Source organism: Streptomyces sp. NPDC048606, from assembly GCF_040650855.1.
Classification (GTDB): domain Bacteria; phylum Actinomycetota; class Actinomycetes; order Streptomycetales; family Streptomycetaceae; genus Streptomyces.
The window spans coordinates 55,971-112,103 of sequence record NZ_JBEZIB010000011.1 but is presented as its reverse complement, the minus strand read 5'-3'; the positions used below and the strand labels follow the sequence as shown (position 1 = coordinate 112,103).

At 74.5% G+C, this 56,133-nt stretch carries 52 protein-coding genes (1 of these 52 cut by a window edge); 25 read left to right on the top strand and 27 right to left on the bottom strand.

What is annotated here, in order from left to right; translation table 11 throughout:
- The 3 genes from AB0D01_RS14545 to AB0D01_RS14535 form a co-directional block, all read right to left on the bottom strand.
- Positions 1-6, bottom strand: partial view of a serine hydrolase domain-containing protein gene (locus AB0D01_RS14545; RefSeq protein ID WP_363055495.1) — the 5' portion only. 1,257 nt of this gene lie to the left of the window's left edge; the window shows 6 of its 1,263 coding nt (coding positions 1-6); the start codon lies at positions 4-6; its stop codon lies beyond the left edge, outside the window.
- A gap of 134 nt (positions 7-140) precedes the next feature.
- Positions 141-1,358: a Cmx/CmrA family chloramphenicol efflux MFS transporter gene (locus tag AB0D01_RS14540; protein ID WP_363055606.1), complete on the bottom strand. Its 1,218-nt coding sequence runs from the start codon at positions 1,356-1,358 to the stop codon at positions 141-143.
- Between the two features lie 73 nt (positions 1,359-1,431).
- On the bottom strand, positions 1,432-2,106 hold the full coding sequence (locus AB0D01_RS14535) for a hypothetical protein (RefSeq protein ID WP_363055494.1): 675 nt from the start codon (positions 2,104-2,106) through the stop codon (positions 1,432-1,434).
- A 131-nt stretch (positions 2,107-2,237) separates the two neighbouring features.
- Between AB0D01_RS14535 and AB0D01_RS14530 the strand changes: the two genes are divergently transcribed.
- Entirely contained in the window at positions 2,238-2,936 is a 699-nt protein-coding gene (locus tag AB0D01_RS14530) for a copper homeostasis protein CutC (RefSeq protein WP_363055493.1), read from the top strand.
- Positions 2,937-2,982: 46 nt separating this feature from the next.
- On the opposite strand, the gene AB0D01_RS14525 is transcribed toward AB0D01_RS14530, so the two are convergent.
- Positions 2,983-5,085 carry a UvrD-helicase domain-containing protein gene (locus AB0D01_RS14525; RefSeq protein WP_363055492.1) on the bottom strand — a complete coding sequence of 701 codons (2,103 nt, stop codon included), beginning with the start codon at positions 5,083-5,085 and terminating at the stop codon, positions 2,983-2,985.
- Positions 5,086-5,396: 311 nt separating this feature from the next.
- Here AB0D01_RS14525 and AB0D01_RS14520 point away from each other — a divergent pair, with 311 nt between their 5' ends.
- Both AB0D01_RS14520 and AB0D01_RS14515 read left to right on the top strand, forming a co-directional pair.
- Positions 5,397-5,582: a hypothetical protein gene (locus AB0D01_RS14520; RefSeq protein ID WP_363055491.1), complete on the top strand. Its 186-nt coding sequence runs from the start codon at positions 5,397-5,399 to the stop codon at positions 5,580-5,582.
- Between the two features lie 67 nt (positions 5,583-5,649).
- Positions 5,650-6,528, top strand: coding sequence for a glycosyltransferase family 87 protein (locus AB0D01_RS14515; protein WP_363055490.1), 879 nt, complete (start codon positions 5,650-5,652; stop codon positions 6,526-6,528).
- On the opposite strand, the gene AB0D01_RS14510 is transcribed toward AB0D01_RS14515, so the two are convergent.
- Complete coding sequence (locus tag AB0D01_RS14510; protein WP_363055489.1) at positions 6,486-8,129, bottom strand: DNA repair helicase XPB; 1,644 nt, start codon at positions 8,127-8,129, stop codon at positions 6,486-6,488. The genes AB0D01_RS14515 and AB0D01_RS14510 overlap by 43 nt on opposite strands.
- 201 nt (positions 8,130-8,330) lie before the next feature.
- Between AB0D01_RS14510 and AB0D01_RS14505 the strand changes: the two genes are divergently transcribed.
- Positions 8,331-8,807: an N-acetyltransferase gene (locus AB0D01_RS14505; RefSeq protein WP_363055488.1), complete on the top strand. Its 477-nt coding sequence runs from the start codon at positions 8,331-8,333 to the stop codon at positions 8,805-8,807.
- Here the strand turns inward: AB0D01_RS14505 and AB0D01_RS14500 are convergent.
- On the bottom strand, positions 8,792-9,442 hold the full coding sequence (locus AB0D01_RS14500; RefSeq protein ID WP_363055487.1) for a DUF4291 domain-containing protein: 651 nt from the start codon (positions 9,440-9,442) through the stop codon (positions 8,792-8,794). The genes AB0D01_RS14505 and AB0D01_RS14500 overlap by 16 nt on opposite strands.
- A gap of 75 nt (positions 9,443-9,517) precedes the next feature.
- A complete protein-coding gene (locus AB0D01_RS14495; RefSeq protein ID WP_363055486.1) occupies positions 9,518-11,962 on the bottom strand; it encodes a helicase C-terminal domain-containing protein in 2,445 nt (814 codons plus the stop codon).
- A gap of 133 nt (positions 11,963-12,095) precedes the next feature.
- Between AB0D01_RS14495 and AB0D01_RS14490 the strand changes: the two genes are divergently transcribed.
- Positions 12,096-13,106, top strand: a complete 1,011-nt coding sequence (locus tag AB0D01_RS14490) for a hypothetical protein (protein WP_363055485.1) — start codon at positions 12,096-12,098, stop codon at positions 13,104-13,106.
- A 202-nt stretch (positions 13,107-13,308) separates the two neighbouring features.
- The gene (locus tag AB0D01_RS14485) at positions 13,309-13,962 is read left to right on the top strand and encodes an HAD family hydrolase (protein WP_363055484.1); all 654 of its coding nucleotides are present in this window, start codon (positions 13,309-13,311) and stop codon (positions 13,960-13,962) included.
- Between the two features lie 57 nt (positions 13,963-14,019).
- Here AB0D01_RS14485 and AB0D01_RS14480 read toward each other — a convergent pair whose 3' ends face one another.
- Positions 14,020-14,271 carry a hypothetical protein gene (locus AB0D01_RS14480; protein ID WP_363055483.1) on the bottom strand — a complete coding sequence of 84 codons (252 nt, stop codon included), beginning with the start codon at positions 14,269-14,271 and terminating at the stop codon, positions 14,020-14,022.
- A 179-nt stretch (positions 14,272-14,450) separates the two neighbouring features.
- Between AB0D01_RS14480 and AB0D01_RS14475 the strand changes: the two genes are divergently transcribed.
- Positions 14,451-14,834: a cold-shock protein gene (locus tag AB0D01_RS14475; protein WP_363055482.1), complete on the top strand. Its 384-nt coding sequence runs from the start codon at positions 14,451-14,453 to the stop codon at positions 14,832-14,834.
- A 72-nt stretch (positions 14,835-14,906) separates the two neighbouring features.
- On the opposite strand, the gene AB0D01_RS14470 is transcribed toward AB0D01_RS14475, so the two are convergent.
- The 4 genes from AB0D01_RS14470 to AB0D01_RS14455 all read right to left on the bottom strand — a co-directional run bounded on the left by AB0D01_RS14470 (position 14,907) and on the right by AB0D01_RS14455 (position 18,559).
- On the bottom strand, positions 14,907-15,770 hold the full coding sequence (locus AB0D01_RS14470; protein ID WP_363055481.1) for a 1,4-dihydroxy-6-naphthoate synthase: 864 nt from the start codon (positions 15,768-15,770) through the stop codon (positions 14,907-14,909).
- A complete protein-coding gene (locus AB0D01_RS14465) occupies positions 15,751-16,482 on the bottom strand; it encodes a futalosine hydrolase (RefSeq protein WP_363055480.1) in 732 nt (243 codons plus the stop codon). Before AB0D01_RS14465 ends, AB0D01_RS14470 begins: the two co-directional genes overlap by 20 nt.
- A 29-nt stretch (positions 16,483-16,511) precedes the next feature.
- Positions 16,512-17,003 (bottom strand): DUF2771 domain-containing protein, encoded by a 492-nt coding sequence (locus AB0D01_RS14460; RefSeq protein WP_363055479.1) that lies wholly within the window; start codon positions 17,001-17,003, stop codon positions 16,512-16,514.
- A 194-nt stretch (positions 17,004-17,197) separates the two neighbouring features.
- Complete coding sequence (locus AB0D01_RS14455; protein ID WP_363055478.1) at positions 17,198-18,559, bottom strand: MFS transporter; 1,362 nt, start codon at positions 18,557-18,559, stop codon at positions 17,198-17,200.
- Positions 18,560-18,935: 376 nt separating this feature from the next.
- On the opposite strand from AB0D01_RS14455, the gene AB0D01_RS14450 reads away from it, so the two are divergent.
- On the top strand, positions 18,936-19,859 hold the full coding sequence (locus tag AB0D01_RS14450) for a DUF3027 domain-containing protein (RefSeq protein WP_363055477.1): 924 nt from the start codon (positions 18,936-18,938) through the stop codon (positions 19,857-19,859).
- A gap of 405 nt (positions 19,860-20,264) precedes the next feature.
- On the opposite strand, the gene AB0D01_RS14445 is transcribed toward AB0D01_RS14450, so the two are convergent.
- Together AB0D01_RS14445 and AB0D01_RS14440 are read right to left on the bottom strand one after the other, a co-directional pair.
- Positions 20,265-21,296, bottom strand: a complete 1,032-nt coding sequence (locus AB0D01_RS14445; protein WP_363055476.1) for a helix-turn-helix domain-containing protein — start codon at positions 21,294-21,296, stop codon at positions 20,265-20,267.
- Between the two features lie 134 nt (positions 21,297-21,430).
- On the bottom strand, positions 21,431-22,462 hold the full coding sequence (locus AB0D01_RS14440; RefSeq protein ID WP_363055475.1) for a WD40 repeat domain-containing protein: 1,032 nt from the start codon (positions 22,460-22,462) through the stop codon (positions 21,431-21,433).
- 76 nt (positions 22,463-22,538) lie between these two features.
- Between AB0D01_RS14440 and AB0D01_RS14435 the strand changes: the two genes are divergently transcribed.
- Positions 22,539-23,219, top strand: a complete 681-nt coding sequence (locus AB0D01_RS14435; protein ID WP_363055474.1) for a GDSL-type esterase/lipase family protein — start codon at positions 22,539-22,541, stop codon at positions 23,217-23,219.
- Between the two features lie 522 nt (positions 23,220-23,741).
- Here the strand turns inward: AB0D01_RS14435 and AB0D01_RS14430 are convergent.
- Positions 23,742-24,731, bottom strand: a complete 990-nt coding sequence (locus AB0D01_RS14430; RefSeq protein ID WP_363055473.1) for an aldo/keto reductase — start codon at positions 24,729-24,731, stop codon at positions 23,742-23,744.
- Positions 24,732-24,918: 187 nt separating this feature from the next.
- Here AB0D01_RS14430 and AB0D01_RS14425 point away from each other — a divergent pair, with 187 nt between their 5' ends.
- The 5 genes from AB0D01_RS14425 to AB0D01_RS14405 all read left to right on the top strand — a co-directional run bounded on the left by AB0D01_RS14425 (position 24,919) and on the right by AB0D01_RS14405 (position 26,929).
- A complete protein-coding gene (locus tag AB0D01_RS14425) occupies positions 24,919-25,110 on the top strand; it encodes a hypothetical protein (RefSeq protein ID WP_363055472.1) in 192 nt (63 codons plus the stop codon).
- Entirely contained in the window at positions 25,094-25,618 is a 525-nt protein-coding gene (locus AB0D01_RS14420) for a DUF6879 family protein (protein WP_363055471.1), read from the top strand. The genes AB0D01_RS14425 and AB0D01_RS14420 overlap by 17 nt, the downstream gene beginning before the upstream one ends.
- Complete coding sequence (locus AB0D01_RS14415) at positions 25,615-26,445, top strand: helix-turn-helix transcriptional regulator (protein ID WP_363055470.1); 831 nt, start codon at positions 25,615-25,617, stop codon at positions 26,443-26,445. The genes AB0D01_RS14420 and AB0D01_RS14415 overlap by 4 nt, the downstream gene beginning before the upstream one ends.
- Before the next feature lie 62 nt (positions 26,446-26,507).
- Positions 26,508-26,708, top strand: a complete 201-nt coding sequence (locus tag AB0D01_RS14410) for a hypothetical protein (protein ID WP_363055469.1) — start codon at positions 26,508-26,510, stop codon at positions 26,706-26,708.
- Positions 26,708-26,929, top strand: coding sequence for a hypothetical protein (locus AB0D01_RS14405; RefSeq protein WP_363055468.1), 222 nt, complete (start codon positions 26,708-26,710; stop codon positions 26,927-26,929). The genes AB0D01_RS14410 and AB0D01_RS14405 overlap by 1 nt, the downstream gene beginning before the upstream one ends.
- Positions 26,930-27,164: 235 nt before the next feature.
- Here AB0D01_RS14405 and AB0D01_RS14400 read toward each other — a convergent pair whose 3' ends face one another.
- From AB0D01_RS14400 to AB0D01_RS14380, 5 genes are all read right to left on the bottom strand, one after another.
- Entirely contained in the window at positions 27,165-27,689 is a 525-nt protein-coding gene (locus tag AB0D01_RS14400; RefSeq protein WP_363055467.1) for a YbaK/EbsC family protein, read from the bottom strand.
- 34 nt (positions 27,690-27,723) lie between these two features.
- The gene (ddaH, locus tag AB0D01_RS14395; protein WP_363055466.1) at positions 27,724-28,578 is read right to left on the bottom strand and encodes a dimethylargininase; all 855 of its coding nucleotides are present in this window, start codon (positions 28,576-28,578) and stop codon (positions 27,724-27,726) included.
- Positions 28,579-28,838: 260 nt separating this feature from the next.
- Positions 28,839-29,402, bottom strand: a complete 564-nt coding sequence (thpR, locus tag AB0D01_RS14390) for an RNA 2',3'-cyclic phosphodiesterase (protein ID WP_363055465.1) — start codon at positions 29,400-29,402, stop codon at positions 28,839-28,841.
- 90 nt (positions 29,403-29,492) lie between these two features.
- On the bottom strand, positions 29,493-30,839 hold the full coding sequence (locus AB0D01_RS14385) for an MFS transporter (protein WP_363055464.1): 1,347 nt from the start codon (positions 30,837-30,839) through the stop codon (positions 29,493-29,495).
- Between the two features lie 26 nt (positions 30,840-30,865).
- On the bottom strand, positions 30,866-31,303 hold the full coding sequence (locus AB0D01_RS14380) for a MarR family transcriptional regulator (RefSeq protein WP_249767153.1): 438 nt from the start codon (positions 31,301-31,303) through the stop codon (positions 30,866-30,868).
- A 129-nt stretch (positions 31,304-31,432) separates the two neighbouring features.
- Between AB0D01_RS14380 and AB0D01_RS14375 the strand changes: the two genes are divergently transcribed.
- Positions 31,433-31,615, top strand: a complete 183-nt coding sequence (locus AB0D01_RS14375; RefSeq protein ID WP_249767154.1) for a BrnA antitoxin family protein — start codon at positions 31,433-31,435, stop codon at positions 31,613-31,615.
- Between the two features lie 45 nt (positions 31,616-31,660).
- On the opposite strand, the gene AB0D01_RS14370 is transcribed toward AB0D01_RS14375, so the two are convergent.
- Complete coding sequence (locus tag AB0D01_RS14370) at positions 31,661-33,088, bottom strand: NCS2 family permease (protein ID WP_363055463.1); 1,428 nt, start codon at positions 33,086-33,088, stop codon at positions 31,661-31,663.
- Between the two features lie 139 nt (positions 33,089-33,227).
- On the opposite strand from AB0D01_RS14370, the gene AB0D01_RS14365 reads away from it, so the two are divergent.
- A complete protein-coding gene (locus AB0D01_RS14365) occupies positions 33,228-33,539 on the top strand; it encodes a DUF2530 domain-containing protein (RefSeq protein ID WP_363055462.1) in 312 nt (103 codons plus the stop codon).
- A gap of 134 nt (positions 33,540-33,673) precedes the next feature.
- The gene (locus AB0D01_RS14360) at positions 33,674-36,130 is read left to right on the top strand and encodes a cation-translocating P-type ATPase (protein WP_363055461.1); all 2,457 of its coding nucleotides are present in this window, start codon (positions 33,674-33,676) and stop codon (positions 36,128-36,130) included.
- A 72-nt stretch (positions 36,131-36,202) separates the two neighbouring features.
- Here the strand turns inward: AB0D01_RS14360 and AB0D01_RS14355 are convergent, their stop codons facing one another.
- From AB0D01_RS14355 to serC, 4 genes are all read right to left on the bottom strand, one after another.
- Positions 36,203-39,316: a molecular chaperone Hsp90 gene (locus AB0D01_RS14355; RefSeq protein ID WP_363055460.1), complete on the bottom strand. Its 3,114-nt coding sequence runs from the start codon at positions 39,314-39,316 to the stop codon at positions 36,203-36,205.
- A 78-nt stretch (positions 39,317-39,394) separates the two neighbouring features.
- Entirely contained in the window at positions 39,395-40,042 is a 648-nt protein-coding gene (locus AB0D01_RS14350) for a class F sortase (protein ID WP_363055459.1), read from the bottom strand.
- Positions 40,035-40,604, bottom strand: coding sequence for a hypothetical protein (locus AB0D01_RS14345; protein ID WP_363055458.1), 570 nt, complete (start codon positions 40,602-40,604; stop codon positions 40,035-40,037). The genes AB0D01_RS14350 and AB0D01_RS14345 overlap by 8 nt, the downstream gene beginning before the upstream one ends.
- Positions 40,605-41,002: 398 nt before the next feature.
- Positions 41,003-42,124: a phosphoserine transaminase gene (gene serC, locus AB0D01_RS14340; protein WP_363055457.1), complete on the bottom strand. Its 1,122-nt coding sequence runs from the start codon at positions 42,122-42,124 to the stop codon at positions 41,003-41,005.
- 196 nt (positions 42,125-42,320) lie between these two features.
- Between serC and AB0D01_RS14335 the strand changes: the two genes are divergently transcribed.
- Positions 42,321-43,331 carry an EamA family transporter gene (locus AB0D01_RS14335; RefSeq protein ID WP_363055456.1) on the top strand — a complete coding sequence of 337 codons (1,011 nt, stop codon included), beginning with the start codon at positions 42,321-42,323 and terminating at the stop codon, positions 43,329-43,331.
- A 31-nt stretch (positions 43,332-43,362) separates the two neighbouring features.
- Here the strand turns inward: AB0D01_RS14335 and AB0D01_RS14330 are convergent, their stop codons facing one another.
- Complete coding sequence (locus AB0D01_RS14330) at positions 43,363-45,210, bottom strand: alpha/beta fold hydrolase (RefSeq protein ID WP_363055455.1); 1,848 nt, start codon at positions 45,208-45,210, stop codon at positions 43,363-43,365.
- 454 nt (positions 45,211-45,664) lie between these two features.
- Between AB0D01_RS14330 and AB0D01_RS14325 the strand changes: the two genes are divergently transcribed.
- The 7 genes from AB0D01_RS14325 to AB0D01_RS14295 all read left to right on the top strand — a co-directional run bounded on the left by AB0D01_RS14325 (position 45,665) and on the right by AB0D01_RS14295 (position 54,738).
- Positions 45,665-46,468 (top strand): TIGR03084 family metal-binding protein, encoded by an 804-nt coding sequence (locus AB0D01_RS14325; RefSeq protein ID WP_363055454.1) that lies wholly within the window; start codon positions 45,665-45,667, stop codon positions 46,466-46,468.
- Entirely contained in the window at positions 46,465-48,432 is a 1,968-nt protein-coding gene (locus AB0D01_RS14320; protein WP_363055453.1) for an acyclic terpene utilization AtuA family protein, read from the top strand. Before AB0D01_RS14325 ends, AB0D01_RS14320 begins: the two co-directional genes overlap by 4 nt.
- Positions 48,429-50,027, top strand: a complete 1,599-nt coding sequence (locus AB0D01_RS14315; protein ID WP_363055452.1) for a carboxyl transferase domain-containing protein — start codon at positions 48,429-48,431, stop codon at positions 50,025-50,027. Before AB0D01_RS14320 ends, AB0D01_RS14315 begins: the two co-directional genes overlap by 4 nt.
- Before the next feature lie 8 nt (positions 50,028-50,035).
- Positions 50,036-52,003: a biotin carboxylase N-terminal domain-containing protein gene (locus tag AB0D01_RS14310; protein ID WP_363055451.1), complete on the top strand. Its 1,968-nt coding sequence runs from the start codon at positions 50,036-50,038 to the stop codon at positions 52,001-52,003.
- A complete protein-coding gene (locus AB0D01_RS14305; protein ID WP_363055450.1) occupies positions 52,000-53,169 on the top strand; it encodes an acyl-CoA dehydrogenase family protein in 1,170 nt (389 codons plus the stop codon). Before AB0D01_RS14310 ends, AB0D01_RS14305 begins: the two co-directional genes overlap by 4 nt.
- A gap of 253 nt (positions 53,170-53,422) precedes the next feature.
- A complete protein-coding gene (locus AB0D01_RS14300) occupies positions 53,423-54,163 on the top strand; it encodes an enoyl-CoA hydratase family protein (RefSeq protein ID WP_363055449.1) in 741 nt (246 codons plus the stop codon).
- The gene (locus AB0D01_RS14295; RefSeq protein ID WP_363055448.1) at positions 54,151-54,738 is read left to right on the top strand and encodes a TetR/AcrR family transcriptional regulator; all 588 of its coding nucleotides are present in this window, start codon (positions 54,151-54,153) and stop codon (positions 54,736-54,738) included. The genes AB0D01_RS14300 and AB0D01_RS14295 overlap by 13 nt, the downstream gene beginning before the upstream one ends.
- A gap of 65 nt (positions 54,739-54,803) precedes the next feature.
- On the opposite strand, the gene AB0D01_RS14290 is transcribed toward AB0D01_RS14295, so the two are convergent.
- Positions 54,804-55,910 (bottom strand): citrate synthase 2, encoded by a 1,107-nt coding sequence (locus AB0D01_RS14290; protein ID WP_363055447.1) that lies wholly within the window; start codon positions 55,908-55,910, stop codon positions 54,804-54,806.
- Positions 55,911-56,133 lie beyond the last annotated feature (223 nt).

The following is a 56,133-nucleotide window of genomic DNA, read 5'->3' as shown; positions in this document are numbered from 1 at the left end:
GCCCATGGGGGATCACCTCTGACGCATGGTCCCCGAGCGCTGTCCGGATCCCCGAGCGGACCTTCCCATCGTAGGAAGGCCCGCCGGGGGCGGCGACCGGGGCCGTGGCCCGGGTCGGGGCACGGGCCGGGGGGCCGGGGTCAGGTGCGGGCGGTCGCCTCGGCGGGGGTCGCGGCGGCGCCGGAGGCGACCACGCGGGTCGCGCGGGGCGGCGTACGCCGGTCCAGGCGCAGGGCGATCACGGCGAGGGCGATCGCGGTGACGGTCATGGCGGCGCCGGCCCAGGCGGTCGCGGAGAAGCCGAGGCCGGCGTCGATGACGGTGCCGCCGAGCCAGGGGCCGCCGGTGTTGCCGAGGTTGAACGCGGCGGTCGTGGTCGCGCCGGCCAGGGTGGGGGCGGCGCCGGCCACGTTGAACATGCGGGCGTTGAGGGCGGGGGCGGTGAAGAAGGCCGAGACGCCCAGCAGGAACGACAGCGCGATCGCCGCGACCGCGAGCGGGGCCAGCAGGGCGAGCACGGTCAGGAAGACGGTGGAGGCGGTGATGCCCCAGATCATCACGCCGAACAGGTGGGCGTCGGCGACCCGGCCGCCGATGGTCGTGCCGACGAGGGCGCCGATCCCGAAGAGTCCGAGGATCCACGGGACCCACTTCGAGTCCAGCCCGGCCACGTCCGTGAGCAGCGGCGACAGGTAGCTGAAGGCGCAGAAGACGCCGCCGGCGGCCAGGGCGGTGATGCCGATCGCGAGCCATACCTGGCGGTCGCCGTAGATGCGCAGCTCGCGGCGGAGGGTCGGTCGTTCGGCGGGGAGCGGGATGCGGGGGATCAGCGCGAGGATGCCGACGAGGGCGACGGCGGAGGCCGCGCCGACCGACCAGAACGCGGAGCGCCAGCCCAGGTGCTCGCCGAGGAAGGCGCCGGCCGGGACGCCGAGGACGTTGGCGATGGACAGGCCGCCGATCATGACGGCCATGGCGCGGGCGCGCTGGTCCTGGTCGACCATGGCGATGGCGACGGCCGCGCCGACGGCCCAGAAGCCGGCGCAGGCGAGGGCCGCGACCACGCGGGAGGCGAAGAGGAGCTCGTACGAGGGGGCCAGCGCGCCCGCGACCTGCCCGAGGCCGAAGAGGCTGATCAGGGCGATCAGGGTGGTGCGGCGGGGCAGGCGCAGGGTCGCCACGGCCAGCAGCGGCGCGCCGATCACCATGCCGATCGCGAAGGCGGATATGAGCAGGCCCGCCCGCGGGATGCTGACGCCCATGTCCTCGGCGATCGGTGGCAGCAGCCCGGAGAGCATGAACTCGCTGGTGCCGAGTGCGAAGACGGACAGGCCGAGGACGTAGACGGCGACGGGCATGCGGGAGCGGGGGGCATCTGCGGGCATGACTGTCACCAACCGGTGCGAACGCGATCGAATTCCCCCGGGTGTGTCAGTCCTGTGAATCCGGGGAGGCCTGCGCGGCGAGTTCGGCGGCGAGGTTGGCGCGGGCCGGGGCCTCCCAGTGGGCGGCGCCGTGGGGGGTGCGGAAGAGGCGCGGCAGGGCCAGGAGCTGCCGCAGGACGGCGGCGCGGCCGGTGCGGAAGGCCTCGTCGGGGACGAAGCCGTACTCGGCCCGCACGGCGGCGGCGTAGGCGGCGTAGGCGTCCGGGGCGCCGGCGAGGACGGCGAGGTCGGCGTCGCACAGCGCCTCGCCGTTGGTGTCGCCGGGGGCGGGGTCGTGGGTGACGGTGAGCCGGACCAGGCGGGCCACCTCGGCGGTGCGGGCGGGGTCGATGCCCAGCTCGGGCAGGGCGCGCTCGGCGAGGGCGGCGCTGCGTTCCTCGTTCTCGGAGCGGTCGGGGCGGTAGACGGCGTCGTGGAACCAGGCCGCGAGCTCGACGGCGGCCGGGTCGGCGGCGTGCGGGGCGAGGGCGTCGAGGTGGGTCAGGACGGCGGCCAGGTGGGCGGTGGTGTGGTAACGGCGCTGGGGCTCCGCCCAGGCGGCGAGGAGGCGGTCCGCGTAGGGGGCGGGGTCGGCGGCGGGGTCGGCGCCGGCGGCCGTGGCGGTGGCGTGCCAGCGGGCGCGCAGGGCGGTGGTGTCGCTCGGGGTCGGCTCCGTATTCATGCGCACATTGTGGGGGTGGCGTGATTGTGCTGGTGGAGCGCGGGCGGAGGCCCGTACTCTGGATATTGGACTAGACCTATTTTTCCACTGGACCCGTGCCCGTGGACAACCGGAACGAAGGACGGCAACTGATGAGCAACCGTGCGCTCCTGGAGGTGATCGCCCTCGACGTGGAGGACGCGGTCGCGGCCCAGGCCGGTGGGGCCGACCGCCTTGAGCTGGTCACCGACATGGCCGCCGACGGACTCACGCCGTCGCGCGAGACCTTCGCGGCGATCCGGGCGGCCGTCGACATCCCGCTGCGCGTGATGCTCCGCAGGACGGACGGGTTCGCGGCGGGTGACGTCACCGATCTGGTGACGGTGGCGCGGGAACTGCGCGCGGAGGGCGCCGAGGAGTTCGTCCTCGGCTTCCTGAACCCGGACGGCACCCCGGACCTCGCGGCCGTCGAAGCGGTGGTCGCCGCGCTCGACGGGTGCCGCTGGACCTTCCACCGGGCGATCGACCGGGCCTCCGACCGCGACGGGCTGCGCAAGGCCCTCGCCGACCTGCCCGGCCTCGACACGTACCTGACCGCCGGGTCCGCGGCCGGGGTCGACGACGGCCTGCCGGTCCTGCTCGCGGAGGCCGCCCGCGGCGCCGAGCCCGGCTACGGGCCGCGCATCCTGGTCGGCGGCGGCCTGACCCTGGCCCACCTGCCGCGGCTGCGGGCGGCGGGCATCGACGCCTTCCACATCGGCGGCGCGGCCCGCCCCCACGGCTGGAGCGCCCCGGTCGCGGCCTCCGCCGTGGCCCAGTGGCGCGAGGCTCTCCTGACCCCGGTCGCGTAGCGGCGCCCCTCCCGCCCGCGCCGGGCGCCGTCGCGGGGGTGGGGCGTCAGGTCAGGGCGGGCGGGAGGGGGGACGAGTGGAGGGCCGTGAGGCCCGACACCGCCCGGGTGAGGCAGACGTACAGGCGCCGCAGACCCGTGCGCTCGTCGGGCTCGCCCGCGACCACCGCGGCCGGCTCGTCCAGGACCACGTAGTCGTACTCCAGGCCCTTCGCCAGCGACGCCGGCACCAGCGTCAGACGCGACTCCACCGTGGTCTCCTCACCGGGCGCCAGGTACGGCAGACCCGCCTCCACCAGGGCCCGGCCCAGCTCCGGGATCCGCGCGTCCGCCGCGATCAGGCCGATCGACCCCTCGTGCGCCAGCGAGGCCCGGCAGGCCTCGACCACCGCCGCGGTGAGGTCGTCGGTCCGGGTGACCACCAGGGACCCCGGGGTCTCGCGGACCGAGGAGACCGGGGCCAGCCCCGGGGAGATCGCCGGCAGCAGCCGGGACGCGTACGCGATGACCTCGCGCGGCACGCGGAAGCCCGCCGTGAGCTCCTCCACGACCGCCTCCGGCTTGCCCAGGTGCCGCAGGGCCTCGTCCCAGCCCCGGGTGGCCCAAGGGGTCGTGCCCTGCGCGAGGTCGCCCAGGACCGTCGCGGAGCCCGTCGTGCAGCGCCGACCCACCGCCCGGTACTGCATCGGGGACAGGTCCTGCGCCTCGTCGAGCACGACGTGGCCCAGGGAGTGGGTGCGTTCCACCAGGTCACGGGCCTCGTCGATGAGGACCAGGTCGGCCGCCGACCACTTCGCGGACCGCACGCTCCGGAACGGCTTCGGCCACAGCAGCAGGGCCTGCTCGTCCGGCGTCAGGACGCCCTCCGCGTGCGCCGCGAGGAACTCCGCGTCCGACAGCAGGCGCAGCACCAGCTTCGCCGGCTCCACCTGCGGCCAGATCGCCTTGACGGCCGCCTTCACGGCCGCGTTGCGGGCCACCGCGTCCTGCACCCGGTCGTCGGGCGCCTCGCCCGCCTGCTCCATCCGTACGAGGACGGTGTGCGCGATGCGCTGCGGGAGGGCGTCGCGGGCCGCGCCGTAGCGGATGTCGCGGCGCCGGAGCTCCTCGACGATCTCCGCGATCTCGTACGCGGGCACCCGCCAGCGGCGCGAGCCGCGCACCACCATCAGCGGCTCGGTCGGCTCGGTGACGTGCGAGCGCACGGCACGGCGCAGCACCTCCGCCATCCGGGCGTCGCCCTTGACCACGGCGGTCGCGGCGGCGTCGACGGCGCGCACCTCCAGGCCGTCGCGGGCGACGAGGTCGTCGACGGTGGCCTGCTTGACCTCCAGCTCGCCCAGGGCCGGCAGGACCTGCTCGATGTAGTGGAGGAAGGAACGGTTCGGCCCGATGACCAGGGTTCCGGTGCGGGCCAGGCGCTCGCGGTGCGCGTACAGGAGGTAGGCGACGCGGTGCAGGCCGACGGCCGTCTTCCCGGTGCCGGGGCCGCCCTGGACGCAGACCGAGCCGGACAGGCCGGAGCGGACAATTTGGTCCTGCTCGGGCTGGATCGTCGCGACGATGTCGCGCATGGGGCCGACGCGGGGCCGCTCGATCTCGCGCTGGAGGAGCGCGCTGACGGCGGCCGACTCGGCGGGGTCCGACAGGTGCTCGTCCTCGTACGCGGTCAGCTCGCCGCCGGTGTAGCCGAAGCGGCGGCGCAGCCCGATGTCCTGCGGGTCGGCCTTGGAGGCGCGGTAGAACGGCTGGGAGACCGGCGCGCGCCAGTCGATGACCATCGGGTCGCCGTCGGCGTCGTGGACGTGGCGGCGACCGATGTAGAACTGCTCGCCCTCCGCGCCCTCGGCCAGGTCGGCGCCCGGCGCGTGCAGGTAGTCGAGGCGGCCGAAGAAGAGCGGGGTGTGGGAGAGGTCGGCCAGCGCCTTGATGCGGTCGTCGATCTGCGCCTGGAGGACGACGGCGTTGACCCAGTTCGCGGTGACGTCGCGGATGTCGAGGGCCTCGACGTCCTCGCGCATGGCGCGCAGGGCGGAGCGCGAGGCGCTCAGGTGGGCCCGTTCACGACCGAGCGGATCGGCGGGGTCGGCGAGGTCGGTGGGTTCGGCGGGGGCGTCCGGGGACTGGGTGTCGGGGGCGTGCGCGGGCACGGAACTGCCTCCAGCTTGACGTGTGCGAAACGGGAGCCCGCCGGTTTCCGTCCGGTGGGCGGCTCTCCCCGGTGGTGCGGCGGGAGGCGGCAAGAGCGGAGATTGTAGCCGGCGGCCGGGGGCGGCGCGAACGGTTTCCGTCGTCGCCGGTCCGTCGGTACCGGGACCCCCGTACGGGTGTCATACCGGGGAGTGTCAGACCTGAGGCAGGGCCCTAGGGGTCGGCATGGGCCGTGAGGAGGACCCCGGGGGCCCGCCGGTTCCGTCCCGAGGGCGATGTGCCGGAAGGCGGGAGAACGCACCATGGATTCATGAGCACCGCAACCTTCACCCCGATGCGGGGCGGCCGCCCGAGCGGCGCCACCGCCACCTCCGATTCCCGTTCCCGACACCGTTTCGGCGACGTCCTGCGCGCCGCGAAGGTCTTCGCGGCGACCGCCGTGAGCGTCGTCGTGCTGGGCGAGTACGCCGAGGACGCCGGCGTCATACGCAGGTGACGGGCCGCGCCGCGACCGTGGCCTGATACCGCCGGCACCCGCGCACCCGTCCACTAGGGTCACGCGCGTGACCCGCAGCACCGATCCGCTCCGCTCGCCGTCGTCCCTGCTCGGAGTGCCGGTCACGGGGGCGCTGCTGCTGTCGGGCGTGCTGTGCCTCGCCCTGCGGGTCCCCTCGGCGCACGCGCCGGTCCAGGCCCTGTCCGCCCACGGGTGGTGGCCCCCGGCCATCTATCCGCCGTTCGCCGCGATCCTGTTCACCCCGGCCGCCTGGCTGCCCGCCGGAATACTGAAGGTCGTGCTCCTCCTCGGCAACGCCGGCCTGCTCGCCCTGCTGATCGTGCTGTCCTGCCGGTTCGGGGGCCTGCGGGCCCGCCCGGTGCCCGTCCTCGCCGCGACCACCGCCGGGCTGTGGCTGGAGCCGCTGTTCCAGGACCCGCTGCCCGCCCAGATCAACCTGGCGTTCGCCTGCCTCGCCGTCTGGGACCTGGGCCGGGCGCGCGGAGCGCTGGGCGAGGGCTTCGCCCTCGGCACCGCCGCCGGCATCACCCTGACGCCGACGGTGTTCATCGCGTACCTGCTCCTGACCGGCCGGATCAGGGCCGGTCTGACCGCCCTGGCCGGCTTCACCGGCACCGCCCTGCTGGGCCTGCTCGTGCTGCCGCAGGCCTCCGCCGACTTCTGGTCCCGCCACCTGCCCGAGACCGGCGCAGCCCTCCTGCTGGACCCGTGTCACCTGTGGGTCTGGGCCGTACCGCCGCTCGTGACGGCCTTGGCGGCCCTGTCGCAGCGGCGCCGGAGCGGGCGCCCGGGCGGGCGTGCGCGTACGGTGCCGGTCCCGTCCCCGAGGTCGGCCCTCGGGGAGCGGGAGGCCGGGCCGGTCGAGGCCCGGGCGGCGGACCGTCAGTCGCCCGCCAGCAGCTCGTCGGCGTCCATGATCCGGTAGGCGTAGCCCTGTTCGGCCAGGAAGCGCTGACGGTGCGCGGCGAAGTCCTGGTCGATGGTGTCGCGCGCGACGACCGAGTAGAAGCGGGCCTCGTGCCCGTCGGCCTTCGGACGCAGGACGCGACCGAGGCGCTGCGCCTCCTCCTGTCGGGAGCCGAAGGTGCCCGACACCTGGATGGCGACGGTGGCCTCGGGCAGGTCGATGGAGAAGTTCGCGACCTTCGAGACGACCAGCACGTTGATCTCGCCCTCGCGGAAGGCGTCGAAGAGCTTCTCGCGCTGCGCGTTGGAGGTCTCGCCCTTGATGACGGGCGCGTCCAGGTGCTCGCCCAACTCGTCGAGCTGGTCGATGTACTGGCCGATGACGAGGGTCTGCTCGCCCCGGTGCTTGCGCACCAGCGCCTCCGTGACCTTCCGCTTCGTCGCGGTCGTGGCACAGAAGCGGTACTTCTCCTCCGTCTCGGCGGTCGCGTACGCGAGCCGCTCCGACTCGGTCAGGTTGACCCGGACCTCGACGCAGTCGGCGGGCGCGATGTAGCCCTGCGCCTCGATCTCCTTCCACGGCGCGTCGAAGCGCTTCGGCCCGATCAGGGAGAACACGTCGGACTCGCGGCCGTCCTCCCGCACGAGGGTGGCCGTCAGACCGAGCCGGCGGCGTGCCTGGAGGTCGGCGGTGAACTTGAACACGGGCGCCGGCAGCAGGTGGACCTCGTCGTAGAGGATCAGACCCCAGTCGCGGGAGTCGAACAGCTCCAGGTGCGGGTAGACGCCCTTCCGCCGGGTCGTCAGCACCTGGTAGGTGGCGATGGTGACGGGCCGGATCTCCTTGCGGGTGCCGGAGTACTCGCCGATCTCCTCCTCCGTCAGCGAGGTCCGCTTGACCAGCTCGTGCTTCCACTGACGGGCGGAGACCGTGTTGGTGACCAGGATCAGCGTGGTCGCCTTGGCCTTCGCCATGGCCCCCGCGCCGACCAGCGTCTTGCCCGCGCCGCACGGCAGGACGACCACGCCGGAGCCGCCGTGCCAGAAGCCCTCGACCGCCTGCGCCTGGTAGGGGCGCAGCGCCCAGCCGTTCTCCTCCAGCTCGATCGGGTGCGCCTCGCCGTCGACGTACCCGGCGAGGTCCTCGGCGGGCCAGCCCAGCTTGAGCAGGGTCTGCTTGATCTGCCCGCGCTCGGAGGGGTGGACGGCCACGGTGTCGGCGTCGAGGCGGGCGCCGACGAGGGGGGTGATCCGCTTGGAGCGCAGGATCTCCTCCAGCACCGGCCGGTCGGTGCTGGTCAGCACGAGTCCGTGGACGGGGTGCTTGGAGAGGGTGAGGCGGCCGTAGCGGGCCATGGTCTCGGCGACGTCGACGAGCAGCGCGTGCGGGACGGGGTACCGGGAGAACTCGACGAGCGCGTCGACGACCTGCTCGGCGTCGTGCCCGGCGGCGCGGGCGTTCCACAGGCCGAGCGGGGTGATCCGGTAGGTGTGGATGTGCTCGGGGGCGCGCTCCAGCTCGGCGAAGGGCGCGATGGCGCGGCGGGCGGCCCCGGCGAGCTCGTGGTCGACTTCGAGGAGGAGGGTTTTGTCGCTCTGGACGATGAGGGGCCCGTTCACGCAGCAGTTCCCTTTCCGGCGTGATGTGACCGCCCGGACGCGGGCGGCCAAACCTCCAGTCTGCCCTATCGGGGGGTGACGGGGGCGGGTCCGCCCGGGGCGGCCGTCGGGGCGGGGCCGGGGCGGCCGTCGCTGCGGGGCCGGGGCGGGCCGGGGAAAAGGTGTTGGAGGGGGGCGGTGCGCCCCGCGTACGGTCCGGGCATGAGCGAACCCGAGCAGTCCTTCGTCCCCGCCGACTTCGAGGCGCCCGCGCCGCCGGAGACCGCAGCCTTCCGGCTGGAGCCGCTGGGCGCGCGGCACAACGAGGCGGACCTGGCCGCCTGGAGCGGGAGCATCGCGCACATCCGGGCCACGCCCGGCTTCGTCGACGGGGGGTGGCCGCCGCCGGAGGGGATGAGCGCCGAGGCCAACCTCGCCGACCTGGAGCGGCACGCCGAGGACTTCGCCGCCCGGCGCGGGTTCACGTACAGCGTGCTGGAGGGGCGCGGCGCGGGGACCGAGGTCATCGGCTGCCTGTACGTCTACCCGAGCAAGGAGACCCCCGGGCGGGTGCGGGTCAGCTCCTGGGTGCGCGCCGACCGGGCCCACCTCGACGCCGAGCTGTACGGGGCCGTCGTCGACTGGCTCGCCGGGGCGTGGCCCTTCGACCCGGCGCTGGTGGACTACGCGTCCAGGTGAGGCAGCGGCCCCGACGGGTACGGGGTCTCCACCGGGAGCAGCGCCCGGGCCGCGTCGGTGTCGCCGGCGCGGACCAGGGCGTTGATCTCCCGGGCCAGCGGGGTGACGTCGCGGATGGAGACCGTCCAGTTGTCGGCGTAGGCCCGCGCACTGGGACCCGACAGGCCGAGCTGGAGCGAGCGGTACGGGAGCGGCCTCAGGTGCAGGTCGCGCTCCGGGTCCCACTGGACGCGGACCGTGGTCTCGCGCACGGACTCCTTCCAGGCGGCGCGGTCGGCGTGCACGCGGCGGGCGTAGTGGGACAGACAGGCCCCGGCGAGGGCCGAGTCGAAGCCGGCGCGGGTGATCTCGACGGCCAGGACGGTCTCCTGGCCGGCCTTGGCCGCCCAGCCGCAGCGGTACATCATCCACAGGAACGACGGCTTGATCCACGTCATCCGCTCGCGCTTCCAGGCGGGCGGGAAGCGTCCGTCGCGGGCCGCCGGGAGACCGAGGGCGGGGGAGTACGCCTGGTACACGGTCACGGTGTCGGCCGTGTGCGCGGCCCGGATCCGGCGGACGGGCTCGGCGGCCGGGTCGGGGCGGTCGTGCGTGGGCGTGGGCGCGGCGGCGGTCGCGGTGTACTGATCGGACATGTCGTCAGGGTGACGCATCCAAGTCCTCGCCGGCGAACCCTTTTTCCGCCGGGCCCGGGGCCGCCCCGGCGGGCCTCAGACCTGGTCCTCCGCCAGTTCCGCCACGCCCGTGATGCGGTGCAGGGCGAACGTGCGCACCTCGTCCGCCGTGTGGTCGTAGCCCGTGACGAAGCCGCCCTCCACCCGCACCGGGGCGATGACGCGCTGGCTCGCCGCCCCTTCGGCGTTGACGTACCCGATCCACACCGCCGACCCCGTCAGCGCCGCCGCCTGCACCGTCGCCAGGGTCTCCGCCGCGCTGGTGCGCGGGAGTTCGCCCGGAGCCGGAGCCGGGGCCGGGGTTCCGTCGGCGGAGGGCGCCGGCTCCTTGCGGACCGCCGTCGCCGCCAGGTCGCCCGCGCGGATCGCCCGTACCGCCGCCCCCAGCAGGGTGGCGTCCGGCACCGGCGGCCCGTCCGGCACCGGCACCGGCGCCGAGCGCGCCGGCGTGCGGTGCGCGTCCGCCCGCGCCACCAGCACGTCCCCGGTACGGGACTCCGCCGCCGGCGCGTAGCCCATCGCCCGCAACCCGTCGAGCAGCGCGCCCGGTTCGGCCTGCGCCGCCAGTACGGTCGGCGCGAGCCGGCGCAGCCCCAGGCCGGCGGACCGCTTGTCGGCGAGGATCTCGCCCAGCATCGCGTCGTCGTCGCAGCGCACGTACGAGGAGGCCGCGCCGACCCGCAGGTGCCCGTGCCGCCGCGCCACGTCGTCGATCAGGTACGCGAGGGGCTGCGGCACCGGGGTGCGGCTGTGCTCGGCGAGGAAGGCGTGCAGGTCGGAGGCGGTGCGGCCGGCGTCGAGGGCGCGGCGCACCGAACCGGGCGTGAACCGGTACACCGTCGCCCCGCCCTTGGACTCCACGTCGGCGAGCACCGCCAGCACCTCGCCGAGCGGCCGGCGCAGCGGGCCGGGGGCCACCGCCGTCAGGTCGGCCTGGAGCAGGACGTGGTCCACCGGTTCGGGCAGCAGCGGCGCCAGCATCGGCGCCGGGTCGCGGTGCTCCAGCAGGGCCCGGCCGAAGGCGCTGAGCGCGCCCCGGCCGGTGACGCCGAGGACCTCGGCCTCGGTCAGCGTCCAGTGCGCGAGGCGGGCGCGCAGGTCGCTCGTACCGCGCGACGGACGTTCCCACGCGAGGCGTTCGAGGAGCGCCTCGGGCTGCGGCGAGGCGCCCTCGGGCAGGTCGGCGAGGAGGTCCAGGACCCGGCGCCGCACCTCGGGGGCGGCGGAGCGGTCCAGGTCGGCTCCGAGCACCGACAGGGTGCGGCCCTTGGCGTCCTGCTCGCCGGCCAGTCCGGCGGTCCGGGTGGCGGGCAGCCAGGCCGCGACCAGCGCCGACCACCTGCGGGCGGGCGGGAGTTCGGTCCAGTCGTCGAAGGCGGGGGTCGGCGCGTACCGTTCGTCGGCCTCCCCGTCGCTCGCCAGGAGCCCGGCCGCGTACGCCAGCTCGATCCAGAACGCCGCCTGCGGCTCGGTGGTGTCCAGCGTGGCGGCGGTCCGCTTCAGGTCGCGCACGGCGAGCCCGCCCGCCCGCAGCACGGCGGGCCCGGCGTGCTCCCAGGCCTTGACCAGTTCCTCCACGACGCCCACCGCGGCCAGGGCCTGCCCGGCGGCGTTCGCGTCCACAAGCCGTGGACGGTGCTCGCGGTCCGCGCCGACCGGCGGCGCGAGGGGCGCCGTCCGACGGTGCGCGAACCCGCCGCGCAGGTGCAGGGCCACCTCGCGGGGCAGGACGACCGTCCGCGCCGAGGCGGGCAGCAACAGGCCCCGGTCGCGCAGCCAGCGCACCGGCGCCGCCGGATTCGGGGTCACCTCCCCGTAGGGCGGACCCCACACCAGCCGGCCCAGCACCTGGTGGGCCTCCGCGGGGGCCTCGTCGAGCAGCGCCGACATCCGCTCCGGGTCCGTGAACAGCCCCGTCAGCGCGGCCACCGCCGACACCGGGTCGTGCGTCGCCGGCAGCCCGGCCGCCGCCACGATCTCCTGGACCCGGGTCGGGGACATCCCGGCCGTGGCCTCCGCGACGGTCGGGCCCAGCCCGGTCGGGGACGGCCGCTGCGCCGAGGGGGCGAGCAGTTCCCGGGCGGTGCGCACCAGGCGCAGCCGCTCGTCGTCGCCCCACACCAGGGCCTGGTCGCGCAGGGTGCCCAGTGCGCGGGGCAGGGCGGCGCGGGCCTCCTCGTCCTCGCCGCCCGTCAGGAGCGACTCCAACACCGGGTACGGGCAGGGGTCCGGGGCCACGGCGAGGGCCTCCGCCGTCTGGAGCGCGAACCGGTCCAGGCGGTCCAGGGCGCGCACCACCGAGGCCCGGGTGCCGGCGCGCGTGGCGAGCTGGGTCACGTCCCCGGGCACCGGGTTCAGCAGGTCCGGGCGGGCGTGCAGGAGGGCGGTCAGCGCGACGTCGTCGCGGGCGCGGAGCGCCTCGGCGAGGGAACGCGGGGCGTTCGCCGCAGCGGGTGCGGCGGAGGTGCTTGCCTCGGGCACGGTGGTCGCCTCCTGGTCACGTCGGCCGGTCGTCGGCCGGTCCCCATCCGGTCCACGGTATCCGCTGCGTCGGCGGCCGCTCCACGGGCGCACGCGCTACCTTCGGGACAGGCGGTACGTGAGGAGCCGGGGCGTGGGGATCGAGAGCGACCAACTGGTCTACGAATATCTGAGCCGTGTCGGGGACTTGGCGCACCGGCGGCAGTTGTCGTCGGGCGACCGGATGCGGTTGGTCGCCGGCCTGCGGGACGAGATCGACCGTCGGCGTGCCACGTACGAACCGGACACTCCGGCGGCGGTACGGCTCATCCTGGACCGGATCGGCACGCCGGAGGAGGTCGTGGACACCGCGGGGCGGACGAGGGCGCCGGCGCCCGCCGTCGTACCGGTGCCGGCGGTGCCGAAGCAGCGGCGCGCGGACCGGGCCGCCAAGGCGACTCAGGCTTCGGCTCCGGCCCCCGTCAACGTCCCGCCGCACCTCGCCGGCGTCGACGAACTCGGCGACTCCGACCGGGGCGAGCCCGACTGGTGGCGGGTCGCCGCCGGCGGCCGGGGTGCCGGGCCGCAGGTGGAGGGTTTTGCGGGCGGCATCGAGTTCCCCGACCTCTTCGACGAGGACCGGGCCGAGGACGCGGACGGGCCGAAGCGGGACGGGGAGCGCGAGCCGGGGAGGGAAGCGGAGTCGGGGGCGGCCGCGAAGTCGGCCTCGGCCGCGCGGCGCCTCGTACGGGCGCTGCGGGAGCGGCGCGAGCGGAAGGCGGCCGGGGCCGAGCCGGAGGCGGGGGCGGTGGCGGGGGCCGCGCCGCGGGCCCGCCCGAACGCGTTCCTGCTGCTGGTGGCGGTGGCCCTCCTGGCCGGGGCCGCCACCGGGTCGTGGATGGTGCTCCTCGTCGGCTGGCTCGCGGCGTTGGCCTCCGGCGTGCTCGGGCCGCGCGAGCGCAAGTGGGCGGTCTTCGGCGTGCCCGGCGCGGTGTTCACCGGGGCGCTGGTGTGGCTGTGGGGCCGGGCCGACGGGCGGTGGGGCGAGGCCCTCGCCGACGACCGGCTGGGGGCGGAGTACCAGGGCATGTGGCCCGCCCTGACCCGCACCGCCGCCGTGGCCCTCGCCGCGTACCTGGCCTGGCGCTCCCGCCCCCGCGGCTAGGCCGTCTCTTCCGGACCGTGCCGGGCCCGCGCCGCCCGGCGCCGGGGGGTCTCCCCAGGCCCGCGGGGCCGAGGGGAAGCCGCGGGCCGTCGCCACCCGGCCGCAGGTGCGGCCGGCGGTGCGGCCGGGGGTTCCACCGGCGGGCGGGGCGGGGTCACGGGCGCGTTGCCGGGGCGTCGTACCGGCTCGGCACAATGGCCGCATGAGTTCCGACAACCCCACCGCGTCCGCCCCCGCCGCGCAGCTGACGGTCGGCTTCGACCTCGACATGACCCTCATCGACTCGCGCCCCGGCATCAAGGCCGCCTACCAGGCCCTTTCCGCCGAAACCGGAACGTTCATCGACGCCGACGCGGCCGTGACCCGCCTCGGGCCGCCGCTGGACGAGGAGCTCGCGTACTGGTTCCCGGCGGAGGAGATCCCGGCCATGGCCGACCGATACCGGGAGATCTACCCCACGTACGCCATCGAGCCGACGCCCGCGATGCCCGGCGCCCGCGAGGCGATCGAGGCCGTCCGGGCCCTCGGCGGCCGGGCCATCGTGGTCACCGCCAAGCACGAGCCGAACGCCCGCCTGCACCTGGCGCACCTCGGCATCGAACCCGACGCCGTCATCGGTTGGCTGTGGGCGGAGGCCAAGGCGGAGGCCCTGCGCGCGTACGAGGCGCAGGTCTACGTCGGCGACCACGTGGGCGACGTACGCGGTGCGCGGACCGCCGGCGCGCTGTCGGTGGTCGTGCCGACCGGGCCGTGCCCGGAGCCCGAACTGCGCGCGGCGGGCGCGGACGTGGTGCTGGCCGACCTCACCGCGCTGCCGGCCTGGCTCGCCGACTACGTCGCCGCCCGCGCCGCCTAGCGGCAAGGCCGGGCGGGAAGGCCTGGCGGGAAGGTCGGGCGGTCGCGCCGCCGCGGCTCAGGCCTGCGAGGCCCGCGCCGCCCGGCGCTGGGCCGCCGCCGAGCGCAGCACGCCCGCCGCCGAGATGGCGAAGCCGACGCCCATGAGCATGCACACGGCCCACGCGTACGACGGGAAGGGATCGGTGCCCAGGAACAACGGTGCCATCGTCGCGAGCGTCGCCAGCGCGCCCACGATGAACACGATGCCGCCGGCCTTCACGAGTCCGTCGCCGGGCCGCGCTTCGTCGGAATGAGGAGTAACAGTCACCTCACCAGGGTAGTTCCCTGGCCGAAGCGGTCACTCCGGGAAGGACCGGGGAACGACTTGTCACCCGTTTCTGGACCATTAGCCTGTGAGGAGGCGGGTCGCTGACCCGCCACACCGCTATCCGGAGCCGCATGCGAACGGCCCACCGGACCCGACGATTACAAGGACAGAGGACGGACGTGCCTACCGGCAAGGTCAAGTGGTTCAACAGCGAGAAGGGCTTCGGCTTTCTCTCCCGGGACGACGGCGGAGACGTCTTCGTCCACTCGTCGGTGCTCCCCGCCGGGGTCGACGCCCTCAAGCCCGGCCAGCGCGTCGAGTTCGGCGTCGTCGCGGGCCAGCGCGGTGACCAGGCACTTTCGGTGACGGTACTGGATCCGGCACCCTCGGTCGCGGCCGCGCAGCGCCGCAAGCCCGACGAGCTCGCCTCGATCGTGCAGGACCTCACGACCCTGCTGGAGAACATCACGCCGATGCTGGAGCGGGGCCGCTACCCCGACAAGGCGCACGGCGCGAAGATCGCCGGTCTGCTGCGCGCGGTGGCCGACCAGCTCGACGTCTGAGCCCCGCCCACCAGGCACCGGTGCCCCGCCGCTCGGAGGAGCGGCGGGGCACCGTCACGTGGTGCGCGGGCGCTACGGGAAGCGCAGCGCGTCCGGCTTGATGGCCGGAACCAGGCCCTCGGCCGCGGCCCTGGTCAGCAGCCCGTGGACGGCCGCGTAGCCGTCGTCGCCCAGCTCGGCGGTGAACTCGTTGACGTACAGGCCGATGTGCTGGTCGGCCACGGCCGGGTCCAGCTCCTGCGCGTGCGCGCGCACGTACGGCCGGGAGGCCTCCGGGTCGGCCCACGCCATCCGCACCGACGCGCGCGCCGACTCGGCCAGCGCCCGCAGCGTCCCTTCGCCCAGCGAGCGCTTCGCGATGATCGCGCCCAGCGGGATCGGCAGGCCGGTGGTGGACTCCCAGTGCTCGCCCATGTCGGCCAGGCAGTGCAGCCCGTAGTCCTGATAGGTGAACCGGGCCTCGTGGATGACCAGGCCGGCGTCCACCCGGCCGGCGCGCACCGCCGGCATGATCTCGTGGAACGGCAGCACGACCACCTCGCCGACCCCGTCGGGCAGGACGTCCGCGGCCCACAGTCGGAACAGCAGGTAGGCGGTGGAGCGTTCGCTCGGCACCGCGACCGTCTTCCCCGTCAGGTCCACGCCCGGTTCGCGGGTCAGCACGAGCGGCCCGCAGCCGCGCCCCAGCGCCCCGCCGCAGGGCAGCAGCGCGTACTCCTCCAGGACCCACGGCAGGACGGCGTAGGACACCTTCAGCACGTCCAGCTCGCCGCGCTCGGCCATGCCGTTGGTGAGGTCGATGTCGGCGAAGGTCACGTTCAGGGCGGGCGCCCCGGGGACCCGCCCGTGCGCCCACGCGTCGAAGACGAAGGTGTCGTTCGGGCAGGGCGAGTAGGCGATGTCCAACGGCCGGGCGTCAGCGCTGCTGGTGGTCATGGCGTTCTCCCCAGTTGACGAGTACGGGCCCCAGGGCCCCGAATCCGGCGGCCAGGGCCGCCAGCGCCTCCCCGATCCGCCAGGCGTCCCGGTCGCGCGGCCCGACGGCGTTGGACACGGCGCGGACCTCCAGGACGGGCAGCCCGTGCGCGGCGGCGGCCTCCGCGACCCCGAAGCCCTCCATCGCCTCGGCCCCGGCGAGCGGGTGGCGGGCGGCGAGTTCGGCGGCGCGCGCGGCGGTGCCGGTGACGGTGGAGACGGTCAGCACCGGTGCGAGGAGCGCCCCGGTGGCCTCCGCGGCGCGGGCGGCGAGGTCGGCGGGCGGCAGGTGCACGGCGCGGCCGAAGCCGAGTTCCTGGACGGAGAGGAAACCGTCGGGGGTCTGGGCCCCCAGGTCGGCGGCGACGAGCGCGTCGGCGACCACGAGCGAGCCGAGCGGGGCGGCGGGCGCGAACCCGCCGCCGATGCCGGCGGAGATGACGAGCGAGTAGTCGGCCAGCGCGAGGGCGGTGGCCGCGGCGGCCGCGGCGGCGGCCGGGCCGACACCGCCGACGAGCACGTCGACGGCGAGGCCGGGCAGGTCCCTGCGGCTGATGAGGTAGCCGCCGGGCAGGGTGCGCGGCTCGGGCGTGACCGGGTCCGGATGAGGGGTGAGACCGGTGGTCACGGAGTCGGCCTCCGCGGCCACCGCGGTCACGACGAGCGCGCGCACGGTTCGCCTGCCTTCGCCTGCGGGGTTCGCTACTTGAGCTTGAGCTTGAAGGACCAGACGGCGAGCGGCTTGCCGTCCGCGCCGACCTGGACGAAGCCGAGCATCTTCGAGGCGGGGGCCTCGCCCTGGCCGCCGGTCGCGAAGACGTCGGCGCCCTGGAAGCTGCGGTAGGTGTTGGAGGAGGGCTCGGTGATCGGCTGGCCGTCGAGCACGGCCTGCCACTTCTTGCCGTCCTCGACGACGTCCGGCTCGACACCGAGGCGCAGCGTGTCGCCGCGGCCGTACTCGACGGTCTTGGCGTCCTTGAGGCCGGTCAGGCACTCCTGGAGGCGGTCCATCGCGAGGTCCTTGCCGGCCTCGGGACGGCACTCGGCCTCCGAGGACACCGAGGAGCTGCCGACGGTCACCGTCGCGAGCGGCGTCGGCTTGTCGCAGGCGGACAGGAGGAGGAGCCCGGCGGACACGGCTCCGAGGGCCGCGACGCTGCGGCGGGCCCTACCCGGGAAAAGCGGTGCGGTCATGAGCCGAAGGCTATCGGGCCACCGGGTCGAGCCGCCGCACGGGGGTCCTCGGTGCGTCCCGGCCGCGCCGCCCGCGCGCGGACGCCCCGCCGCACGGCCCCGACCGCACGGTCGACGGACCCCGAACGGCCCACGGGCGGGCCGGGCGGCCGGGCGGGTGCGGGGCCGGGACCCGTACGGGCGCGCGGGGGCCGCTATGCCACGCGGGGGCGGGTGGAGCCGCGGGGGTGGCGGGGGGAGGTCAGGAACCCGCGCAGGGCCATCGTCGTACCGAGGGCGACCAGGACGGCGGCCACGGCCATGCCCAGGACCCCGTTCAGGGGCAGCGCGATGCCGATCGCCCCGCCCAGCACCCACGCCACCTGGAGCAGCGTCTCCGAACGGGCGAACGCCGACGTCCGCACCGCCTCGGGCACGTCCCGCTGGATCATCGCGTCCAGCGACAGCTTCGCCAGCGCCTGGCAGAACCCCGCCGTCGCCGCCAGCACCGCCATGAACAGCCCGCTGAACAGCAGCGTCGCCAGGATCGCCACGGCGAGCGTCAGCGACAGCACCGCGGCGACGATCGCCTCCGGCGCCCTGGCCCGCAGCCAGGCGCCCACCGCGGTCCCGCAGGCGTTGCCGACCCCCGCCGCGACGCCGACGATGCCCAGCGACACCGCCGCGCTCTGCCCGCCCAGCGGGTGCTCGCGCAGCAGGAACGCCAGGAAGAAGATCAGGAACCCGGACAGGGCGCGCATCGACGCGTTCGCCAGCAGCCCGCACAACACCGAGCGGCTCACCGTCCGCAGTCCGGGCCGCTTCGAGTGGGCCTCGTGCGTGGACAGCCGAGCCCGTCGTTCCCCCTTGGCTTCGTCCACCTTGTGCGGCAGCTGGAACGCCGCGAAGGTCCCCCACACGAAGATCGCGCAGGCCCCGTACAGCGGCCACGGAGGCCCGATCGCGTGCAGCCCGGCCCCCACCGGCGCGGCGGCGCCCGTGGCGAGCAGGCCGGCCAGGGTGACCCGCGAGTTCGCCTTCACGAGGGAGAACGTCGGCGGCAGGAGTCTGGGCACCACCGCGCTGCGCACCACCCCGTAGGCCTTCGAGGCCACCAGGACGCCCAGCGCCGCCGGGTACAGCTCCAGCCCGCCGGTGGCGACCGCGCCCGACATCATCAGTGCCAGCAGGGCCCGCGTCAGCATCGCGCCGGCCATCGCCGCCCGTCGTCCGTGCGGCAGACGGTCGAGCAGCGGACCGATCACGGGGGCCAGCAGGGTGAAGGGGGCCATGGTGATGGCCAGGTAGAGCGCCACCCGTCCGCGTGCTTCGTCCGTGGGGACGGAGAAGAACACCGTCGAGGCCAACGCCACCGTGATCATCACATCGCCGGCGCCGTTGATGGCGTGCAGTTCGATCAGTCGGCCCAGCCCCGATTCACCGGCGCCGTGGGCGTGCGTGGCCCTGCGGATCCCGCGCGCCGTCCCGGTGAAGGGGAGGTGCAGGGCACGTCCGACAGCCCGGCCGGCCCGCCTGGCCGGTCCCGAGCCGTCGGCGGACGACCGTACGGGTGCCACGTGGCCATAGTGCCCCACGGGGCCCGCCCGGACCCCTCCCGGACCCCTCCCGGCATGTCCCGGGGGCCCGATGGACCCGTCAGGGCACCGGAAGGGGTCGTCCGTTGTCCGCGAATCGGACCTCGCATGTGGGCCGAAGGCTTCGGAGGAGGTAGCGTGCGTAGCGCGCCACCGGCGGTTGCACTTGGCCGCGCGCCTCTTCGGGATCCCGCAGAATGGATCTCAGTGGGGTGTGCCCGAGGCCGATCGGGCGCGGACGTCGACGCGGCCCTCTGGTCCGCTCCGCCCGCGCTACGTACGGACGAGACCGACGGGTCGTTGTGGACGACAGTACGGACGGCGCACTCGTGAGACGGCGTAGGAGAGAACGAGACCTGTGAGTGCTGCGACGACGCGAAGCCGTACCCCGCGTACCCCCGCCCCCGACCGGCTGTGCGTGGAGGCGGTAGAGCTCGCCCGCGCGGCGGCCGAGGAGGCCGCCTACCCCGGCGTGGTGGGCGAGCACGTCTCCGTCGTGTCCGAGGGCGACCGGGTCGTCACGCACTTCTTCGAGTGCAAGGAACCGGGCTACCGCGGCTGGCGCTGGGCCGTCACCGTGACCCGCGCCTCCCGCGCCAAGAACGTCACCCTCGACGAAACGGTGCTGCTGCCCGGCGACGACGCCCTGCTGGCGCCCGAGTGGGTGCCGTGGAGCGAGCGGCTGCGCCCCGGCGACATGGGACCGGGCGACCTGCTGCCCACCGACGCCGACGACCTGCGCCTGGAGGCGGGCTGGTCGGGCGAGGACGCCCCGCCGCCGAACTCGGTGGTCTCCACCGAGATGGCCGACCTGGTCGAGGCCGAGGACGCGGAGGTCACCGACCGGGCCGTCGTGCCCGCCCGCGGCTCCATCACGTCCGTCGCCGAGGAACTCGGCATGCGCCGGGCGCGCGTGCTGTCCCGCTACGGGCTGCACAGCGCGGCCGACCGGTGGGACGAGTCCTTCGGCGCGAAGACCCCGATGGCGCAGGCGGCGCCCGCCTCCTGCGTGTCCTGCGGGTTCCTCGTCGCGATCGGGGGCTCGCTGGGGCAGGCCTTCGGCGTCTGCGCGAACGAGTTCGGTCCGGCCGACGGCCGTCTGGTGTCCCTGTCCTACGGGTGCGGCGGCCACTCCGAGGCGGCCGTCATGCCCAAGCCGCCGCGGCCCGCGCCGCCGGTGCTCGACTCGATGGCCGCGGACGCGTTCCCGCTCCGCCCGGCCGCCGACGCCGGCTCCGTCGCGGTGGAGGACCTCGCCCCGGCGGACCTCGGCCACTCCTGAGCCGGAGCCCGACGCCCGGCCCGCGACGCCCGGCCCGACGCCCGACCCGCGACGCCCCCGGCCACGGCCCGCGGGGCGGGAGGCGCGGTGGGAACGGGCGGGCGGGCGGCCGGGTGCGGCCGAACCGGTGGGCCCGGTCGGGCGAGGTGGACGGATCCGCGCGGCGGGCCCCCGTCGTCACCCCCGTGAACGGCGAGGACCGGTGGCCGACGCGGATCCCCTCGCCGACCGGCCCCGATCGGCGTCGTCGCACGGACCGCACGGACCGGACGGGGTGCGCGGAGCACCCCGGTCGACCCGCAGGGCGTCATGACCGGCCACCGCGACGAACGCGGGTGGCCGGAAACAGATCTTAGACCGGCGGGGAGCACCCGCATGTGCACTGCGCGCAGCGATCGTTGACGTTCAGCGCAGGAGGTTTGGACGGGCAACCAGACCGGGGGCGTCCGGGCCCGCCGCGGCCCGTCCCGTCGCGGCCACCGCCGTCTGGCGCAGCTCCGACGGGCTCGTCCCGTACGCCTGGCGGAAGGCCCGGCTGAAGACCGCCGCGCTGGTGAACCCCCACCGCGCGGCGATGGCGTGCACCGCCCGGCCGCGCAGTTCGGGCCGCAGCAGGTCGCTCCGGCAGCCCTCCAGACGGCGACTGCGGATCGTGGCCGCCACCCCTTCGGGCCGTCCCTGGAAGAGCTGGTGGAGCCGGCGCACCGACACGTGGTGGCGGGCCGCGACCACCCCGGGCGTCAGCTCGGGATCGCCCAGGTTGTGGCCGATGAAGGCGTCGATCTGCCGCAGCAGGACCTCCTCGCGGGCCTCGGCGGGCAGGTCGTCGTAGGCGTCGAGGCGTTCGGCCAGGCAGGCCGTCGCCAGCCCGAGCGCGGCCTGCCCCAGCCGGGCCAACTCCCGCTCCCCGCAGCCCTCGGCGTGCGCGTCGACGTCGTCGAGGAACCGGGCCAGGACCGCGCCCGTGCCCCGCGAGGCGGGGATCCGCTGCGCGAGCAGCCGGTCCACCCGATCGGGCCGCAACGGCAGCGAGGTGCGGGGCAGTTGCATGACGACGGCGCGGACCGTGCCGCCGTCCTCGGGCGCGCCGGCCTCGTACGGGTGGGAGGTGTCCCACAGCACGAGGTCGCCGGTGACCGACCCGGAATCGGCGCGCCGCTGCGAGATCCACATCGGGCTGCCCGTCACCAGGGCCAGTTGGTACTGCTCGGGATCGGAACGTCGGATGAGGGTGGGCGTACGGCTCGACCGCAGCGCGCCGTAGGTGAAGGTGGAGATCTGTACGGCGCCCAGGTCCAGCAGGGCGGCGTCGGCGCGGAAGTCGCCGGGGTCGGCGCAGCGGATCGCCGTCGGCGCGAGGGAGCGGTCGATGACGTCGGTGAACCAGCCGAGCCGGTCCCGCGCGGGCACGCCGGCCGAGGACATCCGCACCTGCATCTCCCGTTGCCCCCTTCGCCCGTGACCCCGCCCGTGACGGTTCCGTCGCCAGGGACGCGGGCCGGCCGCCCGCGGTTCCGGGGCGGACGGGGGCGGGGCGGGGGCCGCAGGCGGGTCGGCGGGCCGTCCGGTGTTCAGTCCTTCGGGCGGCGCCGCAGCAGCCGCTTCGCCCCGAGCACCACGAGCGTGCCCGCCACCAGCACCAGGGCCCCCTTGCCGTAGCCGCCGCCGTCCTGCCCGGCCGCGCCGGCGCCGCCCGCCGGGCCCGGAGCGGGGGCGCCGGAGCGCCCCGGGGAGGGGGCGGCGGACGGGTCGGCGCCGGCCGGGGCGACGGGCACCGCCACGACCCGGCTGCCGGCGCCCTCGGCCCCGAACAGCAGCGTCCGCCCGTCCGCGCTGTACGTCACCGACTCGGCCTGCCCCTGGAACGGCGCGCCCACCCGCTCGCCCTCGCCCCGGATCCCGCCGTCCGCCCAGGCCCACGTCCGGGCCGTCAGGTAGCCGCGCAGCGTGAGCCGGGTTCCGTCCGGGGAGAAGGCCCCGTCCGTCACCCAGGGCACGTCCCCGATCCGCCGGAAGACGTTGCGCCCGTCGGCGGAGAGCCGCTCGGGGCCCTCGTACAGGCCGCCTCCGCGTTCGTTCTTGCTCGCGATGTACACCCGGCCCGTCACCGGATGCACCATCAGGGCCTCGGCGTCGCGGGGGCCGTCCGCGTACGTCACCGTGAACTGCTCGGCCCGCACGGTGGCGTCGCCGAGCGTCTTCGGCTCGGGGAAGCGGTAGATCCACACGTGGTCCCAGGTGCCGCCCCGGTTGTCGCCGATGTCGCCCACGTACAGCTGCCCGTCCGGCCCCAGGGAGATCGCCTCCACGTCGCGCGGGGTGCCGATCCCGGTCAGGGTGAGCCGGGCCACCGTCCGGCCGGTCGCCCCGTCCACCGCGTACACGTACGGGCCGTCGTCGCTGTCGTTGTGCGTCCAGTACACGCCCGGGTGCAGCCGGCTCGCCGCCAGCCCGCTCGACTCCTTGATCCGCGGGTCGGTGATGGTGAACCCGGCCGCGCCGGGCGTCTCTGCCGCCACCGCCGCGGGGGCGGCCGTCACAGGGAGCAGGAGGGCGGCGGGGACGAGGGCGGCGGTGACGGTCCGCACGGGCAGCAGGCGCATCCCCCCAGCGTGCCGGCCCGCGCGGAGTGTCCGGCATCACAGCGGCGCCCGTCGGGTGATCCGCGATGATGACCGGATGCGTTTCATGTTCGTCGGCGACTCCATGACCATCGGACGCGCCGGCGACTACACCTGGCGCTACCGGATGTGGCGGCACCTCGACTCCACCCTGGGCCCCGCCGACCGCGTCGTCGGCCCGCGCACCGGCCTCTACGACGCCGCGACCGACGGCGCCGACAGTCACGACTACGCCGCCCCCGACTTCCCGGCGCCCGCCCGACGGCACCTGGCCGGCTGGGGCGAGGGCTGGCAGCACATGGCGCCCCTGATCGGCCCCGCCGTCGCCGAGCACCGGCCCGACGTCCTGCTCGTCTCCCTCGGCCTGATCGACCTCGGCTTCTACACCAGGGCCGACCAGACCGCCGTCAACGTCCGCCGCTTCGTCGAGGCCGCGCGCGGGGCCCGGCCGGCGGTGCGGATGGTGTTCCTGCCGGTCATCGCGAACGTCCGGGCCGAGGAGGACGCCCCCTTCGCGGCGGAGGTGACCCGCTTCAACGAGCTCCTCGCCAAGACCGTGGCCGACCTGACCACCGACGCCTCGCCGATCCTGCTCGCCGCCCGCCCGCAGGGCTACGACATCCACGTCGACACCTACGACGGCACCCACCCCAACGCCGCCGGGGAGCACCGCCTGGCGGGCGAGTTCGCCGCCGTACTGCACCAGGCGTGGGGCATCGGCGGCCCCTACCGCCCGTAGGGCGTGTTGCGAAAACGGCTCAAGGTGGCCTGCTTCAGGCCGACGGACCCTGATCGACAAGATGGGCGCATGGACAGCGAACCTCTGCAGATCCCGCTCGACCGGCTCCGGCACGCCTTCGAGCTGGCACTGCGACACATCGAAGCCTCAGCCGGCAGCACCGTGGCACTCGAACGCGACTACTTCTGGTCCGTCCCGGGCGACGAACTCTACGACGTCCCCGACGAACCGAGAACGATCACGATCGGCCAACTCTCGGAATCGTGGCAGCACCTCGAAGACCTGCTCGCCGACCCGGACCGGGCCTTGGGCTACCACCTGGTCTGGCTCGCCGATGTCCTCCGGGCGATCGGGCACGACACCGCCCGATTGCCACCGCGCGAGGGCACCGGACGACGCGGGCTCGACCGGCGAGATCCGAAAGGGACGACCTGGCGCGGGGCGGACCGCTCGGGTGGTGGCCGCCGCCCGCGGCGCGGGGACGACGACCACCACCGTACGCACGTACGTACGGCTACCGGCTCACCAGGCGAAGGCCTCCGGGGAGGGGCCCGGTCCGGGGAAGACCTCGTCCAGCCCGGCCAGCACCTCCTCGCCCAGCTCCAGCTCCAGCGCCCGCAGCGCGCTCTGAAGCTGCTCGACGGTGCGCGGGCCGACGATGGGGCCCGTCACGCCCGGCCGGGTCAGCAGCCAGGCCAGCGCCGTCTCGCCGGGCTCCAGGCCGTGCTTGTCCAGCAGGTCCTCGTACGCCTGCACCTGCGCCCGTACCGTGCTGTTGGCCAGGGCGTCCGCGGAGCGCCCGGAGGCGCGGCGGCCTCCCTCGACCTCCTTCTTGATGACCCCGCCGAGCAGGCCTCCGTGCAGCGGGGACCAGGGGATGACCCCGAGGCCGTAGTCCTGCGCGGCCGGGAGGACCTCCATCTCGGCGCGCCGCTCGGCGAGGTTGTAGAGGCACTGCTCGCTGACCAGGCCGACCATGCCGCGGCGGGCGGCCGTCTCGTTGGCCTGGGCGATCTTGTAGCCGGGGAAGTTGGAGGAACCGGCGTAGAGGATCTTGCCCTGCTGGATGAGCACGTCGACGGCCTGCCAGATCTCCTCGAAGGGGGTCCGGCGGTCGATGTGGTGGAACTGGTACAGGTCGATGTGGTCGGTCTGGAGCCGCTTGAGGCTGGCCTCGACGGCCCGGCGGATGTTCAGCGCCGAAAGCCGGTCCTCGTTGGGCCAGGTGTCCGCCTCGCGGGACATCGAGCCGTAGACCTTGGTGGCCAGGACCGTCTTCTCCCGCCGGCCGCCGCCCTGGGCGAACCAGGTGCCGATGATCTCCTCGGTACGGCCCTTGTTCTCACCCCAGCCGTACACGTTGGCCGTGTCCACGAAATTCAGACCCGCGTCGAGGGCGGCGTCCAGGATGCCGTGACTGGTCGGTTCGTCTGTCTGCGGACCGAAGTTCATCGTGCCGAGAACGAGTCGGCTGACCTTGAGTCCGGTGCGTCCGAGCTGCGTGTACTTCATGGGACCCAAGCCAACTGCTTCGAGTCCACTCCAGGCAAGACCGGCCCGCCCTCCGGACGGTCCTGCCTGCCGGCCGGCGGAAGCCCTCGGCGTTTCCCGTTGTGGAAACTCCACGGCCTTGCGACGCCCTCGTGTTCCTCGGGAGCATGGGGCGGTACGCAGAGCGGTCGTACCGAGGGGGCAACGCGTGGAGGTCAGGATGCTCGTCACGACCTGCGAGAACGGGGACTGCCCCACGCTGTACGCGACGGACCGGGACACCCTTCTCGTGCAGGGCGAGGTGCCGGCCGACCACGGCCTGGTGATCCCGGCGCGGGAGACCCTGGTGGAGATCCCCCTGGAACTCATCCGGAGGGCCATCCGTGATCAGCTCATCTAGCAACCTGGCGGAGCGGTTCAAGACGTTCGAGCGCGAAGCGTTTCGGCTGGAGATCCTGGACGACTACAACGTGCCGTCGAGCGCGGAGAACCTGCGCGCGTTCCTCGCGGGTGAGGCGCAGCCGGAGGACTACAACGCCGGATGGGTCGAGACGGTCCGGTCGGCCACGCGGGCCGGCAAGCGGATGTACCGGGTGCACATCGTCTCCCGGCCGTTGACGGACTACCTCCGCTACGAACTCGGCTGGGGGTACGTGAAGAACATGACGGGCGGTGAGGAGTTCTTCATCCTGGACGTCACCGAGAAGCCGAACCCTCTGGAAGGGGTGCCGGACTTCTGGCTGTTCGACGAGACCTCCCCGGTCGTCATGAACTACGACGCCACCGGTGCGTTCCTCGGACCGGACTTCCTTGATGCCGCGCGTGCGGCGGAGTTCGTGCGCCACCGGGACACGGCGCTGGCGCACGCCGAACCGTTTGCCGAATGGTGGGCGAAGCACGGCGGGTGAACAGAACGGAACTGGGATCGGCGCTGCGGGCGCTCCGGCGGGCATCCGGCAAGGAGGCCAAGGCCGTCGCGCGTAGCGCCGTCATGTCCACCGCCAAGCTGTCGAAGATCGAGAACGGCCACGTGGCGCCCGGTGTGGTGGACGTGGAGCGCATCCTGACGGCCTTGGAGGTGTCCGAGCGGGTCAAGGCCGAGTACATGGCCGCAGCGCGGGCCCAGGCCACGGAGGCGACGGCCTGGCGGCTGGTCCGGCGGATGGGCTTCCACCGGAAGCAGGAGGAGATCCGGGCGCTGGAAGCCTCGATGGGGCTCCTGCGGCTGTTCCAGCCGTCGCTGGTCCCCGGGCTGTTGCAGACACCCGAATACGCGCGGGCCGTGTTGCGGGGCAAGGGACTGAGCGAGGACCGGCTCGCCCGGACCGTCGGAGCTCGGATCGAGCGTCAACAGGTGTTGTACGACGCCGACAAGCAGCTCCGCTTCGTCATCACGGAACCCGTGCTGCGCTGGCGCATCCTTCCCCCCGCGATGATGGCCGGACAGCTGGACCGCATCGCCTCCGTCTCCCGCCTGCCGAACGTGGACGTCCGCATCGTCCCCCTGGACCGTCCGCAGACCGATGTGCCCGGGCACTCCTTCGTCATTCGGGACGACCGCATGGTGACCGTCGAGACCACACACGCCGAGGTGGTCGTGACCGATCCCAGGGACGTCGCCCTGTACGTCGACAAGTACGAGCGCTTCGCCTCGGTGGCGACCGTCGGAGACGCGACGCGAGCACGGCTCGCGGAGATCCGCGACGGGTTCTTGCGCGAACGGGAAACGGGCTAGATCCCGCTGACCGGCGGCTGGACCATCGTGCTCACCGATGGAGCGAGCGGGAGGCGCACGACATGAGCAGAGCGCGGACGACGATGTCGGGGCCGGTGTACCTGTCCTTGCCGAACGTGCCGCCGGGGCCGGTGGACGGGTGTGGGGTGTGCCGGGCCCTGGTCGCGCAGCGGCGGGAGGACCGGGGGCGGGGCGACCTGTCGGCCGTGACCGACGCGGACGTGGAGCTCCGCAACCACCCCCACCGGGATCGGAGGCCGTGATGACGCGTTCGGTGCTGCGGTACGTGCAACACCGCATCGGTCGGCATCCGGGGACGGACGTGACCTTCGAGGCCGAGTGCCTGCGCTGCGACTGGCAGGCCCCGGCCTGCGACGACGGGGCGGCGGTGGACGTGGCGTGCATGAGCCACACGGGCCGGACGGGGCACCGGGGGTTCCGCCGCCGGTGCACGTCCTTCGCGTGGGTCGAGCGCACGGGGTAGGCCCGCGGTCCGACCGTCGGTCCGGGTACGCCGGGGCGGGCCGGGGCGGGTGGGGCTACTGGCCTACGGCGGCCGCCACGGCGACGACGAGGAACATCAGCACGAGCACACCGGCCATGACACGGTTTCTGGTCTTCGGGTCCACCCGTCGAGACTAACGCGGCGGCCCCCGGCACTCGTGCCGGGGGCCGCGAGACTTCCGTCATGCCGGGGCGGGGGCGGCCCCGGCGCCGGCTCAGCCGCCCACCGGCACCAGGGCCGCTTCCCGGCCCACGCGGGCGGCGCGCGGGCGGGCCACGGCCACGTAGCTCGCGGTGCCCAGGGCCACCGACTCGTCGAGCCGGCCCGCGTTGAACCAGATCTCGTCGTGCTCCAGCAGCGCCGGGTCGACCACCACCTCCACGGTGGGGTCGAAGCTGATCGGCATGATCGAACCGCTGACGCAGCCCGTCAGGCGTTCGGCGACCTCGCGCACGGCGAAGGAGGCCTTCGTGCCGCCGTACTCGTCCCGTACGGCGTCCAGGTCGACCCGGTGGTGGCCGGGCACCACGGCGATCACGTAGCGGCGCTGCTTGCGTCCCAGCGCCACTCTGATGACCATGCACTTGGCCGCCTGTTCGAGGGGGTGGCCGCGCAGGAGGCTGGCGAGTTCGGTCCGCCCCTCCGGGGCGTGGCGCAGCAGCCGGTAGTCGGCTCCCGAGCCCGCGAGGAGGTCGATCAGACGGGCGTAGCTGTCCGCGATCGCGGTCGCAGAGGTCACAACGGTCCTTTCCGGAAACTTCGTTGGCGGTGACTCAGCGCTCGCGCAGCTCCAGGGTGCAGCACTTCACGCTGCCGCCCGCCTTCAGGAGCTCGGAGAGGTCGACTCCGATCGGCTCGAAGCCGCGTGCGCTGAGCTGGGCCTTCAGGCCGGTGGCCGCCTCCGGCAGCAGCACGTGGCGGCCGTCGGAGAAGGCGTTCAACCCGAAGGCCGCGGCGTCCTCGGCGGTGGCGAGGATCGCGTGGGGGAACAGGGTGGCGAGCACCGACCGGCTGCCCTCGGAGAAGGCGGCCGGGTAGTACATGACCTCGTCGTCGCCGAGCACGGCGAGCGCCGTGTCCAGGTGGTAGTAGGCCGGGTCGACGAGGGTCAGGCTCGTCACGGGCAGCCCGAAGAACTCCTGGGCCTCGGCGTGCGAGCGCGGGTCGGTGCGGAAGCCGGTGCCGGCCAGGAGCCGGCGGCCGACGGTGAGGAAGTCGCCCTCGCCCTCGTTGACGTACTCGGGCCACAGCAGTTCGGTGTGGCCCCGGCGGGCGAACCAGTCGAGGTACGCGGGGCCCTCGGCGGTGCGCTGGACGTGCCGGAAGCGGGCCCCGTACACCTTGCCGTCGACGACGGTGGCGCCGTTGGCGGCGAACACCATGTCGGGCAGGCCGTCGACCGGTTCGATCTCCTCCACGACGTGGCCGAGTTCGAGGTACAGGTCGCGCAGCCGCTCCCACTGGCGGACGGCGAGGGCGGTGTCGGTGCTCTTCTCCGGGTGCATCCACGGGTTGATCGAGTACGTGACGTCGTAGTGCCGCGGCCGGCACATCAGCAGTCGGCGTCGGGTGGCGACGCGCGAGGGGGCCGGGAGGGTGGTGGTCGCGGCGGGCTCGGTGAGCGGCACGGGAACTCCTTCAAGGGTGGCTGGAGGGACTCCGGGTCGCGCGCGAGGTGGCGCGGGCGACCGGCGGTGCGTGCGGTTGCGTCAGCGGGCGGAGGGGAGCGGGTGCTCGCCGGGAGCATGCCGGTATCGCCTTTACTGCTTCTGTTTCACCGGAATCCGGATTCCGCGCCACGAAGTACGGGCGACGCCCGCGTGAACCGCTTCGGAACGTCGGCCCGAGCGGCGCGGGAGGAGGAGCGGGAGCGGCGCCGGCGGCCCGGTCAGCGGCCGGTCAGGGGCCAGTCGGCGACGGTCTCGTAGCGGGGCCGTTCGCCCGGGATCCCGCTGGTGGGGAGGTTGCTGCGGACCAGGCTGAGGCGCTCCGCGCGCCAGCGGGCGCCCTCGAAGGCGGCGAGCCCGTCGAGGTAGGGGGTGAGGTCGGCGTGGGCTCCGGTGCGGGTGCGGGCCAGGGTGACGTGGGGGGTGTAGCGGTGGTGGCCCTCCATGGGGACCCCGGCGCGGCGGGCGGCGGCGTCGGCGCGTTCGGCGAGCATCCGCAGGGCGTCGAGGTCACCGGCGGCGCCGACCCACAGGGAGCGGGCGCCGAAGTGGCCGGCGCCGCGCAGGCGCAGCGGGAAGGGGGCGGTGCGGGAGGCGGCGCGCCCGAGCCGGGCGTGCAGATCGGGCAGGACCTCGTCGCGGACCTCGCCCATGAAGGCGAGCGTGAAGTGTCGGCCGGCCTCGGCGGTCCAGCGCAGCCCCTCGTCGGCCGGCAGCGCGGCGAGGGCCGTGCGCAGTTCCCCGAGGGCCTCGGCCGGGGGCAGCACCGCGGCGAACAGCCTCATCCTCCGACGATAGCCCGACCGGCCCCGCCCCTCGGGGGGACGGGGCCGGTTTCAGCCGCCGGGCCGCCGGGCCGCCCGGCCGCCGGGCCGTCAGGCGGCGGTCGCGAGCTCGCGGGGCCGCGCGGAGGGGACGAACGTGACGCCGTGGCGGCCGACGCGCAGCCGCAGGTTGCCGACGCGCGACAGCACCAGGCCGACGCCGAGCGCCGCCACCAGGGAGATCAGTCCGCCGGAGGCCATGCCGACGCGGGCCCCGTAGGTGTCGGTGATCCAGCCCACGAGCGGGGCGCCGAGCGGGGTCCCCCCGGTGAAGACCATCATGAACAGCGCCATGACCCGGCCGCGCATCTCGGGGTCGGTGGCCATCTGGACGCTGGAGTTCGCCACGACGTTGACGGTCAGGCCGAACACGCCGACGGGCACGAGCAGCGCGGCGAACAGCCAGAAGCCGGGCGCGAACGCCGTCGCCAGCAGCAGGACGGAGAACAGTCCGGCGGCGGCGACCAGCAGCCGCAGCCGGGTGTGGCCGCGTCGGGCCGCGAGCAGCGCGCCGATCAGGGAGCCGGCCGCGATCAGGGTGTTGAACAGCCCGTACGTGCCCGCGTCGCCGTGGAAGACGTCGCTGACGAAGGCGGACAGCCAGATCGGGAAGTTGAACCCGAAGGTGCCGATGAAGCCGACCAGGACGATCGGCCAGACCAGCTCGGGCCGCCCCGCGACGTAGCGCAGGCCCTCCCGGAGCTGGCCCTTGGCCCGCGGCTGCGGGGTGACGGGGTGCAGCTCGCGGCTGCGCATCAGCAGCAGCGCCGCGATGGGCGCGGCGAAGGACAGTCCGTTCAGCAGGAAGGCCCAGCCGGATCCGACGGCGGTGATCAGCACGCCGGCGATCGCCGGGCCGACCAGCCGCGCGGACTGGAAGTTGGCGGAGTTCAGGCTGACCGCGTTGGCGACCTGCGCGGGACCGACCATCTCGGAGACGAACGTCTGCCGCGCCGGGTTGTCGACGACGGTGACCAGGCCCAGCAGGAAGGCCGCGAGGTAGACGTGCCACACCTGGACGTGCCCGGCCAGGGTGAGGACGGCGAGCGCGACGCCGGTGAGGCCCATGGCGGCCTGCGTGCCGATCAGCAGCGGTCGCTTGGGCAGCCGGTCGGCGAGTACGCCTCCGTAGAGGCCGAAGAGCAGCATCGGCAGGAACTGCAGCGCGATGGTGATGCCCACGGCGGACGCGGAGCCGGTCAGTGAGAGGACCAGCCAGTCCTGCGCGATGCGCTGCATCCAGGTGCCCGTGTTCGAGACGACCTGGCCGGTCGCGAAGAGCCGGTAGTTCCGGATCCTCAGCGAGCCGAACATGGAGTTCCGGCTCGCCGCCGCGACGGGGGTGGTGGGGGTGGATGTATGGCCGGGTGCGGAGTCTGCTCCGGTTCCCGTACTCAAAAGCGTTCGCCTCCTGGCGTCGTTCCTTACAAGTGCGCGAGCTTCTCCAGGACGGGTGCGGCCTCGCGGAGCTTGGCCCATTCGTCCTCGGTGAGCTCTGCCGCGAGCCCGGCCAGGAAGGCGTTGCGCTTGCGGCGGCTCTCTTCGAGCATCGCCTCGGCCACCTCGGTCTGGCTGACCACCTTCTGGCGGCGGTCGTCGGGGTGCGGCTCCAGCCTGACCAGGCCCTTGGCCTCCAACAGCGCGACGATGCGCGTCATCGAGGGCGGCTGCACGTGCTCGCGTCGGGCCAGCTCACCGGGGGTGGCCTGGCCGCAGCGGGCGAGGGTGCCGAGGACCGACATCTCGGTCGGGCTCAGCGATTCGTCGACGCGCTGGTGCTTCAGGCGTCGGCCCAGCCGCATGACGGCGGAGCGGAGATCGTTCACGGCGGCAGCGTCGTCGCCATGGGAAAGGTCAGGCATGTCTTTAGAGTAACTCATTACTTTTCCTAAGTACCACCGGGTTACGGTCCCGACCCGCATCACTCGTACGGGTGAGCCGCCGGCGGAAAGTGACACGCGTCGGCACCGTGTGGCCCGACCCTGTCGGGCATGGGGACACATGTGCTGAGCATGCGCATAGACGGGGAGCTGTTGGACCGGCTCCGGCACCATGCCGCCAAACGCGGAATGAGCGTCCAGGACTATGTCGTCCGGACGCTCATTCGCGACGATTTCGACGAGCGGTTCAAGGCCGCCGTCGACGAGACGGAGAAGTTCTACGGGCTGACGTAGCGCTTTCGCGCGCGCGTACCCGTGGCCGCTCTCCGGGCGGGACCGCTACGTGAGGCCCAGGGCCGGCATCGCGTAGTAGAAGACGAAGACCGCCGAGACGACGTACATGGCGGCCGGGACCTCGCGGCCCCGGCCCGCCGCCAGGCGCAGCACGCTGAAGCTGATGAAGCCGATGCCGATGCCGTTGGTGATCGAGTAGGTGAACGGCATCATCACCATGGCCAGGAAGGCCGGGACGGCGATGGTGAAGTCGCTCCAGTCGATGTCCTTGACGGAGCCGGCCAGGATCAGGAAGCCCACCGCCACGAGGGCGGGGGTGGCGGCCTGCGACGGGACCATCGTGGCCAGCGGCGTGAGGAACAGCGCCACGGCGAAGAGGCCGCCGGTGACGACGTTGGCCAGGCCGGTGCGGGCGCCCTCGCCGACGCCCGCCGTGGACTCCACGAAGCAGGTGGTGGCCGAGGATGAGGTGGCGCCGCCGGAGGCGACGGCCAGGCCGTCGATGAGCAGGACCTTGTTGATGCCGGGGAAGTTGCCGTCCCGGTCGATCAGCTTGGCCTCGTCGCCGACGCCGAGGATCGTGCCCATCGCGTCGAAGAAGCAGGACAGCAGGACGGTGAAGACGAACAGGATCCCCGTCAGCAGTCCGACCTTGCCGAAGCCGCCGAAGAGGCTGACCTGGCCGACGAGCCCGAAGTCGGGGGCGGCCACCGGGTTGCCCGGCCACTGCGGGACGGTCAGGCCCCAGGCCTGGTCGGGCAGGTCGCTGACGGCCTGGACGAGGACGGCGACCAGGGTCATCACGACGATGGAGATCAGGATCGCGCCGGGGACCTTGCGGATGAGCAGGGCCAGCGTGAGCAGGACGCCGATCACGAAGACCAGCACCGGCCAGCCGTCGAGGTGCCCGTTGCCGCCGAGCTGGAGCGGGACGGTGGTGTGCGCGGCGTCCGGGATGCGCGAGACGAAGCCGGAGTCGACCAGGCCGATCAGCATGATGAACAGGCCGATGCCGATCGCGATGCCCTTGCGCAGGCCTCCCGGGACCGCGTTCATGACCCGCTCGCGCAGGCCGGTGGCGACCAGCAGCATCACCACGAAGCCGGCGAGGACGACCATGCCCATGGCGTCGGGCCAGCTCATGCGCGGGGCGAGCTGGAGCGCGACGACGGTGTTGACGCCGAGGCCGGCGGCCAGCGCGATCGGCACGTTGCCGATGACACCCATGAGGAGGGTGGTGAACGCGGCCGTCAGGACGGTGGCGGTGACGAGCTGGCCGCCGTCGAGCTGGTGGCCGTACATGTCCTTCGCGCTGCCGAGGATGATCGGGTTCAGCACGATGATGTAGGCCATCGCGAAGAAGGTCGCGAAGCCTCCGCGGACCTCGCGGGCCACGGTCGAGCCGCGCTGCGAGATCTTGAAGAAGCGGTCCAGGCTGCTGGTGGGGGCCGCGGCGGGTGCCGAGGTGCTCATGCGGTCCTCAAACTGGTTGATTTAGTGGTTCGTACGAAGAAAACCGGCCGTAGGCAAACCGTTTCAGTATGAACACATGAACGAAGGCCAGTCCATCTCCGCGCGTAGACCCCATTTCGCGCCACCTAGACTGGACGCCATGGCGAAGTGGATTGCTCAGCACGAGGCGCCCGAGCCCCTTGAGGGTCCGGTGGTCGCCACCATCACCGGCGGCACGATCCTCTGGTTCGCCCTGTTCCTCGTCCAGCTCCCGTTCTACGGATGGTTCGCGGACCGGGACCTGCTGTGGTGGCTGTGGACCTGCGCGGCCGGCGGCGGGCTCGGCCTGATCGGCATCTGGTACGTCCGGGGCCGCGACGCCGCGCTCAAGCGCCACGCCGCCGAGCAGTCGGCCGCACCGGCCGAGCGGGCCGCCGGCGAGGCGGACACCACCCCTGACGCCACCCCCTGACGGCGCCCCCTCGCGCACCCCCGACGACGCCGGCCCCCCGCGCCCCTACCGGGGGACGATTCCGCTCATCCTGAAGTCGGATCTTCCGACCGCTCGACGGGTGAAGCGTTCGAACCGCCCTTACCGTCGGAAGCATGACTCAGCGGGCGAAGATCGACCACGACGGGCCCGAGCGGGCCGGCGGAGCCGCCATCGACGCGGGAGCCGAGCTCGATCCCGTCCACCCGATGAAGCCGCCCGCCCCCCGCTTCAAACCGGGCGGCCTCAGCACCGCCGAGGTCGCCGAACGCGTCGCGCGCGGCGAGGTCAACGACGTCCCGGTCCGCTCCTCGCGCTCCACCGCCGACATCGTCCGCGGCAACGTCTTCACCCGCTTCAACGCGATCATCGGCGTCCTGTGGGTGATCATGCTGATCGTCGCCCCCATCCAGGACAGCCTCTTCGGCTTCGTGATCATCGCGAACACCGGCATCGGCATCATCCAGGAACTGCGCGCCAAGAAGACCCTCGACGGCCTCGCCGTCATCGGCGAGGCCAAACCGAGCGTCCGCCGCGACGGGGCCACCGCCGAGATCTCCACCTCCGAGATCGTCCTCGGCGACGTCGTCGAACTCGGACCCGGCGACAAGGTCGTCGTCGACGGCACCGTCGGCGAGGCCGACGGCCTGGAGATCGACGAGTCCCTGCTCACCGGCGAGGCCGACCCCGTCCTGAAGAAGCCCGGCGACCCCGTCATGTCCGGGTCCTTCGTCGTCGCCGGCGGCGGCGCCTTCACCGCCACCAAGGTCGGCCGCGAGGCCTACGCCGCCCAGCTCGCCGAAGAGGCCTCCCGCTTCACGCTCGTCCACTCCGAGCTGCGCTCCGGCATCTCCACCATCCTCAAGTACGTCACCTGGATGATGATCCCGACCTCCATCGGCCTGATCATCAGCCAGCTCGTCGTCAAGGACAACAACCTCAAGGACGCCATCGCCCGCACCGTCGGCGGCATCGTGCCGATGATCCCCGAAGGCCTCGTCCTCCTCACCTCCGTCGCCTTCGCCATCGGCGTCATCCGCCTCGGCCGCAAACAGTGCCTGGTCCAGGAACTGCCCGCCATCGAGGGCCTCGCCCGCGTCGACGTCGTCTGCCTCGACAAGACCGGCACCCTCACCGAGGGCGGCATGGACGTCACCGAGCTGCGCCCCCTCGGCGGCGCCGACCCCGCCTACGTCCAGAAGGTCCTCGGCGCCCTCGGCGAATCCGACCCCCGCCCCAACGCCAGCCTCCAGGCGATCATCGACGCCTACCCCGACAGCGCCGAATGGCGCTGCACCGAATCCCTGCCCTTCTCCTCCGCCCGCAAGTACAGCGGCGCCAGCTTCAGCGAGGGCGACGGCGAGAACAACACCTGGCTGCTCGGCGCCCCCGACGTGCTCCTGCCCGCCGGCGACCCCGCCCTGGAGGAGATCGACTCCCTCAACGAGCAGGGGCTGCGCGTCCTGCTCCTCGCCCGCTCCACCCGCGAGCTCGACGACCCGGAAGTGGCCGGCGGCGTCCGCCCCACCGCCCTCGTCGTCCTCGAACAGCGCCTGCGCCCCGACGCCGCCGACACCCTGCGCTACTTCGAGGACCAGGACGTCAAGGCCAAGGTCATCTCCGGCGACAACGCGGTCTCCGTCGGCGCGGTCGCCGGCAAGCTCGGCCTGCCCGGCGCACAGCACACCGTCGACGCCCGACGGCTGCCCACCGACAAGGCCGAGATGGCGGCCGTCCTCGACGCGAACGCCGTCTTCGGCCGCGTCACCCCGCAGCAGAAGCGGGACATGGTCGCCGCCCTCCAGGCCAACGGCCACACCGTCGCCATGACGGGCGACGGCGTCAACGACGTCCTCGCCCTCAAGGACGCCGACATCGGCGTCTCCATGGGATCGGGCTCCGAGGCCACCCGCGCCGTCGCGCAGATCGTCCTCCTCAACAACAGCTTCGCCACCCTGCCCTCGGTGGTGGCCGAGGGCCGCCGCGTCATCGGCAACATCACCCGCGTCGCGACCCTCTTCCTCACCAAGACCGTCTACTCGGTGCTCCTCGCCATCCTGGTGGTCTGCTCCCAGGTCGAGTACCCGTTCCTGCCCCGGCACCTGACGCTGCTGTCCACCCTCACCATCGGCATCCCGGCCTTCTTCCTCGCCCTCGCCCCCAACAAGGAACGCGCCCGGCCCCACTTCGTGAAACGGGTCATGCGCTACGCCATCCCCGGCGGGGTCGTCGCCGCCGTCGCCACCTTCGTGTCCTACCTCGTCGCCCGCGCCCACTACAGCGGCCCCGACGCCCTCAAGGCCGAGACCAGCGCGGCGACGCTCACCCTGTTCCTCACCTCGATGTGGGTCCTCGCGATCATCGCCCGCCCCTACACGTGGTGGCGCGTCGGCCTGGTCGGCGCGATGGGCGCCGCCTTCCTGATCGTCCTCGTCGTCCCCTGGCTCCAGGACTTCTTCCAGCTGAAGCTGGTGGGCGTGACGATGCCCTGGATCGCCGTGGGCATCGCCGCGGCCGCCGCCGCCCTGATCGAGGTCACCTTCCGCTGGGTGGACCGCAGGTTCCCGGCCTGACCCGACGGGGCCGGCCCCGGGCATCCCGCCCGGGGCCGGCCCCGTTCCGCTTCCGTCGCGTCCCGACCCGTCCTAGTCGAACCAGCGGTCGCGGGCCAGTTCCGCCGTGCGGGAGGGGTCCTCCAGCAGCGCGGCCACCTCGAAGCGGCGCGGCCACTGACCCGCCGACCAGGCCAGACCCGCCGCCACGCCCTCCAGGGTCGCCGCGTGCAGGGTGCCGTCCGGGGTGAGGCGCCAGTCCAGTTCGGTGCCGCCCGCGACCAGTTCCTCGTGCTCCAGGTACGTCGCCGGGGTCGCGGGGCCCAGCAGGATCCGTACGGACTCCGGCACCTCGTGCTCCTCGCCCGGCGTGCTCACCTCCGCCGGGACCGTCCCCGACAGGCGGCGGACCTGGAAGAGGTCCGCCAGGTCGCCCGCGCGGGACGGGGCGACCGGCAGCAGGGCCAGCCCCCCGGTCAGCGGCAGCAGGTCCGGGGCGTCGGCCACGATCGCGTCGGCCGCGTCCACGACGACCACCTCGCCGTCCACCACCGCCCGCAGCTCGTCCGGCAGGGTGACCTGCTCCGGGTCCAGGTCCGCCAGGGCCCCGTAGAGCCCGTGCAGCCGGCGGGCGCTCACCTCGCGGTCCGGGTCGGCGAGCCGCCCCAGCAGCTCGGCCGCCCCGCCGGGCTCCTCCAACAGGGCCGCCACGGTGGTGCGTACGCCGAGCGCGTGCAGCACCTGCGCGTCCTCGAACCCCGTCGCGTCCGCGGGCGTGTACAGCCCCTCCAGCAGCGGATCCCCGCCGGCCGCCCGCAGACCCGCCGGACGACGGCCGTCGATCACCGGGTGGTCGCGCAACCACCAGGCGGTGTACGGGCGCACCGACCGCGTCGTGCCGTCGGGCAGCAGGACGCGCACGGGCTGGGTCAGGGCGTCGCGGAAGGGCGGCCGGGCCAGCATCGCCAGGGCCTGCGGCCAGCAGTCGTCGTCGACCAGGTCCAGATCGCGGACGGCGACCAGCTCGGTGGCCACCGGCGGCACCGGGGTGTCCGGCAGCTGGTCGAGGAGGTCCTCGCACCACACGTCCACCGCGTCCAGCAGACCGGCGTCGTCCGGTTCGGCGAAGTCCCCCTCGCGGGGCTCCAGCTCGTCCGGGTCGAGGACCACGTCGGTGGCGCGGACCAGCTGGAAGGCGGTCAGCACGCCACAGGCCGCGAGGGTGTCCGCGTCCCAGCGCCCGGCCAGCTCCGCGTCCAGGTACGGGATCTCGTCCTCGCGCAGTACGGAGGCCAACGCGCTGCCCGCGAGCAGCAGTTCGCCGGCCGGGGTGGGCTCGCCGTCCTCGTCGGGCAGGGCCAGCGCCCCCAGCCAGGGCTCGTCGCCCGGGGCCAGGTTCGCGTCCCGCACCAGGGTCAGGACGACCTCGGCCAGCTCCTCGGCGTCCAGGGAGTCCGCGTCCTCGTCCCACACCTCGCCCGCTTCCAGGGAAGCGGCGACGGCCGCCCGGATCTGCGGGGTCGTCAGCACGGCCCGGGCGGTGGCGGGCAGCGCCCCCAGCTTCTCCAGCAGCGGGTGCGCGGCCTCCGGGTGGGCCACCTTCAGCCCGAGGCGGGCCAGGCTCGTCGGGGTGTCGGCGTAGGGCAGCAGGACGTGGCGGGGGCCGATGGTGGTGCGGCCGTCGGCCAGCGGCACCGGGAGCCCGGACAGCCGGTCGGGATCGACGCCCGCCAGCGTGTCGTACAGCCGGTGCCACCACTCGGGGGTGCGCTCGATCCCGGCGATCCGCTCGATGGCCTCGCCGAGCGGCAGCCGGCCGACACCGAGGGTGCGCAGCTCGGGGCGGCGCTCCAGGCCGGCGGGCAGCAGCGTCGGCAGGACCTCCGCGAGGACCCGTACGGTGTCGGCGCCGGCGCCCTCCACCACCTCGGCCTCGAAGGGCCGCAGCCGGGTGTGGTCCTCGGAGGGGGCGGCCGGCGCGAGGAACCCGATGCGGGGCAGCCGCCCGAGGACGGCGCCGCGCAGGGCCCCGTCCAGTTCCCCCTTGCCGAGCGGGCCGGGCACCAGGTCGACGAGGGCGGTGCTCACCGGGTCCCAGGCGCCGAGGAGTTCGGCGTAGGCCTCGGCGGCGCGCTCGACGAGGAAGTCGGTCAGCGGCCCCGGCGCGGGGTGGCGGCGCGAGGTGTCCAGCGGCAGGGAGGCGATGAGCAGGGCGGGGATGCCCAGCGGCTCGTCGGTGGGGGTCGGCGCGTGCACGACGGGCGCGGTACGGGGACGCTCGGGTGCCCCGTCGGCGTCCACGGGCGCAGCCCAGGTCACGGTCCAGGTGGGGCGCAGCCGCTCCTCGACGGGCCGGTCGGCGAGGAGTTCGGGGGCGATGGCGCCCTCGTGGCGCACGGTGCGCCAACGGTGGGTGCCGGAGGCGGAGTCCTCGATGACGGTGTACGGGCCCTCGGTGCGCCGGTAGAGGGTCCGGGAGCCGCTCGCCGGGGTCTCCACGACGACCTCGCGCAGTCCGGGCAGGGTGAGCAGCAGGGCGTCGTCGACGCCGTCCAGCAGGCGTTCGGCGAGGTCCTCGGCGGCGGTGTCGCGCAGCGGGAGGACCACGACGGTGTCGTAGCCGTCGGGGGCGGTGCCCTCGGCGGGCAACGGCAGGCGCAGCAGCGGGACGTGGCCGTCGCGGCGGCGCAGTTCGTCGCCGAGGCCGGGGCTGCCCACGGCGGCGTCGCGGGCCAGCTCCCGGGCCTCGGCGAGGGACCAGCGCACGCCGCCGTGCCGGCCGAGGACGGCCGGTTCGTCGGAGACGGCGAGGACGGCCGCGAAGCCGACGCCGAAGCGGCCGACGGCGCCCTGGTCGTTCTCCCGCTTCGCGGAGGCGCGCAGGGTGGACAGGGACTCCACGCCCGTGGCGTCCAGCGGGGCGCCGGTGTTGGCCGCGGCGAGCACCGCGTGACCGTCCTCGGCGGCGTGCAGCGTCAGCCGCAGCCGGCCGGGGACCCCGGCGCGGGCGGCGGCGTCGGCGGCGTTCTGCGCCAACTCGACGACCAGGCGGTCGCGGTAGCCGCCGAGCGCCAGGTCCTCCTCGGCGTTGGCGTCCTCGCGGAACCGGGACGGGCCCGAGCCCCAGGAGTCGAGGACCCCGCGCCGCAGCCGGGCCGTGCCGAAGGGGTCCACGCCGCTCTGGGCCGCCGTCACTCGCACGCTCACGCCGCTGCCTCCAAGATGTGCCGGGTCGGGGGCCTCCTGCCGCGGACCCCGAACGCCCTGAAGGTATCGCGTGCGTGGCTACGCCTTGCCCGTGAGGTGCGCGAACACGACGACGTTCGCGTCCCAGTGGCGGTCCGCGGTGAGGTTCCCGCCGCAGGTGATCAGGCGGAGTTCGGCCGCCCCGTGGGTGTCCCCGTAGACGCGGTCCGTCGGGAAGGCGTCCTTCTTGAAGGTGTCGACCTCGTCGACGGCGAAGACGGCGGTGGTGCCGTCGGTGCGGTGGACCTCGATCTTCTCGCCCTTCGTCAGCTTCCTGAGGTCGAAGAAGACGGCCTTGGGAGCCTGCGGGGTGTCCATGTGGCCGACGATCGCGGCGGCGCCGGGCTCGCCGGGGGTGGGGCCCTCCTCGTACCAGGCGGCGTCCTGGGGTTTGGCGAAATCGGGCTCCCGCATGACGCCCCGGGAATCCAGTCCGACGGTGTCGAGGGGGGCGTCGACGGAGATGTCGGGGATCTCGACGCGGTCGGGTACGGACGGCGCCAAGGCGGAGACGGCGTGGGCGCTCTGGCCGGTCGCGCTCCCGGAGGCCTTGGCGGGGGAGCCGTCGGCGGAGGCGGCGCCGCATCCGGAGACGAGTCCGGAGACCAGGCCGCAGACCAGGAGGAGGGCGAGGGCCGGGGCCGCCGCCGGGGCGGCGCCCCGGCGGTGGCGGCGGAACTCAGACATCGAGGCTCGGGAAGGCCTGGTCGGCGGGCGCCTGACCGGTGTTGACGGAGCCCTTGGGCGTCTTGTGCTCGCTCGGCTTCAGGGGGGTCACGGGCTTCACGGGCTTCACCGGCTTCACGGGGGTGATCGGCTTGACGTCCGGGTTGTCCTTGGCCTCCGTGGAGAACTTCACCGTGTCGAACTTCTTGCCGCCCGCGTAGGCGTCGACGCCGTAGTAGCCGGTCTTGACGTCGGCGGCGACGGTCGCCGTTCCGGTGAAGGTGCCCTTGCCGTCGCCCTTGAGCTCGACCTTGCCGCCGGCGAAGGCGAGCGAGGAGACGGAGGCGTCCTTCTCGGCCGTCTTGACCGTGACGAGGACCTTGTCGCCCGGGTGGCCGGAGTCCTTGGAGAGCCGCAGGGTGGACGGCGCCGGGGTGGGCTTGGGGGTGGGGGTGCCGCTCGGGCTCGCCGTGGGAGACGGGGAGGCGGGCGGGGTGCCGTCGGCGGCGAAGGCGGTGGCGGTGCCGCCGAGGGCCATCGACGAGGCCAGGACGATCGCCGAGAGGGTGAGTGCCTTGCGCATGGGATCTCCTCCTGAACGGGCCGGGACCACTTCCCGACACACCAGACATGAGCGACATCCCGGGCGCTTGGTTGCAGGGGGGTCCGCGCCCGCGACGGCCCCCGGTCGAAGGTCCCGACCGGGGAACCCGCAGGCCACGCGCCAGGTCCGGATGCTCCGTTTGCGGGCGCTTTGCCGCGATTTTTGGGACGAAGGTCCCGAGGCCGCGTCCACAACGCCCTGGCCGACACCGCCGGTTCCGGCGCGGCCCTCGACATCCACGCCACCACCGCCTACGGCGACATCACCACCCACACCCTGTGACCCCGCACGCGCCGGAGCCCCCGGCGCGCACAGGGCGCCGGGGGCTCCGCGGGCACCTCCCGCGGGGTGCGGGAGGTGCCGTCAGGCGAGGGGTGTCAGAGCTGCTCGATCACGTAGTCGACGCACGCGGTGAGCGCCTGCACGTCCGCCGGGTCGATCGCCGGGAACATGGCGATGCGCAGCTGGTTGCGGCCCAGCTTGCGGTACGGCTCCGTGTCCACGATGCCGTTGGCGCGCAGCACCTTGGCGACGGCGGCGGCGTCGATCTCGTCCGAGAAGTCGATCGTGCCGATGACCGCCGAGCGCTTGTCGGCGTCCTGGACGAAGGGGTTCGCGTACTTCGAGGCCTCGGCCCAGCCGTACAGGTTCCGGGCGCTGGCCGCCGTACGGCCGGTGGTGAACTCCAGGCCGCCCTGGGAGTTCATCCACTTCAGCTGCTGGTCCAGCAGGAAGAGCGTGGACAGCGCCGGGGTGTTGTACGTCTGGTTCTTCAGCGAGTTGTCGATCGCCGTCGGCAGCGAGAAGAACTCGGGCACGTGCCGGCTGCCGGAGGCGTGCACGCGGGCCGCGCGCTCCAGGGCCGCCGGGGAGAACGCCGCCAGCCACAGGCCGCCGTCGGAGGCGAAGGACTTCTGCGGGGCGAAGTAGTAGACGTCGGTCTCGGTGATGTCCACCGGCAGGCCGCCGGCGCCGGAGGTGGCGTCCACCAGGACGAGCGACCCGGCGTCCGCGCCCGCGACGCGCTTGATCGGCGCCGCGACGCCCGTGGAGGTCTCGTTGTGGGTGTACGCGTACACGTCCACGCCCGCCTCGGCCACCGGCTCGGGGTGCGTGCCCGGCTCGGAGGAGATCACCGAGGGCTCGTCCAGCCACGGCGCGAGCTTCGCGGCCTTGGCGAACTTGGAGGAGAACTCGCCGAAGGTGAGGTGCTGCGACTTCCGCTCGATGAGACCGGCGGTCGCGATGTCCCAGAAGGCGGTGGAGCCGCCGTTGCCCAGGATCACCTCGTAGCCCTCGGGGAGGGAGAAGAGGTCCCGGAGTCCCTGACGCACCGAGCCGACCAGGTTCTTGACCGGGGCCTGGCGGTGGGAGGTTCCGAGCAGGGAGGTACCGGTGGCGGCGAGGGCGTCCAGCGCCTCGGTCCGCACCTTGGAGGGGCCCGCGCCGAAGCGTCCGTCGGCGGGCTTGATGTCAGCGGGAATCTGGATCTCGGCCACGAGCGGAGCGTATCGGGTCCCGCGACCGGCTTCTCACGGGCGTCCACCCGGTGAGACGCGACGGGCGCGCGAGCGCGGCGAGAGCGCAGTACGAGCCGGTGTACGGCGGTGCCGGGTTGTCTGTGTTGCGGCCCTCAAGGTCGATGTAAGGCAAAACACGCGGGCATGGCCCTTACATGCGGCTTAGTCTGGATTCATGCACGGCCCCTCCTCGTCCCCGACGACCTCCCCCGCGACATCGCCGCCCTCGACCACGGCCCCCGTGGCCGAGGCCTCCGCGCCCGGCGCCCCCTCCACCCCGCCGACCGGTCCGGTCGGGTCCCTGCGGACCCGGTTCGGTCCCGTGGCGCTCGTGGTCTCCGCCGGGGTGTCGGTGCAGTTCGGCGCCGCCCTCGCGGTCATGGTCATGCCCCGGGTGGGGGCGGCGGGCGTGGTCAGCCTGCGCCTCGCGGCCGCCGCGCTGGTCCTGCTCCTGCTGTGCCGGCCCCGACTGCGCGGGCACACGCGCGCCGACTGGGGCACGGTGATCGCGTTCGGTGTGGCCATGGCCGGCATGAACGGGCTGTTCTACCAGGCCATCGACCGGATCCCGCTCGGCCCCGCCGTGACGCTGGAGGTCCTCGGCCCGCTGGCCCTGTCCGTGATCGTCTCGCGCCGGCTCGTGAACCTGCTCTGGGCGGGCCTGGCCCTCGGCGGAGTGGTGCTGCTGGCCGGGCACGGCGGCGGCGCCGGCTTCGGCGGCCTCGACCCGCTGGGCGCGGCCTACGCGCTGGGCGCGGGCGCCATGTGGGCGGCGTACATCGTCTTCAGCGCCCGTACGGGCCGCCGCTTCCCGCAGGCGGACGGCCTCGCGCTGGCGATGGCGGTCGCGGCCGTGATCTCCCTGCCGCTGGGCCTGGCCGAGGCCGGGTCCGCCCTGGTGGTGCCGAGCACGCTGGCGCTGGGACTCGGGGTGGCGGTGCTGTCGTCCGTCCTGCCCTACACGCTGGAACTGCTCGCCCTGCGGCGGATGCCGGCCCCGACCTTCGCGATCCTGATGAGCCTGGAGCCGGCCATCGCGGCCACGGCGGGCTTCCTGGTCCTGAACCAGGCGATGACCACGCTCGACGCGCTCGCCATCGCCCTGGTCATCGCGGCCAGCATGGGCGCGGTGCGCTCCCAGACCGGCCGACGCGCGCCGGCGGAGCCGGGCCCGACCCCCGCCTGACGGCGCCGGCGCGCCACCGGGCCGCGCCCGGTCAGGCGCCCGCCCCGGTGCTCCACGGGTCGACCGGCAGGTCCACGCGGGACGGCGTCGGTTCGGGGGAGGTGAAGGCCAGCGTGGCGCGGGGCAGGTTCGCGTCCGCGTGGAAGGCGTCGCGGGCGGCCAGGACCAGCAGCAGCCGGTGCCCGCGCGGGACGTCGTGCGCGACGGCCTGGAGCACGATGTCCGCCGGCACCAGGCTGTCCGGCGGCGAGTCGAGGTCGCTGTACGGGGCCTGCGTGAGCGGCCGCGTGGAACCGTCCGGGGCCAGGTCCAGCAGCCGGGCGACGAAGCTGGAGCCCGGGTTCGCGGCCCGGTAGGTGACGCGCAGGCGCGGGGCCCCGCGCAGCCGGGCGGTCTCCGCGAGCGGGGCCGAGACCCAGGAGACGGCCCCGCTCCGCCGGTCCCCGGCGCACCGGGCGGGCGCGTCGGGCGGGGTCGGGTCGGGGGAGGGGAGGCGAACCGGGTCGGCGGCCGGATCGGCGGCCGCACGGGCGGCCGGGCCCGCGGTCGGATCGGCGGCGGGGTCTGTGGCCGGGTTCGCGGTCGGGTTCGCGGTCGGGTCCGCGGCGGGGTGCGCGGCGGGGCCCGCGGCCGGGTCGGGGGCGTCCACGCCGCACAGCACGTGTGCGGACCAGCCCGGGTCGGGCGCGTCGGCCAGTTCCCCGGCGCCCGTCAGGTACAGGCGGTGGAGCGGGCCCGTGAAGGTGGGCCAACCGGGGCGGTGCTCCAGGCGCCCGGTCCCCGTCACCTCGCCGACCACCCGGCCCTCGGAGTCGATGCCGTTGTCGACGCCGCGCAGGTGGTGGTCGAACCAGCGGTGCGCGTCCGTCCAGGCCCGGTCCGGGCGTCCCAGCAGCCCCGCCGTGGCGGGGCCGTCCCCGGCGGGCCCGTCGGCGGGACGGTCGGCGGTGAGGTCGAGCCGCTTGGGGCCCGTCAGCTCGTCGAAGAACCGCAGCGTCTGGTTGACGGGGAAGAGGGGGTCCTGCCAGGACTGCGCGAGGAACACCGCCACCCGGCTGCGGGCGTACTCCTTGAGGTGGGTGACGGGCGAACGCCGCTCCGCCCACTGCCGGGTCGCGGCCCGCTCCCGCCCGGTCAGGACGTTCTCCAGGGCGCGTTCCGTGCGGGGCGAGAGCCGGGCCCGCACGGCGCCGGTGAGCAGCGCGTGCACGGCCGCGGTGCGGCGGGTGGCATTCTCGTAGAGCACCTCGCCGAGGTCGCCCCAGCCGCCGAGGGCCGCCACCGCGTCCACCCGGGCGTCGTGGGCCGCGGCCAGTTGGGCGATCCCGGCCCCGTACGAGAACCCGAGGAACCCCGCCCCGGTCACGCGGCCCGCCGCCCGCCCGGCCAGGTGGTCCAGGGCGCGCCGGGCGTCGGTCACGTCGAGGGGGCCCGCGAAGTCGACCTGCCCCTCGGAGGCGCCGAAGCCGCGCGGGCTGTAGGCCAGCACGTCGTAGCCGCGCGCCGCGAGCAGCGCCCCCTGGACGGCGTACGTCACCCAGCCGAGGTCGCTCCAGGGCGCGGGCAGCACCACCACCGGGCGCGGTCCGGCGTCGGAGTGCCGCCACAGCGCGGCGTCGAGCCGGTCCCCGCCGGCGCCGGTGACCCGCTCCCGGCCGAAGACGGCGACGGCACGCGCCGCCTCGGCCACGGCGGCGAGCTCGCGCGGCAGTGCGGAGAGGTCGCCGCCCCGCTCCAGGGCGTCGGCGAACGCGGTGAGGGCGGCGGCGGGCAGGACGGGCAGGACGGGCGGGTTCGGGGGTTCGGGTCGGGCGCCCGGGGCGGGCCCGCGGGAGGGTGCGGGCCGGTCGCTCCGGCCGGAGGGGGCTGCTCGTTCCACGGCGGGTTCATCCTCGTCGTCGGTCGGCACGGACGTGTTCGGATGCGGCCGCGCCGGTGGCTGCGACTGCGGCTGCGACCGCGCGGCGCCCCCAGTATCCGCACGGCCGGCGGGGCCTTCCCGGGGGTCCGCGCGGGGACGGCCGGATCCGCCCCGTCCGCTCCGCGCCCCGCGCGGGCCCGCCGCGCTGGACGGACCGTGCGCCGCCCCGGGGCCGCGGCCCTCCGCGCCGGGAGGCCCGACTGGCGCGAAGCGGCCAACGTGCGCGCGCCGCGACCGCCCCGCCCCCGTCCCGCGTCCGTACCGCCAACACCGCTGAGCTGTACGGATGTTGAAGGAGCGCGGGAAGGGGCGGCAGGGGTGCGGGAGGCGCGGCAAAAAACAATGCAAGCATGCTTGATTGTTTTGTGGGGCCCTGCCAGGCTTCCCCTCACGCCGAGAGGGGAGCACCACCGTGCCCGATCCGTCCGCCGTCGCCGTCTTCACCGACCTCCGGGACGAGAGCCTCGACCTCGACCTCCTCGTCGGGGCGCTGCCCGGCCCCGACTGGGCCCTGCCGACCCCCGCGAGCGGGTGGAGCGTGGCCCACCAGATCGCCCACCTGCACTGGACCGACCGGGCCGCGCTGCTCTCCCTCACCGACGCCGAGGGCTTCGCCGAGATGGCCCTGGCGGCCCTCAAGGCCCCCGACACCTTCGTCGACGAGGGCGCCGAGGAAGGCGTACGCCTGGCACCGGCCGAGCTGCTCGCCCGCTGGCGGTCCGGCCGGGCCGCGCTCGACGCGGCCCTCGCCGCGGCCCCGCCCGGCGCCCGGTTCCCCTGGTACGGGCCCCCGATGAAGGCCGCCTCGATGGCGAGCGCCCGCCTCATGGAGACCTGGGCGCACGGCCAGGACGTCGCCGATGCCCTCGGCGTGCGCCGCGCCCCGACCGCCCGGCTGCGGCACGTCGCGCGGATCGGGACGCGCACCCGCGACTACGCGTACGCCCTGCGCGGACTGACCCCGCCCGAAGGGGAGTTCCGGGTGGAACTCGACGCTCCCGACGGCTCCGGCACGTGGGCGTACGGGCCGGCTGACGCCGCAGGGCGCGTCACCGGGCCCGCCCTCGACTTCTGCCTGCTGGTCACCCGCCGGGCCCACCGCGCCGACCTCGCGCTGACCACCACCGGCCCCGAAGCAGACCGCTGGCTCGACATCGCCCAGGCCTTCGCGGGCCCCGCCGGCCCCGGCCGCGCCCCGGCGGGCGGCGCGCGGTGAGCCGCCGTCCGCTGCGCGTGGGCAACGCCTCCGGCTTCTACGGCGACCGCCTCGGCGCGCTGCGCGAGATGCTGACCGGCGGCCCGCTGGACGTGCTGACCGGGGACTACCTCGCCGAACTCACCCTGCTCATCCTGGGCCGCGACCGGCTGAAGAACCCGGACCTCGGCTACGCCAAGACCTTCCTGCGGCAGTTGGAGGACGGGCTCGGACTCGCGCACGAGCGGGGCGTACGGATCGTCACGAACGCGGGCGGCCTCAACCCGGCCGCCCTGGCCGGCGCCGTACGGGAACTCGCCGCGAAGGCGGGCCTGCCGATCTCGGTGGCCCACGTCGAGGGCGACGACCTGATGCCCTGGGGGCAGGGGGCGCTCACCGCCAACGCCTACCTCGGCGGCGCCGGGATCACGGCCTGCCTGCGGGCCGGCGCCGACGTGGTCGTCACCGGCCGGGTCACGGACGCGGCCCTGGTCAGCGGCCCGGCCGCCTGGTGGTTCGACTGGGGCCCCGAGGAGTACGACCGGCTCGCGGGAGCGGTCGTCGCCGGGCACGTCCTGGAGTGCGGGACCCAGGCCACCGGCGGCAACTACGCCTTCTTCGCCGACCACGACGTCCGCCGGCCAGGCTTCCCGCTCGCCGAGATCCACGAGGACGGCTCGGCGGTCGTCACCAAGCACCCGGGCACCGGCGGCGCCGTCACCCCGGGCACCGTCACCGCCCAACTGCTGTACGAGACGCAGGGCGCGCGCTACCTGGGCCCCGACGTCACCGCCCGCCTCGACACCGTCCGCCTCGCACCCGACGGCCCGGACCGGGTACGGATCGACGGGGTGCGGGGGGAGGCGCCGCCGGACACCCTCAAGGTGGGCGTGACCCGGATCGGCGGCTGGCGCAACGAGGTCGTCTTCGTCCTGACCGGCCTGGACGTCGAGGCCAAGGCCGCGCTGGTGCGCGAGCAGATGGCCGGGCCGCTGGAGGGGGCGGCGTCCCACACCTGGACGCTGGCCCGCACCGACCACGAGGACGCCGACACGCAGGAGGCCGCCAGTGCCCTGCTGCGGCTGGTGGTCCGCGACCCGGCCCCGGAACCGGTCGGCCGGGCCCTGACCTCGGCGGCCGTCGAACTCGCCCTGGGCAGCTACCCGGGCTTCCACGTCACCTCCCCGCCCGGACCGGCGCAGCCGTACGGGGTGTTCGCCTCGGCCCTCGTCCCGGCCGCCGAGGTCCCCCACACGGCGGTCCTCCCCGACGGCACCCGCCTGCGCGTCGCCCCGCCGCCGTCGCCCGCTCCGGGGAAGCCCGCGACCACCGCGGCGCCCGCCCCCTCGCCCGACGCGGCGTCCCCTCCGGAGGCCATCCCCGCCCCGGCGCCCGACGCGAGGGCCACCCGGGCGCCCGACGTGGCGTCCGCCCCGGCACCCGCCCCCGCCCCGGCGTCCGATGCGGCGGCCATCGCCGCCCCGGCGCCCGACGCGAGGGCCACCCGGGCGCCCGACGCGGCGTCCGCCCCGGCACCCGCCTCCGCATCCGCCCCCGCCCCCGCGCCCGGCGCGGCCCGCGTCGAGGCGGGCCCCGAACGGCCCGGGGCCCGCGGCGCCGGTGGGGCCACCACCCGGGCCCCGCTCGGGGCCGTGGCCGGCGCCCGCAGCGGCGACAAGGGCGGGGACGCCAACATCGGCGTCTGGACCCGGACCGACGAGGCCTGGCCGTGGCTGCGCGACACCCTGACGGTGGAGACCCTGCGGGCCCTGCTGCCCGAGACCGCCGCGCTGCCCGTCACCCGGCACGAGCTGCCCCACCTCAACGCCCTCAACTTCACCGTCACCGGGATCCTCGGTGACGGCGTCGCCTCCGGCCACCGCTTCGACCCGCAGGCCAAGGCCCTCGGCGAATGGCTCCGCGCCCGCCGCCTCGACATCCCGACGCACCTCCTGCCGCCGTCCGCCCCGGAGGGGACCCGATGACCCGCCTCGCCACCACCGTCGACCCGCTCGACCCGGAGCACGCGCAGGCCCGTTCCGCCGCCCTGGAGCGCCTCGCCGCCCTGGACGTCGAGCACGCCAAGGCCCTCGCCGGCGGCGGGGAGAAGTACACCGCCCGCCACCGCGCCCGCGGCAAGCTCCTCGCCCGCGAGCGCGTCGAGCTGCTCCTCGACCCCGACACCCCGTTCCTGGAGCTGTCCCCGCTCGCCGCCTGGGGCAGCGACTACCCCGTCGGCGCCTCGATGGTCACCGGCATCGGCACCGTCGAGGGCGTCACCTGCCTGATCACCGCCAACGACCCCACCGTCCGCGGCGGCGCCAGCAACCCCTGGACGCTGCGGAAGGCGCTGCGCGCAAACGAGATCGCCCGGCGCAACCGCCTGCCCGTCGTCAGCCTCGTCGAGTCCGGCGGTGCCGACCTGCCCTCGCAGAAGGAGATCTTCATCCCCGGCGGCGCGATCTTCCGCGACCTCACCCGGCTCTCCGCCGAGGGCATCCCCACCGTCGCCGTCGTCTTCGGCAACTCCACCGCCGGCGGCGCGTACGTCCCGGGGATGTCCGACCACACGGTCATGATCAAGGAGCGCTCGAAGGTCTTCCTCGGTGGCCCGCCGCTCGTGAGGATGGCCACCGGCGAGGAGAGCGACGACGAGTCCCTCGGCGGAGCCGACCTGCACGCCCGCACCTCCGGACTCGCCGACCACTACGCCCTCGACGAGTACGACGCGATCCGACAGGCCCGCCGCATCGTGGCCCGCCTCAACCACCGCAGGGCCCACCCGGAGCCGCCGGCCGGCGCCGAGCCCCTGTACGACCCGGAGGAACTCCTCGGGATCGTCCCGCCCGACCTGAAGACCCCCTTCGACCCCCGCGAGGTCATCGCCCGCATCGTCGACGGCTCCGACTTCGACGAGTTCAAGCCGCTTTACGGAACCAGCCTCGTCACCGGCTGGGCCTCCCTGCACGGCTATCCCGTCGGCATCCTCGCCAACGCCCAGGGGGTGCTGTTCAGCGCCGAATCGCAGAAGGCCGCCCAGTTCATCCAGCTCGCCAACCAGCGCGACATCCCGCTCCTGTTCCTCCACAACACCACCGGCTACATGGTCGGTCGGGAGTACGAGGCCGGCGGCATCGTCAAACACGGCTCCATGATGATCAACGCCGTCTCCAACTCGCGCGTCCCGCACCTGTCGGTGCTCATCGGCGCCTCCTACGGCGCCGGCCACTACGGCATGTGCGGACGGGCCTACGAGCCCCGCTTCCTCTTCGCCTGGCCCAGCGCCAAGTCCGCCGTCATGGGCCCCCAGCAGCTCGCGGGCGTGCTGTCGATCGTCTCCCGCCAGTCGGCCGCCGCCAAGGGGCTCCCGTACGACGAGGAACAGGACGCCGGGATGCGCGCCTTCGTCGAGGCCCAGATCGAGTCCGAGTCCCTGCCGATGTTCCTGTCCGGGCGGCTGTACGACGACGGGGTCATCGACCCCCGCGACACCCGTACCGTCCTCGGCCTGTGCCTGTCGGCCGTCCACAACGCCCCCGTCGAGGGCGCCCGCGGCGGCTTCGGCGTCTTCCGGATGTGAGCCCGCACATGACGAACGCGATGAACCCGACCGACCCGACCACCCCGAAGAACCCGACCTCCCTGACCTCCCTCCTCGTCGCCAACCGGGGCGAGATCGCCGTCCGCGTCCTGCGCACCGCCCGCGCGATGGGCCTGCACACCGTCGCCGTCCACTCCGACCCCGACGCCGACTCCCTGCACGTCCGGGAGGCCGACGCCGCCGTCCGGCTGCCCGGCGCCGCCCCCGCCGACACCTACCTGCGCGCCGACCTGCTGGTCGAGGCCGCCCGCGCCGCCGGCGCCGACGCCGTCCACCCCGGGTACGGCTTCCTCTCCGAGAACGCCGACTTCGCCCGCCGCGTCCTGGCCGCGGGCCTGGTCTGGATCGGCCCGCCACCCGAGGCCATCGAGGCCATGGCCTCCAAGACCCGGGCCAAGGACCTCGTACGGGCCGCCGGGGTGCCCCTGCTGGAGCCCGTGGACCCGGCCGCCGCCACGGCCGCCGACCTGCCGCTGCTGCTCAAGGCCGCGTCCGGCGGCGGCGGGCGCGGCATGCGGATCGTGCGCGACCTCGACTCCCTCAAGGAGGCCCTCGACACCGCCCGCGCCGAGGCCCTGTCCGCCTTCGGGGACGGTGAGGTCTTCGCCGAGCCCTACGTGGAGCGGGGCCGCCACGTCGAGGTGCAGATCCTCGCCGACGACCACGGCACCGTCTGGGCCCTCGGCACCCGCGACTGCTCCCTCCAACGCCGCCACCAGAAGGTCATCGAGGAGGCACCCGCCCCCGGCCTGCCCGCCGCACTGCGCGAGCGGCTGCACACCGCCGCCGTGGCCGCCGCCCGGGCCGTCTCCTACCGGGGGGCCGGCACCGTCGAATTCCTCGTCGGGGACGACGGCCGCCCGTACTTCCTGGAGATGAACACCCGCCTCCAGGTCGAACACCCCGTCACCGAGGCCGTCTTCGACCTCGACCTCGTCGCCCTCCAACTGCGGATCGCCGAGGGCGCCGCCCTGCCCGCCACCCCGCCGACCGCGACGGGCCACGCCGTCGAGGCCCGGCTCTACGCCGAGGACCCGGCCCGGCAGTGGCGCCCCCAGACCGGCACCCTGCACACCCTCGACATCCCCGGAGCCGTCCGCGTCGACACCGGCTTCACCGCCGGGGACACCGTCGGCGTCCACTACGACCCCATGCTGGCCAAGGTCATCGCCCACGCCCCCACGCGCGCCGAGGCGGTGCGCATCCTCGCCCACGCCCTGTCCCGGGCCCGGATCCACGGCCTGACCACCAACCGCGACCTCCTCGTACGCTCCCTGCGCCACCCCGACTTCGCCGCCGCCCGGCTCGACACCGGCTTCTACGAACGGCACCTGCCCGCCCTGACGGCCGACGGCCCCGACCCCGCCCTGGCGGTCCTCGCCGCCGCCCTCGCCGAGGCCGCCCCCGCGCCCGGCGCCCCCCTCGCCGCCCGCCTCGGCGGCTGGCGCAACCTCCGTTCCGCGCCCCAGAGCCGCCGCTACACCGTGGACGGCGCCGAGTTCGAGGCCCGCCACCGGCCGGTCGAGCACCCCGGCGTCCGGGTCGTCGAGGCCCGGCGGGAGCTCGTCACGCTCGAAGTCGACGGCGTCCGGCGGATGTTCCACGTGAAACATCGGTCGAACGAGCCGGACGGGCGCCCCGAGATCCACGTGGACTCCGTCCTCGGCTCCCACACCCTCGTGCCCGTGCCCCGCTTCCCCGACCGGCGGGACCGCACCGAACCGGGCTCCCTGCTCGCCCCCATGCCCGGCACCGTCGTCCGGATCGCCGAGGGCCTCGCCCCCGGCGTCGCCGTCACCGCCGGGCAGCCCCTGCTCTGGCTGGAGGCCATGAAGATGGAGCACCGCATCCTCGCTCCGGCCTCCGGCACGCTCACCGCGCTCCACGCCGCCCTCGGCCGCCCGGTCGAGTTCGGCGCCCTGCTCGCCGTAGTCCAGGAGGAAACGCCGTCATGAGCCCCGCCGCCGTCGAAGTCGAATCCGAGGAACACCGCGCCCTGCGCGCCGCCGTCGCCGCCCTCGGGCAGCGCTACGGGCGCGAGTACCTCGCCCGCACCGCCCGCGAGGGCCGCCACCCCGACGAGCTGTGGGCGGACGCCGCCAAGCTCGGCTACCTCGGGGTCAACCTGCCCGAGGAGTACGGCGGCGGGGGCGGCGGCATCGCCGAACTCTCCCTCGTCCTGGAGGAGCTGGGCGCGGCCGGCTGCCCGCTGCTGATGATGGTGGTCTCGCCCGCCATCTGCGGCACGGTCATCGCCCGCTTCGGCACCGAGGCCCAGAAGCGGGCCTGGCTGCCCGGCCTCGCCGACGGCAGCCGCACCATGGCCTTCGGCATCACCGAACCCGACGCCGGCTCCAACTCCCACCGCATCACCACCACCGCCCGCCGGGACGGCGACGAGTGGGTCCTCACCGGCCGCAAGGTGTTCATCTCGGGCGTGGACATCGCCGACGCCACCCTCGTCGTCGGCCGCACCGAGGACGCCCGCACCGGACGCCTCAAGCCCTGCCTGTTCATCGTCCCGCGCGACGCCCCCGGCTTCGGCCGGACCGTGATCGACATGGAACTCCAGGCGGCGGAGAAGCAGTTCGAGCTCGTCCTCGACGACGTGCGGCTGCCCGCCGAGGCGCTGGTCGGCGACGAGGACGCGGGCCTGCTGCAACTCTTCGCCGGCCTCAACCCCGAACGGATCATGACGGCCGCCTTCGCCATCGGCATGGGCCGCCACGCCCTCGCCCGCGCCGTCGACTACGCCAAGACCCGCCAGGTGTGGCGCGAGCCCATCGGCGCCCACCAGGCCGTCGCGCACCCCCTGGCCCAGGCCCACATCGAGCTGGAGCTGGCCCGCCTGATGATGCGCAGGGCCGCCCACCTCTACGACGCCGGCGACGACCTCGGCGCGGGCGAGGCCGCCAACATGGCCAAGTACGCCGCCGGCGAGGCCTGCGTGCGCGCCGTCGACCAGGCCGTCCACACCCTCGGCGGCAACGGCCTCACCCGCGAGTACGGACTCGCCTCGCTGATCACCGCGGCCAGGGTCGCCCGCATCGCCCCGGTCAGCCGCGAGATGATCCTCAACTTCGTCTCCCACCAGACGCTGGGCCTGCCCAAGTCCTACTAGGAGCATCCGGGAGGGGTGGGGAGGGGCGGGGGGAGGAGCCGGGGCGCGGGGCGGGATTTGGCGGCGGGCGGCGCCGCTTGCACACTCTGATCCACAAGGGGGCGCCGCACGCCGCACCCGCCCCGGACGGCACCCGCACCACCCGCACCACCCGCACCGCGTCACCCCGCTCCCGCGTCACCCCGCTCCCGCACGGCCCCGCCCGTCCCGGCCCGCCGCCCGTCCGCCCCGCGCCCCGCCCTCCGGAGGAGACATGCCCCCACTCGTACAAGCCGGCCAGGCGAACGGCGTCACCACGCTCACCCTCGACTCCCCGGCGAACCGCAACGCGCTCTCCACCGGACTCGTCGCCGAGCTGCGCGCCGCTCTCGCCGCCGCCGGCGCGGATCCCGAGGTCCGGGCCGTCGTCCTCACCCACACCGGCACCACCTTCTGCGCCGGAGCCGACCTGAAGTCCCCGTGCGCCCCCGCCGACTTCCTCGCCCTGCTGCGCGAGGTCGTCACGCTGCCCAAGCCCGTCGTCGCGCGCGTCACCGGACACGTGCGGGCCGGTGGCCTCGGGCTGCTCGGCGCCTGCGACATCGCCGCCGCCGGGCCCGCGTCCACGTACGCCTTCACCGAGACCCACCTGGGCCTGGCCCCGGCCGTGATCTCGATGCCGTTGCTGCCCCGCCTCGACCCGCGCGCGGCCTCCCGCTACCTGTTGACCGCCGAGGCCTTCGACGCCGCCGAGGCCGCCCGCGTCGGACTCCTCACCCTGCACACCGACGGGGACGTGGACGAGGCCCTCGCACCCGTCCTCGCCGGCCTGCGCAAGGCCGCACCGCAGGCCCTGGCCGAGACGAAGGCCCTGGTCAGCGCGCCGGTACGGGAGGCGCTGGAACGCGACGGCGCCCGCCTGGGCGAGCTGTCCGCCCGCCTCTTCGCCTCCGACGAGGCCCGCGAGGGCATCACCGCCCGCTTCGAGCGCCGGGACGCCGCATGGGTACGGTGACCGGCCCCAAGCAGGCCCGCAGCCGGGTCACCCGACGCCACCTCCTGGAGGCGGCCGTCTCCTGCCTCGCCGAACACGGCTGGGCCGGCTCCACCGTCGGCGTCGTCGCCGAACGCGCCGGCGTCTCGCGGGGCGCCGCGCAGCACCACTTCCCGACCCGCGAGGCCCTCTTCACGGCCGCCGTCGAGTACGTCGCCGAGGAGCGCTCCACCGCCCTGCGCGAGCTGTTCCACACCGCACCCGCACCCCGCCCGGCCGTGGTCGAGGCCCTCGTCGACCTGTACACGGGCGCCCTCTTCCGGGCCGCGCTGCAACTGTGGGTGGCCGCCTCCAACGAGGACCAGCTGCGCCCGCAGGTCACCGAGCTGGAGGCCCGCGTGGGCCGCGAGACCCACCGCATCGCCGTCGAGCTGCTGGGCGCCGACGAGTCCGTGCCCGGCGTACGGGAGACCGTGCAGGGCCTGCTCGACATGGCCCGGGGCCTGGGCCTGGCCAACGTCCTCACCGACGACACGGCCCGCCGGGCCCGCGTCGTCGCCCAGTGGTCCCGGATCCTGGACGCCGCCCTGACCTGACGCGACGGGGCGCCGCCCCCCGGTGCGGGGAGCGGCGCCCGTGGTCGCGCGCGGACCGTGCCGGATCAGGCGGTCGCGACGATGTCCGCGTAGCCCTCGATGTCGCGCGGGTCGCGCCGGCCGGGGCCGACGTAGCGCGCCGACGGGCGCACCAGGCGGCCGGTGCGCTTCTGCTCCAGGATGTGCGCGGACCAGCCGGCGGTGCGGGCGCAGCTGAACATGGAGGTGAACATGTGCGCCGGGACCTCCGCGAAGTCCAGCATGATCGCGGCCCAGAACTCCACGTTCGTGGCGAGGACCCGGTCGGGGCGGCGGGCGTGCAGCTCCTCCAGCGCGGCCTTCTCCAGGGCGGCGGCCACCTCGTAGCGCGGGGCGTCCAGCTCCTTCGCGGTGCGGCGCAGGACGCGGGCGCGCGGGTCCTCGGCCCGGTACACGCGGTGCCCGAAGCCCATCAGGCGCTCGCCCTGGTCCAGGGCCTTCTTCACGTACGCGACGGCGTCGCCGGTCCGCTCGATCTCCTCGATCATGCCGAGGACGCGCGAGGGGGCGCCGCCGTGCAGCGGGCCGGACATCGCGCCGACCGCGCCCGACAGGGCGGCGGCCACGTCGGCGCCGGTGGAGGCGATGACGCGGGCGGTGAAGGTGGAGGCGTTCATGCCGTGCTCGGCAGCCGAGGTCCAGTAGGCGTCCACGGCCTTGACGTGCTTGGGGTCGGGCTCGCCCCGCCAGCGGATCATGAACCGCTCGACGACGGAGTCGGCCTTGTCGATCTCGCGCTGCGGGACCATGGGCAGGCCCTGGCCGCGGGCGGACTGGGCGACGTAGGACAGGGCCATGACGGCGGCCCGCGCGAGGTCGTCGCGGGCGGTGGCCTCGTCGATGTCGAGCAGGGGTTTCAGGCCCCAGACCGGGGCGAGCATGGCGAGCGCGGACTGCACGTCGACGCGGATGTCGCCGGAGTGCACCGGGATCGGGAAGGGCTCGGCGGCCGGCAGGCCCGGGTTGAACGCTCCGTCGACCAGCAGGCCCCACACGTTCCCGAAGGAGACGTGGCCGACCAGGTCTTCGATGTCCACCCCCCGGTAGCGCAGCGACCCGCCTTCCTTGTCGGGCTCGGCGATCTCCGTCTCGAACGCGACGACCCCTTCGAGTCCGGGTACGAAATCGGACATCAGGCGGCTCCTCAGATAGTGCGAACACGCGCGGCTCCCGGCGTGATTCGCGGTCCGGCGCGGTCATCCCCGTTGATGCCCGGCACGGCCGATGGTCACCCTCGCGGGGCCCCTCGGACCGGCCCCAAGATTTTGTCCGTTCCGCTTGTGGTTCGGAAGCGTGACATACGGCACACCGGCCGCCGGTGTCCTGGTGCAGGATGGCGGCGTGACCCATCAGGAC

Coding starts and splice junctions, on each gene's coding strand:
- AB0D01_RS14310 (WP_363055451.1), top strand. CDS start 50,036: ATGACGAACGCGATGAACCCGACCGACCCGACCACCCCGAAGAACCCG.
- AB0D01_RS14520 (WP_363055491.1), top strand. CDS start 5,397: ATGAGCACCGCAACCTTCACCCCGATGCGGGGCGGCCGCCCGAGCGGC.
- AB0D01_RS14370 (WP_363055463.1), bottom strand. CDS start 33,088: ATGAGCACCTCGGCACCCGCCGCGGCCCCCACCAGCAGCCTGGACCGC.
- AB0D01_RS14440 (WP_363055475.1), bottom strand. CDS start 22,462: ATGCGCCTGCTGCCCGTGCGGACCGTCACCGCCGCCCTCGTCCCCGCC.
- AB0D01_RS14430 (WP_363055473.1), bottom strand. CDS start 24,731: ATGAAGTACACGCAGCTCGGACGCACCGGACTCAAGGTCAGCCGACTC.
- AB0D01_RS14410 (WP_363055469.1), top strand. CDS start 26,508: ATGAGCAGAGCGCGGACGACGATGTCGGGGCCGGTGTACCTGTCCTTG.
- AB0D01_RS14380 (WP_249767153.1), bottom strand. CDS start 31,303: ATGCCTGACCTTTCCCATGGCGACGACGCTGCCGCCGTGAACGATCTC.
- AB0D01_RS14365 (WP_363055462.1), top strand. CDS start 33,228: ATGGCGAAGTGGATTGCTCAGCACGAGGCGCCCGAGCCCCTTGAGGGT.
- AB0D01_RS14290 (WP_363055447.1), bottom strand. CDS start 55,910: ATGTCCGATTTCGTACCCGGACTCGAAGGGGTCGTCGCGTTCGAGACG.
- AB0D01_RS14375 (WP_249767154.1), top strand. CDS start 31,433: ATGGGGACACATGTGCTGAGCATGCGCATAGACGGGGAGCTGTTGGAC.
- AB0D01_RS14485 (WP_363055484.1), top strand. CDS start 13,309: ATGAGTTCCGACAACCCCACCGCGTCCGCCCCCGCCGCGCAGCTGACG.
- AB0D01_RS14405 (WP_363055468.1), top strand. CDS start 26,708: ATGACGCGTTCGGTGCTGCGGTACGTGCAACACCGCATCGGTCGGCAT.
- AB0D01_RS14295 (WP_363055448.1), top strand. CDS start 54,151: ATGGGTACGGTGACCGGCCCCAAGCAGGCCCGCAGCCGGGTCACCCGA.
- AB0D01_RS14530 (WP_363055493.1), top strand. CDS start 2,238: ATGAGCAACCGTGCGCTCCTGGAGGTGATCGCCCTCGACGTGGAGGAC.
- AB0D01_RS14335 (WP_363055456.1), top strand. CDS start 42,321: ATGCACGGCCCCTCCTCGTCCCCGACGACCTCCCCCGCGACATCGCCG.
- AB0D01_RS14460 (WP_363055479.1), bottom strand. CDS start 17,003: ATGACCGCACCGCTTTTCCCGGGTAGGGCCCGCCGCAGCGTCGCGGCC.
- AB0D01_RS14535 (WP_363055494.1), bottom strand. CDS start 2,106: ATGAATACGGAGCCGACCCCGAGCGACACCACCGCCCTGCGCGCCCGC.
- AB0D01_RS14505 (WP_363055488.1), top strand. CDS start 8,331: ATGAGCGAACCCGAGCAGTCCTTCGTCCCCGCCGACTTCGAGGCGCCC.
- AB0D01_RS14345 (WP_363055458.1), bottom strand. CDS start 40,604: ATGCGCAAGGCACTCACCCTCTCGGCGATCGTCCTGGCCTCGTCGATG.
- AB0D01_RS14305 (WP_363055450.1), top strand. CDS start 52,000: ATGAGCCCCGCCGCCGTCGAAGTCGAATCCGAGGAACACCGCGCCCTG.
- thpR (WP_363055465.1), bottom strand. CDS start 29,402: ATGAGGCTGTTCGCCGCGGTGCTGCCCCCGGCCGAGGCCCTCGGGGAA.
- AB0D01_RS14470 (WP_363055481.1), bottom strand. CDS start 15,770: ATGACCACCAGCAGCGCTGACGCCCGGCCGTTGGACATCGCCTACTCG.
- AB0D01_RS14540 (WP_363055606.1), bottom strand. CDS start 1,358: ATGCCCGTCGCCGTCTACGTCCTCGGCCTGTCCGTCTTCGCACTCGGC.
- AB0D01_RS14300 (WP_363055449.1), top strand. CDS start 53,423: ATGCCCCCACTCGTACAAGCCGGCCAGGCGAACGGCGTCACCACGCTC.
- AB0D01_RS14360 (WP_363055461.1), top strand. CDS start 33,674: ATGACTCAGCGGGCGAAGATCGACCACGACGGGCCCGAGCGGGCCGGC.
- AB0D01_RS14445 (WP_363055476.1), bottom strand. CDS start 21,296: ATGCAGGTGCGGATGTCCTCGGCCGGCGTGCCCGCGCGGGACCGGCTC.
- AB0D01_RS14315 (WP_363055452.1), top strand. CDS start 48,429: ATGACCCGCCTCGCCACCACCGTCGACCCGCTCGACCCGGAGCACGCG.
- AB0D01_RS14435 (WP_363055474.1), top strand. CDS start 22,539: ATGCGTTTCATGTTCGTCGGCGACTCCATGACCATCGGACGCGCCGGC.
- AB0D01_RS14350 (WP_363055459.1), bottom strand. CDS start 40,042: ATGTCTGAGTTCCGCCGCCACCGCCGGGGCGCCGCCCCGGCGGCGGCC.
- AB0D01_RS14500 (WP_363055487.1), bottom strand. CDS start 9,442: ATGTCCGATCAGTACACCGCGACCGCCGCCGCGCCCACGCCCACGCAC.